Annotated in this window: 55 protein-coding genes (2 of these 55 running past the window's edge); 20 read left to right on the top strand and 35 right to left on the bottom strand. The window is 69.7% G+C overall.

What is annotated here, in order from left to right; genetic code table 11:
- The 8 genes from HLA95_RS05025 to HLA95_RS04990 all read right to left on the bottom strand — a co-directional run.
- On the bottom strand, positions 1-676 hold the 5' portion of the coding sequence (locus HLA95_RS05025; RefSeq protein ID WP_222182659.1) for a GMC family oxidoreductase. 995 nt of this gene lie to the left of the window's left edge; the window shows 676 of its 1,671 coding nt (coding positions 1-676); the start codon lies at positions 674-676; its stop codon lies off the left edge, out of view.
- Positions 673-1,764, bottom strand: a complete 1,092-nt coding sequence (locus HLA95_RS05020) for an ABC transporter ATP-binding protein (protein ID WP_191059524.1) — start codon at positions 1,762-1,764, stop codon at positions 673-675. Before HLA95_RS05020 ends, HLA95_RS05025 begins: the two co-directional genes overlap by 4 nt.
- A gap of 16 nt (positions 1,765-1,780) precedes the next feature.
- Positions 1,781-2,881: an ABC transporter ATP-binding protein gene (locus HLA95_RS05015; protein ID WP_191059525.1), complete on the bottom strand. Its 1,101-nt coding sequence runs from the start codon at positions 2,879-2,881 to the stop codon at positions 1,781-1,783.
- A complete protein-coding gene (locus HLA95_RS05010; RefSeq protein WP_191059526.1) occupies positions 2,878-3,087 on the bottom strand; it encodes a hypothetical protein in 210 nt (69 codons plus the stop codon). The genes HLA95_RS05015 and HLA95_RS05010 overlap by 4 nt, the downstream gene beginning before the upstream one ends.
- A 4-nt stretch (positions 3,088-3,091) precedes the next feature.
- Positions 3,092-3,952, bottom strand: coding sequence for a carbohydrate ABC transporter permease (locus tag HLA95_RS05005; RefSeq protein ID WP_191059527.1), 861 nt, complete (start codon positions 3,950-3,952; stop codon positions 3,092-3,094).
- A gap of 12 nt (positions 3,953-3,964) precedes the next feature.
- The gene (locus HLA95_RS05000) at positions 3,965-4,912 is read right to left on the bottom strand and encodes a carbohydrate ABC transporter permease (protein WP_222182657.1); all 948 of its coding nucleotides are present in this window, start codon (positions 4,910-4,912) and stop codon (positions 3,965-3,967) included.
- 69 nt (positions 4,913-4,981) lie between these two features.
- Positions 4,982-6,328 carry an ABC transporter substrate-binding protein gene (locus HLA95_RS04995; RefSeq protein WP_222182654.1) on the bottom strand — a complete coding sequence of 449 codons (1,347 nt, stop codon included), beginning with the start codon at positions 6,326-6,328 and terminating at the stop codon, positions 4,982-4,984.
- A gap of 78 nt (positions 6,329-6,406) precedes the next feature.
- Positions 6,407-7,513 (bottom strand): sulfotransferase family protein, encoded by a 1,107-nt coding sequence (locus HLA95_RS04990; RefSeq protein WP_222182652.1) that lies wholly within the window; start codon positions 7,511-7,513, stop codon positions 6,407-6,409.
- Positions 7,514-7,728: 215 nt separating this feature from the next.
- Between HLA95_RS04990 and HLA95_RS04985 the strand changes: the two genes are divergently transcribed.
- Positions 7,729-8,925: a polysaccharide pyruvyl transferase family protein gene (locus HLA95_RS04985; RefSeq protein ID WP_222182650.1), complete on the top strand. Its 1,197-nt coding sequence runs from the start codon at positions 7,729-7,731 to the stop codon at positions 8,923-8,925.
- Here HLA95_RS04985 and HLA95_RS04980 read toward each other — a convergent pair.
- Positions 8,903-10,369, bottom strand: coding sequence for an oligosaccharide flippase family protein (locus HLA95_RS04980; RefSeq protein ID WP_191060759.1), 1,467 nt, complete (start codon positions 10,367-10,369; stop codon positions 8,903-8,905). The two genes, HLA95_RS04985 and HLA95_RS04980, sit on opposite strands and share 23 nt — an antisense overlap.
- 159 nt (positions 10,370-10,528) lie before the next feature.
- On the opposite strand from HLA95_RS04980, the gene HLA95_RS04975 reads away from it, so the two are divergent.
- The 3 genes from HLA95_RS04975 to HLA95_RS04965 all read left to right on the top strand — a co-directional run bounded on the left by HLA95_RS04975 (position 10,529) and on the right by HLA95_RS04965 (position 13,660).
- On the top strand, positions 10,529-11,701 hold the full coding sequence (locus HLA95_RS04975; protein WP_191060760.1) for a glycosyltransferase family 4 protein: 1,173 nt from the start codon (positions 10,529-10,531) through the stop codon (positions 11,699-11,701).
- Positions 11,702-11,867: 166 nt separating this feature from the next.
- Entirely contained in the window at positions 11,868-12,755 is an 888-nt protein-coding gene (locus tag HLA95_RS04970) for a DMT family transporter (protein WP_191060761.1), read from the top strand.
- A complete protein-coding gene (locus HLA95_RS04965; protein ID WP_191060762.1) occupies positions 12,752-13,660 on the top strand; it encodes a DMT family transporter in 909 nt (302 codons plus the stop codon). The genes HLA95_RS04970 and HLA95_RS04965 overlap by 4 nt, the downstream gene beginning before the upstream one ends.
- Before the next feature lie 4 nt (positions 13,661-13,664).
- Here HLA95_RS04965 and HLA95_RS04960 read toward each other — a convergent pair whose 3' ends face one another.
- A complete protein-coding gene (locus HLA95_RS04960) occupies positions 13,665-14,723 on the bottom strand; it encodes an NADPH:quinone oxidoreductase family protein (RefSeq protein ID WP_222182648.1) in 1,059 nt (352 codons plus the stop codon).
- Positions 14,724-14,874: 151 nt separating this feature from the next.
- Between HLA95_RS04960 and HLA95_RS04955 the strand changes: the two genes are divergently transcribed.
- The 6 genes from HLA95_RS04955 (at position 14,875) to HLA95_RS28805 (ending at position 21,312) form a co-directional block, all read left to right on the top strand.
- Entirely contained in the window at positions 14,875-15,441 is a 567-nt protein-coding gene (locus HLA95_RS04955; RefSeq protein ID WP_191061625.1) for an RNA methyltransferase, read from the top strand.
- 112 nt (positions 15,442-15,553) lie between these two features.
- A complete protein-coding gene (locus tag HLA95_RS04950) occupies positions 15,554-16,096 on the top strand; it encodes an invasion associated locus B family protein (protein ID WP_191061622.1) in 543 nt (180 codons plus the stop codon).
- 8 nt (positions 16,097-16,104) lie between these two features.
- The gene (gene rlmN, locus HLA95_RS04945) at positions 16,105-17,268 is read left to right on the top strand and encodes a dual-specificity RNA methyltransferase RlmN (RefSeq protein ID WP_322100101.1); all 1,164 of its coding nucleotides are present in this window, start codon (positions 16,105-16,107) and stop codon (positions 17,266-17,268) included.
- Between the two features lie 3 nt (positions 17,269-17,271).
- Positions 17,272-19,041, top strand: coding sequence for a signal peptide peptidase SppA (gene sppA / locus HLA95_RS04940; RefSeq protein ID WP_222182646.1), 1,770 nt, complete (start codon positions 17,272-17,274; stop codon positions 19,039-19,041).
- 89 nt (positions 19,042-19,130) lie between these two features.
- Positions 19,131-20,117, top strand: coding sequence for a cation diffusion facilitator family transporter (locus HLA95_RS04935; protein WP_222182644.1), 987 nt, complete (start codon positions 19,131-19,133; stop codon positions 20,115-20,117).
- Positions 20,118-20,301: 184 nt separating this feature from the next.
- Positions 20,302-21,312 (top strand): mandelate racemase/muconate lactonizing enzyme family protein, encoded by a 1,011-nt coding sequence (locus tag HLA95_RS28805; RefSeq protein WP_222182642.1) that lies wholly within the window; start codon positions 20,302-20,304, stop codon positions 21,310-21,312.
- A gap of 22 nt (positions 21,313-21,334) precedes the next feature.
- On the opposite strand, the gene nhaA is transcribed toward HLA95_RS28805, so the two are convergent.
- The 5 genes from nhaA to HLA95_RS04905 form a co-directional block, all read right to left on the bottom strand.
- Complete coding sequence (gene nhaA / locus HLA95_RS04925) at positions 21,335-22,666, bottom strand: Na+/H+ antiporter NhaA (protein WP_191060474.1); 1,332 nt, start codon at positions 22,664-22,666, stop codon at positions 21,335-21,337.
- Positions 22,667-22,777: 111 nt separating this feature from the next.
- Positions 22,778-23,236 (bottom strand): 23S rRNA (pseudouridine(1915)-N(3))-methyltransferase RlmH, encoded by a 459-nt coding sequence (rlmH, locus tag HLA95_RS04920; protein WP_191060475.1) that lies wholly within the window; start codon positions 23,234-23,236, stop codon positions 22,778-22,780.
- Positions 23,237-23,243: 7 nt separating this feature from the next.
- The gene (rsfS, locus tag HLA95_RS04915) at positions 23,244-23,597 is read right to left on the bottom strand and encodes a ribosome silencing factor (protein WP_191060476.1); all 354 of its coding nucleotides are present in this window, start codon (positions 23,595-23,597) and stop codon (positions 23,244-23,246) included.
- Between the two features lie 20 nt (positions 23,598-23,617).
- Positions 23,618-24,301, bottom strand: a complete 684-nt coding sequence (nadD, locus tag HLA95_RS04910) for a nicotinate (nicotinamide) nucleotide adenylyltransferase (protein ID WP_191060477.1) — start codon at positions 24,299-24,301, stop codon at positions 23,618-23,620.
- Positions 24,302-24,362: 61 nt separating this feature from the next.
- Positions 24,363-24,785, bottom strand: a complete 423-nt coding sequence (locus tag HLA95_RS04905) for a DUF983 domain-containing protein (protein WP_191060478.1) — start codon at positions 24,783-24,785, stop codon at positions 24,363-24,365.
- Positions 24,786-24,949: 164 nt separating this feature from the next.
- Here HLA95_RS04905 and HLA95_RS04900 point away from each other — a divergent pair, with 164 nt between their 5' ends.
- On the top strand, positions 24,950-26,371 hold the full coding sequence (locus HLA95_RS04900) for an aminotransferase-like domain-containing protein (protein ID WP_222182640.1): 1,422 nt from the start codon (positions 24,950-24,952) through the stop codon (positions 26,369-26,371).
- A 15-nt stretch (positions 26,372-26,386) separates the two neighbouring features.
- On the opposite strand, the gene HLA95_RS04895 is transcribed toward HLA95_RS04900, so the two are convergent.
- From HLA95_RS04895 to HLA95_RS04830, 14 genes are all read right to left on the bottom strand, one after another.
- Positions 26,387-27,121: an anti-sigma factor gene (locus tag HLA95_RS04895; protein WP_191061727.1), complete on the bottom strand. Its 735-nt coding sequence runs from the start codon at positions 27,119-27,121 to the stop codon at positions 26,387-26,389.
- Positions 27,118-27,681, bottom strand: a complete 564-nt coding sequence (locus tag HLA95_RS04890) for a sigma-70 family RNA polymerase sigma factor (RefSeq protein WP_191061728.1) — start codon at positions 27,679-27,681, stop codon at positions 27,118-27,120. The genes HLA95_RS04895 and HLA95_RS04890 overlap by 4 nt, the downstream gene beginning before the upstream one ends.
- 108 nt (positions 27,682-27,789) lie before the next feature.
- Positions 27,790-29,058 (bottom strand): glutamate-5-semialdehyde dehydrogenase, encoded by a 1,269-nt coding sequence (locus tag HLA95_RS04885; protein WP_222182638.1) that lies wholly within the window; start codon positions 29,056-29,058, stop codon positions 27,790-27,792.
- Between the two features lie 14 nt (positions 29,059-29,072).
- The gene (gene proB / locus HLA95_RS04880) at positions 29,073-30,182 is read right to left on the bottom strand and encodes a glutamate 5-kinase (protein WP_222182636.1); all 1,110 of its coding nucleotides are present in this window, start codon (positions 30,180-30,182) and stop codon (positions 29,073-29,075) included.
- Positions 30,179-31,213, bottom strand: a complete 1,035-nt coding sequence (obgE, locus tag HLA95_RS04875) for a GTPase ObgE (protein WP_191059972.1) — start codon at positions 31,211-31,213, stop codon at positions 30,179-30,181. Before obgE ends, proB begins: the two co-directional genes overlap by 4 nt.
- Before the next feature lie 78 nt (positions 31,214-31,291).
- On the bottom strand, positions 31,292-31,561 hold the full coding sequence (gene rpmA, locus HLA95_RS04870; RefSeq protein WP_191059973.1) for a 50S ribosomal protein L27: 270 nt from the start codon (positions 31,559-31,561) through the stop codon (positions 31,292-31,294).
- A 100-nt stretch (positions 31,562-31,661) separates the two neighbouring features.
- A complete protein-coding gene (gene rplU / locus HLA95_RS04865) occupies positions 31,662-31,973 on the bottom strand; it encodes a 50S ribosomal protein L21 (RefSeq protein WP_191059974.1) in 312 nt (103 codons plus the stop codon).
- A 98-nt stretch (positions 31,974-32,071) separates the two neighbouring features.
- Complete coding sequence (locus HLA95_RS04860; RefSeq protein WP_191059975.1) at positions 32,072-33,157, bottom strand: c-type cytochrome; 1,086 nt, start codon at positions 33,155-33,157, stop codon at positions 32,072-32,074.
- Positions 33,154-33,774: a cytochrome c oxidase assembly protein gene (locus HLA95_RS04855; RefSeq protein ID WP_191059976.1), complete on the bottom strand. Its 621-nt coding sequence runs from the start codon at positions 33,772-33,774 to the stop codon at positions 33,154-33,156. Before HLA95_RS04855 ends, HLA95_RS04860 begins: the two co-directional genes overlap by 4 nt.
- On the bottom strand, positions 33,774-34,145 hold the full coding sequence (locus HLA95_RS04850) for a hypothetical protein (protein ID WP_223861535.1): 372 nt from the start codon (positions 34,143-34,145) through the stop codon (positions 33,774-33,776). Before HLA95_RS04850 ends, HLA95_RS04855 begins: the two co-directional genes overlap by 1 nt.
- The gene (ctaD, locus tag HLA95_RS04845; RefSeq protein WP_191059978.1) at positions 34,145-36,667 is read right to left on the bottom strand and encodes a cytochrome c oxidase subunit I; all 2,523 of its coding nucleotides are present in this window, start codon (positions 36,665-36,667) and stop codon (positions 34,145-34,147) included. The genes HLA95_RS04850 and ctaD overlap by 1 nt, the downstream gene beginning before the upstream one ends.
- Positions 36,664-37,638 carry a cytochrome c oxidase subunit II gene (gene coxB / locus HLA95_RS04840; protein ID WP_255591481.1) on the bottom strand — a complete coding sequence of 325 codons (975 nt, stop codon included), beginning with the start codon at positions 37,636-37,638 and terminating at the stop codon, positions 36,664-36,666. The genes ctaD and coxB overlap by 4 nt, the downstream gene beginning before the upstream one ends.
- A gap of 149 nt (positions 37,639-37,787) precedes the next feature.
- Positions 37,788-39,842, bottom strand: coding sequence for a molybdopterin-containing oxidoreductase family protein (locus tag HLA95_RS04835; protein WP_222182634.1), 2,055 nt, complete (start codon positions 39,840-39,842; stop codon positions 37,788-37,790).
- Between the two features lie 333 nt (positions 39,843-40,175).
- Positions 40,176-41,114 (bottom strand): NAD(P)-dependent oxidoreductase, encoded by a 939-nt coding sequence (locus tag HLA95_RS04830; protein ID WP_191060977.1) that lies wholly within the window; start codon positions 41,112-41,114, stop codon positions 40,176-40,178.
- A gap of 33 nt (positions 41,115-41,147) precedes the next feature.
- Between HLA95_RS04830 and HLA95_RS04825 the strand changes: the two genes are divergently transcribed.
- The 6 genes from HLA95_RS04825 to HLA95_RS04800 are packed head-to-tail and all read left to right on the top strand — an operon-like array spanning position 41,148 to position 47,942.
- Positions 41,148-42,170, top strand: coding sequence for a phosphotransferase family protein (locus HLA95_RS04825; protein WP_191060978.1), 1,023 nt, complete (start codon positions 41,148-41,150; stop codon positions 42,168-42,170).
- On the top strand, positions 42,167-43,462 hold the full coding sequence (gene eno, locus HLA95_RS04820) for a phosphopyruvate hydratase (protein WP_222182632.1): 1,296 nt from the start codon (positions 42,167-42,169) through the stop codon (positions 43,460-43,462). Before HLA95_RS04825 ends, eno begins: the two co-directional genes overlap by 4 nt.
- A gap of 31 nt (positions 43,463-43,493) precedes the next feature.
- Positions 43,494-44,600, top strand: coding sequence for a CobW family GTP-binding protein (locus HLA95_RS04815; protein WP_191060656.1), 1,107 nt, complete (start codon positions 43,494-43,496; stop codon positions 44,598-44,600).
- Positions 44,600-45,619 carry a WD40 repeat domain-containing protein gene (locus tag HLA95_RS04810; protein ID WP_191060655.1) on the top strand — a complete coding sequence of 340 codons (1,020 nt, stop codon included), beginning with the start codon at positions 44,600-44,602 and terminating at the stop codon, positions 45,617-45,619. Before HLA95_RS04815 ends, HLA95_RS04810 begins: the two co-directional genes overlap by 1 nt.
- 50 nt (positions 45,620-45,669) lie before the next feature.
- Positions 45,670-47,007, top strand: coding sequence for an MATE family efflux transporter (locus HLA95_RS04805; RefSeq protein ID WP_191060654.1), 1,338 nt, complete (start codon positions 45,670-45,672; stop codon positions 47,005-47,007).
- The gene (locus tag HLA95_RS04800) at positions 47,004-47,942 is read left to right on the top strand and encodes a class I SAM-dependent methyltransferase (protein WP_222182629.1); all 939 of its coding nucleotides are present in this window, start codon (positions 47,004-47,006) and stop codon (positions 47,940-47,942) included. The genes HLA95_RS04805 and HLA95_RS04800 overlap by 4 nt, the downstream gene beginning before the upstream one ends.
- Here HLA95_RS04800 and HLA95_RS04795 read toward each other — a convergent pair.
- Positions 47,930-48,685: a CbtA family protein gene (locus tag HLA95_RS04795; protein ID WP_222182627.1), complete on the bottom strand. Its 756-nt coding sequence runs from the start codon at positions 48,683-48,685 to the stop codon at positions 47,930-47,932. The two genes, HLA95_RS04800 and HLA95_RS04795, sit on opposite strands and share 13 nt — an antisense overlap.
- Before the next feature lie 22 nt (positions 48,686-48,707).
- Positions 48,708-48,884 carry a CbtB domain-containing protein gene (locus tag HLA95_RS04790; RefSeq protein WP_191062401.1) on the bottom strand — a complete coding sequence of 59 codons (177 nt, stop codon included), beginning with the start codon at positions 48,882-48,884 and terminating at the stop codon, positions 48,708-48,710.
- A gap of 153 nt (positions 48,885-49,037) precedes the next feature.
- Between HLA95_RS04790 and HLA95_RS04785 the strand changes: the two genes are divergently transcribed.
- The 3 genes from HLA95_RS04785 to HLA95_RS04775 all read left to right on the top strand — a co-directional run bounded on the left by HLA95_RS04785 (position 49,038) and on the right by HLA95_RS04775 (position 52,818).
- Entirely contained in the window at positions 49,038-50,282 is a 1,245-nt protein-coding gene (locus tag HLA95_RS04785) for an anion transporter (RefSeq protein WP_222182625.1), read from the top strand.
- 63 nt (positions 50,283-50,345) lie between these two features.
- On the top strand, positions 50,346-51,683 hold the full coding sequence (gene aptA, locus HLA95_RS04780; RefSeq protein ID WP_191060678.1) for an omega-aminotransferase AptA: 1,338 nt from the start codon (positions 50,346-50,348) through the stop codon (positions 51,681-51,683).
- Between the two features lie 199 nt (positions 51,684-51,882).
- Positions 51,883-52,818: a calcium-binding protein gene (locus HLA95_RS04775; protein ID WP_191060677.1), complete on the top strand. Its 936-nt coding sequence runs from the start codon at positions 51,883-51,885 to the stop codon at positions 52,816-52,818.
- A 108-nt stretch (positions 52,819-52,926) separates the two neighbouring features.
- On the opposite strand, the gene gnd is transcribed toward HLA95_RS04775, so the two are convergent.
- The 4 genes in view from gnd to rnhB are tightly spaced (at most 46 nt apart) and all read right to left on the bottom strand, a layout consistent with a single transcriptional unit that may run on beyond the window.
- Positions 52,927-54,360: an NADP-dependent phosphogluconate dehydrogenase gene (gnd, locus tag HLA95_RS04770; RefSeq protein WP_191060676.1), complete on the bottom strand. Its 1,434-nt coding sequence runs from the start codon at positions 54,358-54,360 to the stop codon at positions 52,927-52,929.
- 24 nt (positions 54,361-54,384) lie between these two features.
- Positions 54,385-54,957: a DUF2062 domain-containing protein gene (locus HLA95_RS04765; RefSeq protein ID WP_222182623.1), complete on the bottom strand. Its 573-nt coding sequence runs from the start codon at positions 54,955-54,957 to the stop codon at positions 54,385-54,387.
- A 4-nt stretch (positions 54,958-54,961) separates the two neighbouring features.
- Positions 54,962-55,546, bottom strand: coding sequence for an orotate phosphoribosyltransferase (gene pyrE / locus HLA95_RS04760; protein ID WP_222182621.1), 585 nt, complete (start codon positions 55,544-55,546; stop codon positions 54,962-54,964).
- 46 nt (positions 55,547-55,592) lie between these two features.
- On the bottom strand, positions 55,593-56,000 hold the 3' portion of the coding sequence (gene rnhB, locus HLA95_RS04755; RefSeq protein WP_222182679.1) for a ribonuclease HII. The gene runs 204 nt beyond the window's last position; the window shows 408 of its 612 coding nt (coding positions 205-612); its start codon lies off the right edge, out of view — the gene reads right to left on this strand; the stop codon is at positions 55,593-55,595.

Genomic DNA, 56,000 nt, shown 5'->3' with positions numbered 1-56,000 from the left:
CGCCGGTCTCGAGCGTCAGCTTCGGGTTGGTGCGGACCCCATCGAGGAAGGCATTGGCGGCCGAGCAGCGGCGGCCCTGATAGGTGGTGGTCTGGTAGAAGCCGATGCCGGTCTGCCGCTGGCCGTTGAAGTCGTGGCTGAAGGGGATGCCGGCGCCCTGGGCGGCGCGGACGAAGGCACGGCTGGCCTCGCAGGTATGGACCGGGTCGGAGACCTTGAGCGAGCCGGACACGCCGTGCAGCGCGTTGTGCAGGCGCTGGTTGCCTTCCATCCGGCGCATGTGCGCCACGATGTTGCGGTACGCCCAGCCGGCACCGCCCGACGCCTCCTCCCAGGGATCGTAGTCCGCTGGGTTGCCGCGGATATAGATCATGGCGTTGACCGAGCTGCCGCCGCCCACGATCCGGCCCTGCGGGATGATCGGGGCGCGGCCGCCCAGGCGCTCCTGCTTCTCGGTCTCGTAGAACCACATGAACTTGTCGACGCCCAGCAGCTTGATGAAGCCGGCGGGCATGCTGACCAGGGGGTTGCGGTCGCTGGGCCCGGCTTCCAGTACCAGCACCCTGGCGCCATGGTCCTTCACGAGGCGCCCTGCCGTCACGCAGCCCGAGCTGCCGCCGCCCACCACGATATAGTCGTATTCGCCGGCCACCTGATCGCGCCTTTCCAAGCTCACGAGTCGTCGTCGTCCGCAGCCGCCTGGCTGCCGTCCGGTGGGTAGAGGAGGATACGGTCCGGATCGAGCCTGAGATACAGCTTCTCGCCGTCCCGCGGCAGGACCGCCGGGTCGGTCAGCAGGGTGACCCGGGTCCGGCCGACATCGACCACCAGGATGTTGTGGTCCTGCAGGCGCTCGGTGACGAAATGGGTGGCGCGCAGGTGGTGGTCCCTTTCGCTGCCCAGGCTCAGCCAGGCGGGGCGCACGGCCAGGCGCATCCGCCCGGGCGTCGCCTTGACCTTGGGTGGCAGGAGGAAGGACTGGCCGGCGGTCGTGAAGTGGAATTCGCCGTCCGTCACGACGACCTCGCCGTCGATGAAGTTGATCGGCGGCTCGCCCACGAAGCCGGCGACGAAGGCGTTGACCGGCCGCTCGTAGATCTCCTCGGGCGTGCCGATCTGCTGGATGTCGCCATGGCTCATGACGATGATCCGGTCCGCCAGCGCCATGGCCTCTTCCTGGTCATGGGTCACGTAGATCATCGTCGTTTTGAAGTCGCGATGGATCGACTTGATGAACTGGCGCATCCGGTAGCGCTGGCGGGTGTCCAGGTGCGAGATCGGCTCGTCCAGGAGGAACACGGTCGGGCGGCGGATGAGCGCGCGGGCCAGGCCCACCCGCTGCGCCTGGCCGGACGACAGCTCCTTGGTGCGGCGCTGGAGCAGCGGGGCCAGCTCCATGGTCTCGGCGATCTGCCGGACCTGGCGGTCGATCGCCGCATTCGCCTCGCCCCGGCAGCGCAGCGGGAAGGCGATGTTCTCGTACACGCTGATGGTAGGGTAGAGCGCGTAGGATTCGAACGACATGGCGACGTTGCGCTCGCGCGCGCGCACCTCGTTCACCGGCCTGCCGTCGAAGCGGATGGTGCCCTCGGTGATCGTCTCCAGGCCCGCGATCATCCGCATGGTCGAGCTCTTGCCGCAGCCCGACGGGCCCAGGATCGCGACGAACTCGCCGTCCGCGATCTCGAAGTCGATGCCGCTCACCGCCGGCGGGGCACCCGGGTTGTAGCGCTTCACCAGCCTTTCGGCCTGGATCGATGCCATGGAGTTCAGGCCTCGCTCAATGGACGGTGGGCATGGCGGGGTGGCTGACCGCCCGGCCATCCTGGAAGACGTGCAGGCGGGCAGGGTCGATCGCCAGCCAGAGCGGCTGGCCGGGCACCAGATGGCGCTCGGGCGGGACCACCACCGCGATCAGTTCCTGGCCCAGGCCCAGGCGCACGACCCGGACATGGCCCAAAAGCTCGACCTGATCGACCGTGACGGGCACGGCATGGCGATCGTCGGCCTGATCCGCGATCGACAGTTCGGCAGCGCGCACCCCTAAGCGGCAGGCGGAACCACGCAGCGGAGCGGCCCAGCCGGGGCCGACCGGCAGGCGGTGGCCGGAGCGCAGGCGCAAAGCCGGCTGGCCGCCTTCCTGCTCCACCGTCGCGTCGAGGAAGCTCATCGGTGGCTCACCGACGAAGGAGGCCACGAACTCGTTGACCGGGCGGTGGTAGATTTCCTCGGGGGTGCCGAGCTGCTGGAGCACGCCCTGGTCGAGCACCGCGATCCGGTCGCCCAATGCCAGCGCCTCGCGCGAGGAGGTGGTGGTCAGCACGATGGTGGAGGCGAGGTCGCGGGCCATGGCCTTCAGCTCGGCGCGCATCCGGTGGCGCAGCTTGGCATCCAGGTGGCCGATCGGCTCGTCCAGGAGATAGGTGCTGGCCGGGCGGATGATGGCACGGCCGAGCGCCACGCGCTGGCGCTGCCCGCCGGACAGAAAGCCCGGGCGGCGCTCCAGGAGATGGGGGATGCCCAACGTCTCGGCGATCCTGGTGACCTTGGCCTGGATCTCGCTGTCGGCCACACCCTTGGCGCGCAGCGGGAAGGCCAGGTTCTCGAACACGGAGAGGTGCGAGTAGAGGGCGTAGTTCTCGAAGCACATCGCCATGTCGCGGCGCTCGGGCGGCACGCCCAGGAGCGATTGGCCGTCCCGCAGGATGTCGCCGGAGGTCGGGCGGACGATGCCGGCGATCATCTTGAGCGTGGTGCTCTTGCCGGCGCCAGCCGGCCCGTAGAGGACCAGGAACTCGCGGTCCTGCACGGTCAGGTCCAGGCCCTTGATCGCCAGGGTCGTGAGGCCGAAGCGCCGGGTGACGTTCCTCAGCTCGATCATCGCACGCTCTCCAGGAGCTTTCTGGCCCGGCGCTTGCGGTGGGCGACGAAGGCGCCGCCCAGGCCCAGGGCCACCAGCGTCATCAGCACGGTCGAGAGGAGGCCCCGGCCGATCACCGGCTCGACCAGGCCCAGCCAGGCGAATACGGTGCCGAGGAAGATCAGGACGGCCATGAAGCCGGCGTCCCAGGCTTGGCTGAAGGTCATGGTCTCAGCCCCTCACCGCGCCGAAGGTGAGCCCGCGGACCATCCAGCGCTGCATGGCCAGGACGAACAGGAGCATGGGCAGGACGGCGAGCGTGGCAGCGGCGGCGACGGGGCCCCAGAGGATGCCCTGGAGGGTGAAGAAGCTCTCCACGCCGACGGTGACCGTGCTCCAGGTCTTGCGGGTCAGGATGTAGGCGAACAGGAACTCGTTCCAGCAGAAGATCAGGGTGAAGATCGCGGTGACCGCGATGCCGGGGGCGGCCAGCGGCAGCACGACCTTGCGCAGCACCTTGAGGCGGGACAGGCCGTCCAGCCGGGCGGAGTCCTCGAGCTCCCGGGGGATGTCCTGGAAGAAGGAGACCAGCAGCCAGATGGCGAAGGGCAGGTTGAACATGGTGTAGCTGATGATGAGCGCACCCGGCTTGTCCAGGCCGATCTGGAGGAACTGGCCAATGCCGGTGCGGCCGATGTCGCGGAAGATCAAAAAGTAGGGCAGCACCACCGCGATGGCCGGGAACATCTTGGTGGACAGGATGAAGAACAGGATGTGGCCGTCGCCGGTATTGTAGCGGGCGAACGAATAGGCGGCGAGCGAGCCCAGCACGACCACGAACACGGTGGAGATCACCGACACGATCAGCGTGTTGGTGACGTAGCGCAAAAAGTCCTTGTCCACGATCGCGTGGACATAGTTGTCGAGGGTCGGTGAGAAGAACAGGCGCGGCGGGGAGACCATGATGTCGCCCGGCGGCTTGAACGAGGTCAGGATCATCCAGAAGATCGGGAAGGCCGCGAACAGGACGACCAGCAGGATCAGCGCGTAGCGCAGGGTCGAGAAGGCGGGATGGACGGGGCGCTGGAGCATCGGCCGGTCCTCTCAGTTCTGCGCCTGGGCGCGTTCGGTGAACTGTTTGAGCAGCGGGCGGAGCGCGAAGACGCTGGCGACCAGCAGCGCGTAGAGGAAGAAGATCGCCATGGTCGACGCGTAGTCCATGCGGAACAGCTTCAGCCCGGTGCGGAACAGGTAGAAGGTCATGGTCTCGGTGACCGTGCCGGGGCCGCCGCGGGTCAGCACCGCCACGGCGTCGTAGAGGCGCAGGCTGTCGATGGTGCGCAGGATCAGCACCAGGAACAGGACGGGTGCGAGCATCGGGAAGGTCAGGACGCGCAGGACCCGCCAGGTGGAGGCACCGTCCAGCTCGGCGGCCTCGAACGGCTCCCTGGGCAGGCTGGACAGGCCGGCAAGGGCGATCAGCGCCACGAACGGGGTCCACTGCCAGACGTCGAACAGGACGACCGACCAAAGGGCGATGTCGATGTCGCCCAGCCAGTTGGGCTCGGGCAGGCCGAGCGAGCCCAGGAGCCAGTTGATGACGCCGAACTGGGGGTCGTAGAGGTTGCGCCAGAACAGGCCGGTGACGGCGGGGGCGGTGGCCAGCGGCAGGATCAGGATCGAGCGGACGATCGTCTTGCCGTGGGTGGCGCCGTGCAGGAGGAAGGCGATGGCGATGCCCAGGATCATCTCCAGGCCGACCGCCGCCACCGTGAACTTCAGCGTGACCGCGATCGATTCCCAGAAGGACTGGTCGAACAGCACGGTGCGGTAGTTGTCGAGGCCAACGAACTCGCGCAGGCCGCCGCGGGTCAGGTCGGCCATGCGGAACGACACCATCACCGCGTAGCCCAGCGGGACCAGGGCGAACACCAGGATGATCGCCATGGCGGGGGCGATCAGCGCCCAGGCGAAGGCGCGGTCGGACATGCCGCCGCCGCGGGCGGCATGGGCGGGTCGGCCGGCTCCTGCCGTGGCATAGGTCGCCGCCATGGGCGTCGTCCTCCGGTGGAAAAAAGAGGTAGGGAAGGCGCCCGCCGGATATGCCCGGCGGGCAGGGGCTCACTCGCCCTTGGCGATCGGGCAGGGGCCGCCGCAGATCTTGGCGACCTCGTCGGTCAGCCGGGTCGCCGCCTCGGCGGCGGTGGTCTGGCCGGCCGCGGCCGACTGGAGCGGGATCTGCATGGTGTTGTAGATCTTGGCCCCATAGGGGGTGTTGAACAGGTTGGACTGGAACCCGTCCATCGACTGGAAGATCTGGCGCAGCGTGCCGAAATGGCCGGTCTTCGCCCGGTTCTCCGGTGCGGTCAGCTCGGGATCGTTCAGCACGCTGGTCAGCGTGGTGGTGCCGCCGGCCGCGGCGAACTTCTTCTGCGCCTCGGGCCCGCCGATATAGGCCACGAAGTCCATCGCTTCCTCGGGATGGGCCGAGCTCTCGGCCACGGCCAGGAGGAAGCCGCCGATATAGGCCTTCTTCCCCGGCGCCTCGGCGACACCCATCCTCGCACCCGGCACGGACTGCTCGGTGGTCGCCGCGTTCGGCCACTGGTCCAGGAAGAACCCGTGGGTCATGGCGATCTGGCCGTCCTTCATCTGGTTCATCACCCCGTCATAGGTGACGGTGAGGGCGGCGGGCGGGGCGAACTTCAGCAGCTCGATATAGTCGGTGAGCGCCTTCTCGACGGCCGCGGTCTGGACATTGCCCTCGTCGTCCAGCCAGTCCGCGCCCGCACCCCAGATCGGCCCGGACAGCTCGTCCTGGATCTCGGGGAAGGGGCCGGCCATCAGGCCCACGCCGTAGAAGTCCTTGGCGAGGGGCTCGCCCTTCAGCGTCTCGCCCGCCTTGCGGGTGAAGAACTCGGCGATGTCGCGGTGCTGCTGCCAGTCGGTCGGCACGGCCAGGTCGTAGCCGTACTTGGCCTTGAAGGCTTCCTTCTCGCCCGCGTCCTCGAACAGGTCGGCGCGATAGATGAAGCCCGCGGTGTAGGTGTAGTAGGGCAGGCCCCAGATGTCGCCGTTGTAGCGGGTGGTCATGGTCGCCAGCACCGGCGCCACGTCGTTCAACAGCTCCTGCTTGTCCGCGAGATAGTCGGTCATCGGCAGGATGAAGCCGTTCTCGGCGAAGTCGGCCTTCTCCGAGGTCTCGAGCGTGACGATGTCATAGGCGCCGGTGGCGCCGACCATCTCGATGACCTGCTTGTTGTAGAGCTGCGAGTTGTCGATGTTGACGATGTTGACCTTGGCGCAGTGCGTGGCCTCGAAGCCGGCCACCAGATCGGCCATGGCGTCGGTGTAGAAGCCGGCGATCGTGGACCAGGTCAGCGGGACCCGGTCGGCGTCCTCGCAGGCGAGGGCGGGCGTGACGAGACATGCGGCAGCGACGCCGCCCAGAAGGGCACTGCGGATCATTGGCAACTTCCCCGATCATCGACCTGTAGCCGGTCTCGGCCTGAGGTCTAACATGTCAGATGTCGGGGTCAACCGGCCTCATGCGTGTGGCGGGCGGGCCTCCCGGTGCGGCAATGTGGCCTCCGGCCGGCTCGCCAAGCCCGGGCGCAGGGTGGCCAGCAGCCGGCGCAGGACCAGCCGGTAGATCCCGGCATCGTCGTAATATTGCGGGCCGGTCGCCTGCCGCTCGGCGCGCTGGCGGCGCTTGTACTCCAGCCACAGCCGCAGCTCCCGGGCGGCCTGGGCCGGCACCTGGCGCCGGTCGGCGGCCGACATCGGCAGCGGCTGGTAGCCGTAATGGCGCATCTCGGGTGCGAGCAGCCACTGGATCAGCGCCAGGCGCGGGCCTGGCAGCTCCTTCTGCCAGCGCGCCACCGCACCCTCGTTGATCGCGCGCGTCACCCCGATCTTCCAGGGCAAGGCGCTCACCTTGATGCCGGAATGCTCCTGGTGCGCCAGCATGCGCGGGTCATAAGCCACGTCCACGAACGCGCAGATCCGCCGGATCATCGTCTCCGGCTCGCGCACCAGCTCCTCGTAGCGCACCTCCATGAGGTTGCCAGGATAGCGCGGCCCGGCCTTCTGGAAGTCCAGGAAGGTACGCACTGCGAGCTTCCACTTCAGTGCCAGCGAGATCACGTCACGGGACGCCCAGGGCACGTTCAGGTGCGAGGCCACCACCGCGCGCGGATCGCGGACGAGATGCAGGATCTTCGCGCGCGGGAACATTTCCTGGATCTCGCGCAAATAGCGGATATTGGCCGAGGTCTTCTCGCCGAACCGGGTGGCGCCGCGATGCTTCGCATAAGTCTCCATCGCTAGCCGGAAATATTTGGCGGCACTGGGGGCGGGATCCTCGGCCAGCCGCGCGCGCACCTCGGCGAGCTCGGGCTCCAGATCGGCGATGTGCACATGGTGCCGGGCCGTCTGGAGCAGGGCGAAGAACCGGTCGAGCGCACCCGGCTCGCGCAGGTCGGGGACCACCTTATGGAAGTTGGCCACCTCGACCCAGTAGTGGAAGCCGTCGGCAATGGCGATGTCGGGGTGGGCGCTCAGGATCGAGCGGGTCAGCGTGGTGCCGGACCTGGTCGACCCGAGGATAAAGATCGGGGCGCAGTCGTCGAAGACTGGGATGACGTCTTGCATCTTTGCCCACCTCGCAGGTTGCGTTTCCGGACATTATTTCCGGAAGCTGTGCAGTGGCCTCGGAATCCACGACACATTACTGCACCAGCCGGACGCGCGCGTCGAGGGAGGGATGCGGCGAGCGGGACAATGGCGCGCGGTGCACGCACAACCGCTAGGCGTCCCGCGCCGCCTTCTGCATAACGCCGCGACGCCATCGCATCGGGAGTGAAGGCTTGCGGATTCTGATTCTGGCAGGGGATGCCGACGGCAATATTGGCGACCAGGCGATCCGGACCGCCACCTGCATGCTGCTGCGCCAGCGGCTGCCCGACGCGCGCATCACGGTGGTGACGGACCGGCCGGACGAGGTCGCCCGCGAGCTCGGGGTGGCGGCGGTGCCCAAGGCGGCACCCGCAGCCCAGCTCCACGCGATGCGGGAGGCCGATCTGGTCCTGATCGGCGGGGGCGGCCTGTTCCAGGACGACGACAGCCTCCTGAAGATGCCCTACTGGGCGGCTCGCGCCCTGGCGGCGCGTGCGGCGGGTGCAGAGGTCGCGGGCTTCGCGCTGGGCGTGGGCCCGCTCGACCATCCGACCAGCAAGCTCGCGGCCCGGGCGACCTTCAAGGCGATGCGCTTCGTCAGCGTGCGCGACCCGGTGGCGCAGAAGGTGGCCCAGGCCCTCTCGGACAAGCAGGTGCAACTGGTCCCGGACCCGGCGATCTGCCTGGAGCCGGCCAGCCGCGACCAGGCCAAGGCGGCCCTGGCCGCGGCCGGGCTGGCCCTGGACCACCGGCCGATCCTGGGTGTGGCGGTGCGCCGCTGGTTCCCGCCCAAGGCCCGGCTGATCCCGCGCAAGTTCGCCAAGCATCTGGGGATCGCCGACCCGCAGGCCGGGCCGGAGGGGCAGATCCTGATCGAGCGGATCGCCGAGCGGCTCGACCGGCAGGTGGAGCGGCTGAACGTCCGGGTCCTGTTCCTGCCGACCTATTGCGCGCCGTCCGAGGCCGACGACGTGCTGGCGGGCAAGATCGCGGCGCAGATGCGCCATGGCGACGCCGCCACCGTGCTGCCGATCGGCGACGCCCGGCTGCTCAAGGCCTGCACCGGCCTGTGCCAGGCCTTCCTGGGCGGGCGGATGCACCCCTTGATCCTGGCGGCCGGCATGGGCGTGCCGCTGGTGGGGCTGGGCTACAACCCGAAGTTCAACGGCTTTGCCGAGCTGCTGGGCATCGGCGAGCGGGTGGTCGACGTCCGCCAGCTGGTGCATGGCGACGCGGCGGCCCGCCTGGATGCGCTCCTGGATGCGGCCCTGGACGGGGCAGCCCCGCAAGAGGGGGCGGTGGCGCGCTGCATCGCTGCCGTCGAGGCCGGGGTGGACGGCCTGCTCCAGGCGGTGGGGCGGCCGGCTAGCGCCGTGCCAGCCGGGTGAGCAGGCGCAGGCTGCTCCGGGCGAAGATCATGAGGGCAGCGGCATAGGCGGCCACGCCGGCCAGGACCTCGGCAGCGACCCGGAGCGGTAGGCTCGTGCCTTCCGGGATGAAGCTGCGGACCACGTAGGCCGCCAGGGCTGACACCCCCGCGGCCAGGAGGATCGGCAGGAGGTCGCGCAGGAGCGGCAGGACCGGCAGCCGACAGACCCGGACGGTGCGTCCCATCCGGACCAGGATGATCAGCAGGCCGCGGATCATCAGCGCTGCCGCCACGCTCACCAGCGTCACCGGCTGGAGCAGGACGACCAGGCCCGCCAACAGGACGCAGGACAGGAGCGCCAGCCAGGCCTGCGGCGCGCTCACCCCGCGTGCATAGTCGACGCTGGTGGTGATCTGGATGACCGGGACGATCATGACCAGCACCGCCATGAACTGAAGGGCATGTGCCGCCTCCGCCCAGCTCTGGCCGAACAGGAGGGGCAGCAGGTCGGGTGCGGTGACCAGGATGCCGAGCGCGGCCGGTGCGGTGACCAGCAGGGCCAGGCGCAGCGTGGTCCCCACGGCCTGGCCCATGGCCTGCGGGTCCTGGCTCAGATGGGCGACCGCGGGCAGGAGGATGCGCTGGATCGGCCGCTGCACCACCAGCGAGAGCAGCTCCACCACCTTGGCGGCCAGCACGTAATAGCCGAGCTCGATCGGGCCCAGGAACTTGCCGAGGATCACCCGCGGCATCAGCGCGTCCACCATGTAGAGGACCCGCTCACTGGTGGCACCCCGGACGAAACCGGTGACGCTGGCCAGCCGGCGCCGGTCGAAGCGCCAGCCCGGGCGGTAGCCGGTGGTCGGCCAGAGCAGCACCGCACCCACCAGCGACTGGAGGACCTGGAAGACGATCAGCGCCCAGACGCCCGCACCCTGCCAGGCCAGCAGCACGCCCGCGACCCCGGCGACGGCGAGGGAGACCAGGGTGCGCATGGCCAGCGGGCCCATCTGCAGCCGGCGGCGCAGCAGGGCCATCGGCACCACGACCAGGGCCGTGCCGGGCAGGGCCAGCGACATGGCGGGCAGGGCCAGGAACAGTTCGGGGATCTCGAAGAACCAGGCGGCGGGGCCGGCCAGGAGGATCGCCGCCACGACCAGCAGCAGGGCCAGGCCCATCACCGCCCAGAACACCGAATCGAGCAGCTCGGGCTCGGGATCCTGCAGGCGCGTCACGGCGTCGCCCCAGCCGCCGTTGGTGATCAGAACCTCACCCACCACATTGACGATCAAAGCCAAGCCTAGGATACCATAGCCTTCAGGCCCGACGATTCGAGACAGGAGCACGAAAAACAGGAGCTGCAGGCCCTGTTGGCCCCAGGTCTCCAGCATGGTCCATGCCACGCCGCGCGCAGCCCGGCGGGCAAGGCCGGGATCGGCCGTGAGCTGAGAGGGGTCGGTCACCGGCAAGCTTCACTTTCTGCGGTGTTGCAGGGAACGTAGCGCAGTCGGGGCATTTAATGGGGCCGAGCGGCCGTGAGATCTTGCATAAGATAGTGAGGAAAGCGAATAATCACGTCGAGGGAAGTGTCCGCAGGCCAGGGTCGCAAAGTTGAGGCGGGGATGCAGCATCACAGAATATTAATTGTCTGTCATGAGTACCCGCCAATCGGCGGTGGCGGTGCCACCGCGGTACGCATTCTGGCCGAAGAACAGGCCCGGATGGGTCGCGAAGTTACTGTGCTTACTTCCGGAATGCGCGATCTACCTGCGCGCGAGCGGCAGGCCGGTGTCGAGATCGTCCGCACCCCCTGCCGTCGCTCGGCCCGCCATTACTCCACGGCGGCAGAACTCGCCACCTGGATTCCGGGCGCTCTTCTAGAAGGCCGCCGGTTGTTGCGGGCGCGCCGCTTCGACGCCATTCACGCGCATTTCATCGTTCCCGGCGCCATGGTCGCCGTACCTTTGGCACGCCGGTTCGGCATTCCCCTCACGCTGACCGCGCATGGTTCGGACGTGCCAGGCTATAATCCTGACCGTTTCGACATGATCCACCGCCTGATCCGCCCGCTCTGGCGCTACTTGGTCAACAGCGCCGACAAGGTCACCCTGCCGTCCGCCCATTTGAGCGGCCTCCTGCGCCAGGCAGGCGGCCCCTCCGCCGTCCTGGTCCCCAACCCGTTCGCTCCCCATCCGGGCATCCCCGCCCGCGCCAAGAAGCCCAACCGCATCCTGGTGGCCACCCGCCTGGTCCCGCGCAAGGGCGTGCAGGACCTGATCGCGGCCGTGGCCGGCATGACCGAGCCGGTCGAGCTGATCGTGGCTGGCGACGGCCCCCATGCCCCGCAGCTCCGCCAGCAGGCCGAGGAGCTGAACTGCCCGGTCGACTTCCGCGGCTTCCTGCCCCGCGAGACCCTGGCCGAGCTGTATGCCAGCTCGGCGATCTTCGTGCTGCCGTCCTCGCACGAGAACTTCCCGATGGTGCTGCTGGAGGCGATGGGGGCTGGCTGCGCCGTGGTCACCACCACGGCACCCGGCTGCCGCGAGGTGGTGGGCGAAGCCGGCATCTGCGTGCCGGCGGGCGATGTCGAGGCGCTGCGCGCGCAACTGGCCAAGTTGGTGCGCGACCCGGCGCTGGCCCGCGAGTATGGCGAGCGCGGCGAGCGGCGGGTGGAGCAGTTCGCGCCCGATCTGGTCGCCCAGGCATTTGACCGCGTGTACGGTTCCAGTGCCGAGAACGGCAGCAACCGCACGCCCTGGTTCGGCTCCAGCCCCCGGCACACCGGCGTCCACTGACCGCGTCTTCCCGCTGCCGCCGGTGCGGGCAGCGGCGGGCGGCCGGGTCTGCGGCCTGCGTGCACCGTTCCCGCGGTATCAACGCGCGGCACTTGTTCTTCCGTTGAACTGACACCAGCCGATCCGCTACCGGGGCGTGAGCTACACCCCCTGGAAACGGCGGAACATGGACGGGCACGCGGCGGGCATTCCGGCCCGCCGGCAAGGCATCATGCTGGCGCTGGCGAGCTTTGCCATGTTCACCGCGATGGACACGGTGGTGAAGCTCTTGAGCGGTCGCTTCCACGTGCTGGAGGTGATGCTGTTCACCTCCGGCGGGGCGCTGGTCGTCACCTTCCTGGTCGCCCAGGCGCGCGGCGGCCTCCATCGGCTGAAGACCCGGATGCTGCGGCGCCACCTGGCCCGCTGGGCGCTGTCCTTCACCTCCACCGTCCTGATCTTCTCCAGCTTCACCCAGCTCTCGCTGGCGGATGTCTATGCGATCCTGTTCACCTCGCCGCTGATCGCGACCGGCCTGTCCGTGCCGCTCCTCAAGGAGCAGGTCGGCTGGCGGCGCTGGAGTGCGGTGGGCGTGGGCTTTGCCGGCGTGCTGCTGATGCTGGGCCCCTCGGGCGGCACCGAGCCCGTCCGCCTGCTGGCCCTGTGCGGCGCCTTCCTCCATGCCTGCGCCACCATCTTCCTGCGCTGGATGCGCTCGGGCGAGCCGGTCGAGACCTTCGCCCTGTACGGCAACGTGATGACGGTGGTCCTGGCGCTCGGCGCCATGCCGTTCGTGGGCGTGCTGCCCACCCCGCTGGAAGCGACGATCGGCCTTGCCGCCGGGGCGATCGCCGGCTGCGCCTTCATGCTGCTAGTCCAGGCCTATCACCTGGCCGAGGCGGGGGTAATTGCGCCCTTTCAGTACAGCCAGATGCTCTACGGTCTCCTGGTGGGCTTTCTCCTGTTCGGTGACATCCCGGAAGTCACCACCGTCCTGGGTGCGGCGGTGGTGGCCGCCTCGGGCGTCTACGTCTTCCACCGCGAAGCCATCCGCAGCAGGACCAGCCCGGCATGAGCGCGCCCTCGACCCTGTCCGCGATCCTGATCGCGCTCTCCTCCTTCTTCGTCTTCACCCTCCAGGACACGGTGGTGAAGCTCCTGGGCAGCCAATGGCATGTCGTGCAGGTGGCGGCCTTCAACGCCGCCGGCTGCCTGGTCGTGCCGGTGGCCTGGGCGGCATGGTCGGGCGGGCTGCGCGTCCTGCGCCCGGCCAACCCGCGCCTGCACCTGGCCCGCGCTGTCCTCGCACCACTCGCCTGCGTGCTGGTGTTCTATGCCTACTCGGTCATGCCGCTGACGGATGCCTATGCCATCGCCTTCAGCCAGCCCTTGATCATCACCGCCCTGTCCGTGCCGATCCTGGGCGAGAAGGTCGGCTGGCGGCGCTGGAGTGCGGTTGTGGTGGGCTTCATCGGCGTGCTGATCATGCTGCGCCCGGGCAGCGGCCTGCTGGGCCCGGCCGCCTTGTGCATGCTGGCCGCCTCGGGCCTGTGGGGCTTCATCCATGCCGTGGTGCGCCTGGCCCGCGACGACCACCCGGCCACCTTCGCGGTCTGGGTCTGTGCCGGCATCTTCCTGGGCATGCTGCCGGTCCTGCCGTTCGTCTGGACCACCCCGACCCTGCCGCAGCTCGCCGTCTCCTTACTGGGCGGCCTGCTGGGCGGGTGCGGGTTCACCTTGATGTCGCTGGCCTATGCAAGGGCGGAGGCCGGGGTGGTGGCGCCGTTTCAGTATATACAGATGCTCTATGCGGCGGTGATCGGCCTGGTGGTGTTCGGCGACCCGCTGCCGGATGGCTGGACCTGGCTCGGTACAGCGATCGTGATCGCGTCCGGCATCTACATCATCCATCGCGAGACGGTGCGCCGGCGCGAGGCGGTGACCCTGCAGCGGCTGGCGGTGGTCGGCCAGCCGGGCTGACGCTTCAGCGCCGGGGGCGTGCCTGGCCCTGGCTGCGCAGCTTCGGCGGTGCCGTGCGGTAGCCGGGCTTGGGCGGCGAGGGCGCCACCTGGACCACGACCTTGCCGGTGCTGCGCCGTTCCTTCAGCAGCGCCAGGGCGTCCTGGCCCTGCGCCAGGGGCAGGACCTGGGCGACGTGCGGCCGGATCCGGCCCTCGTCCAGCCAGGCGAACAACTGCTCGAAGCTTTCGCGCAGGCGGCCCGGGTCGTGCTTGCGATAGCTGCTCCAGAAGAAGCCCAGCGCCGCGATGTTCTTCACCAGCAGGAGGTTGGCCGGGATCTGCGGGATCTCGCCGGACGCGAAGCCCACCACCACGATCCGGCCCTCCCAGGCCGTGACCCGCAGCGACAGGTCGAACAGGGCGCCGCCGACGGGATCGAACACCACGTCCACGCCGCGCCCGTCGGTGAGCTCCTTGATCCGGGTACGCAGCTCCGGGTCCTCGCTGTCCAGCGCATGGTCCGCACCATGCTCGGCCGCCAGTGCGGCGCGCGCCTCACCGCGCGCGGTGGCGATCACCCTGGCCCCCATGGCCTTGCCGACCTCGACGGCGGCCAGGCCCACCCCGCCGGCGGCACCATGCACCAGCAGCACCTCGCCCGGCAGGAGCTGGGCCCGCCAGGACAGGGCACCCAGCGCCGTGCCGTAGGTGATGGCGAGCCCGGCCGCGGTGACGTCGTCCACCTCGTCCGGAATCGGGATCACGTCCTCGGCCCGGGCCAGGGTCTTCTCGGCAAAGCCGCCATGGTCGAGAAAGGCCAGCACCCGCTGGCCGGGCTCGACGCCGCCCATCACCGCGCCGGCACCTACCTTGTCGATTGTGCCAGCCACTTCCAGCCCCGGCACGAACGGCACGGGCGGGCGTTCCTGGTAGCGGCCCTCCAGCATCAGCAGGTCGGCGAAATTGACCCCGGCCGCGGCCACCTCGATCCGGACATGGCAGGCCCCGGGCTCCGGATCGGGCAGTTCCTTCAGGGCGAGGCCTTCCAGGCCCCGCGTCTGCTCACAGACCAACGCGCGCATTGAAGGTTTCCATACGATCCGGGGAAGCAACCACTGGTGGACGATCCTAGGCGCAGCTTGCGGCTGCGAAAAGGTCGCCAACCGCTCGTTCCGGCATGGCTGGTTCCCGCCGAGCCTTTTCCAGCAGGCCTGGACTGCCTAAATGGGCGGCATGTCCGAGCAACCACTTCGCGGCTGGTTCGCGATCGGGGCGGAGGCCATCTCCAAGGAGGTGAACTTCGGCAACCTGATGCGCACCGCCCACGCCTTCGGCGCCGCCTATCTGTTCCTGGTCGACCCGGCCACCACCCTGCGCCAGGCCGGGCGGACCGACACGTCGCGCGCCCATCTGAGCCTGCCGGTGTTCCGGCACCGCAGCCCGGAGGAGCTGGCCCTGCCGCACGGGGCCAAGCTGGTGGGCGTGGAACTGACCGACGACGCGGTGCCGCTGCCCTCGTTCCGCCACCCTTCCGCCGCCGCCTATGTGTTCGGCCCGGAGCGCGCCTCGCTGAGCCCCGCCATGCTGGCGCGCTGCGACCATGTGGTGCGGATCCCTACGCGGTTTTGCGTCAACCTCGCGATCGCCGCGGCGATCGTCATGTATGACCGCCAGCTCACGCTCGGCCGGTTCGGCGAGCGCCCGGTGATGCCGGGCGGCCCGGTGCAGGCGCCCGCCCCGCACGTCCATGGGGGGGTGGTGCTGCGCCGCGCCCGAACGGCCGGAGCGTCCGGTGGCTGACACCGGTGCCGCGTCGGCAACGCCCTCTTCTGGTCCGGGCCCGGCAGCGCTATGCTGGACGGACACTCGTCATTTCTGTCGCCCACCATCCAAGTTGTCGGAGCCGAGTTGCATGAAGGCGCTCGCCGCTGTCGTTTTGTCGCTCGCGACCTTCGTTCCCGCCCTGGCCCTGGCCCTGGCTGCGCCCAAGCTCGTGTCGAACCACCAGGACTGGAACCTGTACATGGTCGAGGGCGGTGAGAAGCTCTGCTACATCGCGTCCGAGCCGAAGAAGCAGGAGGGCAACTACAAGTCCCGCGGCAATCCCTTCATCATCGTCGCCCGCATCCCCGCCAATCCGCCGATCGACGAGGTGAGCGTGCGGGTCGGCTACACCTACAAGAAGGGCAGCGAGGTCGCGGTGCAGATCGACGGCACGGCGCTCAGCTTCTTCACCAGCGACGAGCAGGCCTGGGCCAAGAGCTCCGAGGACGACAAGAAGGCGATCAACGCGATGCGGCGCGGCCGCGAGGCGGTGGTACGCGCCACCTCCACCCGCGGCACCAACTCGATCGACACCTATTCCCTCTCCGGCTTCACCGACGCCTACAACGCCCTGTCCGCCACCTGCGGCGGCACGGCGAGCTTGGCGACGCCGCCGGTATACCGAGGCTGAGACAGAACGTGCCCGAACTGAGAAAGCCCCTGGCCGCCGACGGGCTGCCCAGCCTGATCGGGACGGATCGTGCCGGCCTGGAGGCCGCCCTCGCCGAGATCGGCGAGCCGGAAGCCAAGCGGCCGATGCGCGCCCGCCAGTTGTTCCACTGGATCTACTGCCGGGGTGCCGCCTCGTTCGAGCAGATGACCACCCTGTCCAAGGAGACGCGCGCCCGGCTGGCCGAACGCTTCTCGGTGGCCAGGCCCGAGATCGTGGTCGAGCAGCAGTCGACCGACGGCACGCGCAAGTGGCTGCTGCGCTTCTTCGACGGCCAGGAAGTCGAGTGCGTGTTCATCCCGCAGGACGACCGGGGCGCCTTGTGCGTCTCGACCCAGGTCGGCTGCACGCTCACCTGCAAGTTCTGCCACACCGGCACCATGCCGCTGGTGCGCAACCTGACGCCGGGCGAGATCCTGTCCCAGCTCCTGGTGGCGCGCGACGCACTGGGCGAGTGGCCGAGCCCGCGCGACGACCGGCTGTTCACCAACATCGTCGTGATGGGGATGGGTGAGCCGCTGTTCAATTATGACGGCATTGCGGCCGCGATGAAGCTCGCCAGCGACGGCGACGGGATCGGCCTGTCCAAGCACAAGATCACGCTCTCGACCTCGGGCGTGGTGCCGCGGATCGTGCAGTGGGGCGAGGAGCTGGGCACCGGCCTCGCCATCTCGCTCCATGCGGTGCGCGACGAGCTGCGCGACGAGCTGGTGCCGGTCAATCGCAAGTGGAAGATCGCGCAGCTCCTCGATGCCTGCCGCGCCTACCCGCACCGCAACAAGCCGATCACCTTCGAATACGTGATGCTGGCCGGCGTGAACGACAGCGATGCCGATGCGCGTGAGCTGGTCCGGCTGCTGGAAGGCATCCCCGCCAAGGTCAACCTGATCCCGTTCAATGCCTGGCCGGGTGCGGAGTTCACCTGCTCGTCCAACAACCGCATCCACGCGTTTGCGCGGATCGTGGAGGCGGCCGGCTACCAGAGCCCCGTGCGGGTGCCGCGCGGCCGCGACATCCTGGCGGCCTGCGGCCAGCTCAAGACCGCGAGCGAGCGGATCCGGGCGCGGCGCGAGGCCGCTGCTGCCCCGCCGGCGGCGGCTCCGACGCCCGCCCCCGCTGCCGCCCTGCACTGAGCCATGGACAACGGGCGCGATCGACCCCGGCGGCGGTCGTGGCTGCGGCGGTTCCTGACCGGCTTCCTGGCCACGGTCGGCTTTTTCAGCCTCCTTCTGGTGCTGGGCGTGGCGGGCGGCATCTGGTGGCTCTCCCGCCAGGAGGAGCCGCTGCCCGACCAGATGTTCCTGAGCCTCGACCTGCGCCGGCCGATCCTGGAAGGCCAGCCCAGCTGGATGGCGGGCTGGCTGAGTGACCAGGAGGAGTACCGGCTGCTCGACCTGGTGGAGGCGCTGGACCGGGCCGCGGGCGACCCGCGGGTCAAGGCGGTCTATGCCCGGATCGACGAGACCCCTCGCGGCTTTGCCACCACCCAGGAACTGCGCAGCGCCATCCTGGAGCTGCGCGCCGCCGGCAAGCGCACGGTCGCCTATGCCGACAGTCTCGGCGAGCTGAGCCCGGCCAACGAAGGCTACTATCTCGCCAGCGCGTTCGATCAGATCGTGCTCCAGCCGGTGGGCTCGCTGGGCCTGGCCGGCCTGTCCATGCAGGAGCCGTTCGCCCAGGGCCTGCTGGAGAAGCTGGGCATCCGCTTCGAGGTCACGAGGCGCAGCGAGTACAAGACCGCGTTCGACGTCGCCGCTGCGTCCGAGCCGTCGCCCGAGCACCGGGAGATGAGCCAGGCCCTGCTGGACTCGCTGGACCGGCAGTTCCGCACCGGCATCGAATCCGGGCGCCCGTCGCTGGCCGGCCGGATCGGCGAGCTGATCGATGCCGGCCCCTATACCGGCGAGGCGGCGCTGGCCGCGGGCCTGATCGACCGGATCGCGCATGAGGACGAGGTGCTGAACGGGCTCTATGGGGGCTCCGCCTCCGGCAGCGTGGTCGGCCCGGCGCGCTGGCGGCGGGTGGCGGTCGAGGATTATTGGGTGCGCAGCCATCCCGAGGGCGAGTTCCCGCAGGTCGCGGTGATCCATGCGGTGGGGCCGATCCTGCGCGGGGGCGGCGGGCTGCAGGGCCAGACCGCATCCGCCGACGACGTAGCTGGTGCCCTTGCCGCGGCACGCCAGGACGACGACGTCCAGGCGGTCCTGTTCCGGATCGCGTCCCCCGGCGGCTCCGCGGTGGCCTCGGCCACGATCGGGCGCGAGATCGACCGGCTGAAAGAGGCGGGCAAGCCGGTGGTGGTCAGCATGGGCGACGTGGCCGGCTCGGGCGGCTACTGGATCGCCGCGGATGCCGACCTGATCCTGGCCGGCCCCGCGACGCTCACCGGCTCGATCGGCGTGCTCGCCGGCAAGCCGGTCCTCCAGGACCTGTGGGAGTGGCTGGAGGTCAACTGGCTCACCACCAGCCGCGGCGAGAACGCCGAGCTCTGGACGTTGAACCGCCCCTACACGCCGGCGGAGCAGGCCAAGGTCGACGGGATGGTCGACACGATCTACCGGGCGTTCAAGGAGCGGGTCGCGGCCGGGCGCGGCCTGTCCGCCGAGGCGGTCGAGGAGGTTGCACGCGGCCGGGTCTGGACGGGCGAGCAGGCCCTGCCGATCGGCCTGGTCGACCGGCTGGGCGGCCTCGCCGACGCGATCGCGGCGGTCAAGGAACGCCTGGGCCTCCAGCCGGACCAGGAGGTGAGCCTGGTGACCCTGCCCGATCCGGGCAGCGACCTGTTCCGCCTGCTGGGCAGGCTGCGCCGCGGCCTGACCGCGGTCGACACGCTACTGGGCGGCAGTCTCGGCGTGCTGGCCAACGGGCCGGCCGTCATGACGCTGCCGCCGCCCGCGGTGGAGTGACGCGGCGCTCGGTTCCGGAAACTGCGGGCGCTCTTGCCTGTGCAGGGTTGATCGGCGCTGCCGAACGGGGCAAACGGCCTCGTGTGAGCATGAACGAGCCCAGCGATCCCGCCATCGTGGCACCGCCCCCGCCGGCCGACCCGGTGCCGGAGCAGGCGAGAGCCGCGCCATCCGGGCCGGCCCTGGACGGCGGCCCCGAGCGGCGCCGCCGCCTGATCGCGCGCGCCTCGACGCTGAGCGTCCTGGTCGCGGTGGCGCTGGCGGTGCTCAAGCTCCTGGCGGTGATCGCCACCGGCTCCACCGCCCTGATGAGCTCCGCGGTCGACAGTTTCGCCGACCTGGCCGCCTCCGGCATGATCTGGCTGAGCTTTCGCGCCGCGCGCGCGCCTGCCGAGCCGCGCCGCCATATGGGGCCGGGCCGCACCGAGGCGGTGTCGGCCCTGACCCAGGCGGCGTTCGTGGCGGGTGCCGGCCTGTTCGCGCTCAGTATCTCGATCCGGCAGTTCGTCTATCCCGTCCCGATCCAGCACGGCTGGTGGGGTCTCGCGGTGATGCTGGTGTCGATCGTGGTCACGCTGGTGCTGGTCGGCTACCAGCGTCGCGTGGTGCGGCTCACCGCCTCGGCCGCGATCGCGGCGGACCGCGCCCATTACGAGGGCGACCTGCTCACCCAGATCGCCGTGGTGCTCTCGCTGCTGGGTGCCGGCCTGTACGGGCTGGAGCGGCTGGACCCGTTGGTCGGCGCCGGCGTGGCGATCTACCTCCTGGTGATGGCGGTGCGGATCGGGCGGGATGCGGTGGCCACGCTCCTGGAGCGGGCGCTGCCGCGGGACCTGCGTCGGCAGGTCGAGACGCTGGCGGCCGCCCAGCCGGGCGTGCTGGCAGTGGGCCAGTTCCATGGCTACGAGACCGGCGACCGCTGCTGCATCGAGCTGGAGGTCGAGGTCGCGGCCGAGATGCCGGTGGCCAGTGCCCGGCGGATCGCCGATGCTATCGAGGCGGAGCTCGAGGAGCGGCTGGCCGGCGCGGAAGTCACCGTGCATCCGGTGCCGGCGGGCGAGCCGCACATCGACTGACGGGCGGGTGCGCCCGGTACGGAGGGCAGATGCGCATCACCCGCCTGAAGGTCACCCCGGTCAACATCCCCCTGGAAGCGCCTTTGCTGTGGAGCGGCGGGCTCTATCCCGGCACCTCCAAGCTGATCATCGAGATCTTCACCGACCAGGGCCTGGTGGGCCTGGGCGAGGCGCCCCGGTCGACGTGCTGGCGACCGTCCGGCGGATGGGCGAGTTGCTGGAAGGCATGGACCCGCTCGACATCGCCGAGTGCGAGCGGCGCTGCCTGCCGCCCTGGCAGATCGTCCAGAACACGGATGATGCCTCGGTCGCCAAGGCGTTCGGCGCCATCGAGATCGGGCTCTGGGACCTGCGCGGCAAGGCCTGGGGCCAGCCCCTCCACCTTCTGCTCGGCGGCAAGGTCCGCGACGCCGTGCCGTTCACCGAGTATTTCGCGTTCCGGGAGGGCCGCGAGACCGGGCCGGAGGCGGTGGCGGAGCATTGCCTGGCGATGCGCGAGGCGCATGGCAGCACGCTGTTCGAGGGCAAGCTGATCCAGGGCGACCCGTTGCTGGAGATCCGGACCGTAAAGCTGCTGCGCCGGGCACTGGGGCCGGAGCCCACCATCCGGCTCGATTCCAACATGCAGTGGTCGCTGCCGACCGCGATCCGGATCTTGCGCGAGATCGAGCCCTATGACGTCCGCAACTACGAGGATCCGGTCGCGACCTTCGAGGAGATGGCTGCCCTGCGCCGTCATTCCTCGATCCGCTTCTCCAGCCACGTGCCAGACCTGCGCCGGGCGGTGGCCCTTGGCACGCCGGATGCCATCGTGGTCAACTTCGCCGTGCTGGGCGGGATCGGCCGGGCAGTGCGCTTCATCGGCGCCTGCGAGGCGATGGGCGTCGATTTCTGGTGCTATTCGGGCGACGCCGGCGTGTGCACAGCCGCCTATCTGCACGTCTCCGCGGCGATGCCCTGGATCCGCGAGCCGTCCCAGTCGCTGTTCCGCTGGCAGTTGGGCGACGTGATCGAGGGCGGGCCGTTCCGGCAGAAGAACGATGTGGTCCAGGTGCCGGACGGGCCGGGCCTGGGGGTCTGCCTGGACCACGAGGCCCTGGCCTGCTGGCACCGCCATTTCGTGGACCACGGGCCGCTGGACCATTTCCACGATCCAGCGGCACCTGGCCGAATGCGGCGCCTGCCGCTCGGCTGAACGGCAGGCGGGATGGAAGGCCTCAGGAGGCGGCGTGCTCCGTCGGCGCCGGATGGTGCGCCCGGATCGGCGTCGCCGGCAGCACTGCACGGAGCAGGACGAGGCCACCGAATGCCGCCACGACGGAGGCGCACAGGACACCAAGCTTGATCTCGTCCAGCATGGCCGGGTCGGGGAAGGCCAGGCCGGCGATGAACAGTGACATGGTGAAGCCGATACCGCCCAGCAGGCCCATGCCCAGCAGCGTCCGGATGTCCATCTCCGGCGGCAGGCGGTAGAGCCTGAGCGCCGCGCCCAGCAGCACGGCACCCACGATCCCGATCGGCTTGCCGAGCAGGAGCGCCACGAACACCGCGAAGGCTCCGAGGCCGATCTCCAGGGCGCCACTGGTCACGTTCACGCCCGCATTGAACAGGGCGAAGATCGGCATGATCAGGAAGGCGACGTAGGGCTGGAGCTTATGCTCAAAATTGTGCAGCGGGCTGCGCCGCTCTTCGATCAGCGCCTCCAGCGAGTGCAGTTCGACCTCCATGCGCTCCGGGCTCCCGGAAAGCCTGGGCGTCAGCGCCTCGCCCAGCGTCACCGGATCCGGGACCTGGCGCAGGGGCACGGTGAACGCCATCAGTACACCGGCAATGGTGGCGTGGACGCCGGACTTCAGCATCGCGTACCAGGCGATCCCGCCCAGCACGACATAGATGATCGGGCGCCCACCGCCTTGCTGGCCATAGACGGCGGCAAGCGCGCAGGTGCCCAGCGAGATCAGCAGTGGCACTACCGCAAGGTCCGGCGTGTAGAACAGTGCGATCACGATGACAGCGCCGAGGTCGTCGACGATCGCGAACGCGAGCAGGAACACCTTCAGGCTGTACGGTACCCGATCACCAATCAGGGCCAATACGCCCACCGCGAAGGCGATATCGGTCGCCATGGGTACACCCCAGCCGGGTGCATAGGCAGTGGAGCCGGCAATCAGGAAGTAGATCAGCGCCGGACCGATCATGCCGCCCATCGCACCCATCACCGGCAGCGCCGCACGGGCCCAGCCGCGCAGTTCGCCGGCCACCAGCTCGCGCTTGATCTCCAGGCCCACCACGAAGAAGAACAGGGCCATCAGGAAATCGTTGACCCAGTGTGCCAGCGACTTGTCTACGCCCACACCGCCAATGGTAGCCGTCGTCTGCGCATGCTTCATCGCCTCATAAGCCGGGGCAAATGGCGAATTGGCCCAAATGAAGGCGAAGCCGGCTGCGGCGATGAGCACCACGCCGCTGGCACTCGCTGTCTCGAAGAAGCGCCTGAATGGCAGCACGATCCGCCGCTCGATAGCTCCTACTGACTTGGCTGCTGCCATACTTCACCTCTGTTCCCGGCACGAATCGCGAGCAGAGATGGACAAGACGATCCATGTGGGCAAGCGAAACCGGTTGCCCCCAGATCGATTTCGAGGTTTGGCCCGAGGCGGTCAGGCTCGATGATATGGGTGGCCGGACAGGATGGTGGTGGCCCGGTAGATCTGCTCGGCCAGCATCACCCGCACCAGCATGTGCGGCCAGGTCATGCTGCCGAAGGCCAGCTTCAGGTCGGCGCGTGCCAGGACTGCCTGGCCGTGGCCGGCCGCCCCGCCGATCAGGAAGGCCAGGTCGCGCACGCCCTGATCACGCCAGCTCCCCAGCCGCCCGGCGAATGCGACGCTGTCGAACTGGCGGCCATGCTCGTCCAGCGCCACCACCGTGGCACCCTGGGGGACCTTGGCCAGCAGCAGACGTGCCTCGTCGTCCTGCCGGGCAGGGTCCTCGGCAGGGCGACGGCTCTCGACCTCGACCAGGGGGGCGAGGATGGGGCAGCGCTGGCGATAGGCTTCGACCAGGCTTTCGATCGCCGAGTCGCGGTTGCGCCCGACCGCCAGGATGACGGCACGCACCGGCCGGTCAGCCGGGCGCTACCGCCAGGCGCTTGGGGGCCTCCACCGACCAGAGCTTCTCGATATCGTAGAAGCTGCGCGTCTCGGGCTTGAACAGATGCACGATCACGTCGCCGGCATCGATCAGCACCCAGTCCGAGGCGCCCACGCCCTCGCCGGACACGTTCTTGTAGCCCTGGTCCTTCAGGCTCTGCAGCAGCTTCTCCGCCATGGAGGAGATGTGCCGCTGCGAGGTCCCCGACGCGACCACCATCCAGTCGGCGATCGAGGTCTTGCCCGCCAGATCGACGACGACCGGGTCAACCGCCTTGTCGTCGTCGAGCGACTTCGTGATGAAGTCGAGGAGGTCGGTCGATGCCATGCCTCCATTGCCTGCGGTGGCTATGTGAAATTCTCCTGGCTCGCCGCCTTCCGCTCGCCACGGATCGCCGTGGACGAGGCCGGATGCAGCCGATGATGCAACAAGACCCATGCCGGAGCCGGCAGGTCGACCAAGCGATGCGCCTGCCGCTCGTCGATCCGAGCGGCGGCGAAGCGCCGGGCCACCAGTCCTGTTCCAGCACGCTCAAGATATGGTGCGCGTGCCAGCACCGCAACCGGGCAGGCGTGCAGCAGGCGCAGCCAATGCTTCCAGCGTGGCAGTTGCAGCAGATTGTCCGCACCGATGAGCCAGACATGACGCCGGTCGCCCCGCCGGTTCAGCCGGGCCACCGTGTCGGCCGAGTATTGCAGCCCGTGCCGCTCCTCGTAGTCGCTGACCTCGATGCGCGGGTCCGCCTGCGCCACCTTGCGGGCCGAGGCGAAGCGCTCCGCGAACGGCGCCATGCCGCGGCGCTCCTTCAACGGGTTCTGCGGCGAGACGAGCCAGACGACCCGGTCCAGCCCCAGGCGGCGCAACGCCTCCTGGCTGGCATGGAGATGCCCTTCATGGGCCGGGTTGAACGAGCCGCCGAACAGGCCCACCCGGGCCTGGGCGGGCAGGGCCGGGCTCGGGACAGGGGGTACTGCCTGCTTCAGGTCGATCCGGGCGACCGGGCGGCGAGGAAAGGTCTGATCCAGGGGCATGGTGCGCCGAAGAGGGCCGGGGCCGGCAACGGAGCCGATCCAAGGCGCGGGCGCAAGGCCTTCAGCCTTCCTTGTCCCGGTCGGTCACCAGCCGCGCCTCCTCGGCCTTGTAGAAATACTGCGAGCATACCAGCCAGCCCTTGAAGGGGCGGAGCAGCGCCATGCAGGCCAGCACCGCGAACGGGAAGGTCACCACCAGGTGGACCCAGTAGGGTGCGTCGAAGGCGAGATCCAGCCAGACCGCCAGCACCAGGGCCGGGATGCCCACGATCGACATGGCGAAGAAGGCCGGGCCGTCGGCGGGGTCGGCGAAGGAGTAGTCCAGCCCGCAGACCTCGCAGCGCTCACGCAGGCTCAGGATGCCCCGGAACAGGTGGCCCTGCTGGCAGCGCGGGCAGCGGCCGCGAATGCCGGTGCGCATCGGGCTGCTGGTCTCGTGCCAAGGGCCGCCGCTGCCAGGGGTGCCGGGGGCGGTCGCCTGCATGGGATGGATCCTTTCCTTCCGCGCCGGGCAATGTATGCATGCCACGGGTGCAAGCCATACAAGATGCCTACAATAGGCTAGACATAGCCGTACACGCCGCTGCCGCCAATCGCGCCTAGTCCGGGATGCGGCCGGGCGCGACCATCTGTCGTGGACGTTCCTCGATGTACGAGAACAGTGCTGGCGGCGGCGACGTTCCCTGGCGGCCGGAACTGCCGCCGGGCGAGGGCGGCAAGGCGGCCGGGATCGTGGCGGCCCTGGTCGCGGCCCTGCGCTCGGGCCGGCTGCGGCCGGGCGACCGTCTGCCGCCGCAGCGCCGGCTGGCCCAGGAGCTGGGCGTCGACCTCACCACGGTGATGCGCGGCTTCCGTTTGGCCCGGGCGCGCGGGCTGGTGGCGGGGCGGGCGGGGCAGGGCAGCTTCGTCGCCGAGGGGGCGTTGGCCGCCCTGGACCCGGCTGTTCCGACGCCGGCGGCTCCGGTCGACCTCAGCATGAACTCGCCGCCGCAGCCGGCCGCCGCCCGGCTGGCGGCGCGGATCGGGCAGGGCATCGCCGCCATGCTGGCGGACGAGCCGGGCCTGGCGCGGCTGCATTATGGCGAGAGCGGCGGCAGCCCTGGCGACCGGGCGCTGGCAGCACGGCTCCTGGAACAACGGCTGGGGCCGCTCTCTCCGGAACGGGTGGTGCTGACCAGCGGCAGCCAGAGCGCGCTCCATGCTTTGTGCGCCCTGCTGCTCCGGCCGGGCGACGGGTTCCTGTGCGGCGAGTTCACCTATCCCGGCCTGATCGCGGTGGCCGCCCGCCACGGCGTTCGCCTGGTGCCTCTGGCCATGGACGGGGCGGGGATCCTGCCCGAGGCCGTCGCACAGCGGTGCCGGGCACTCCGGCCCAAGGCGCTCTACCTGATCCCATCGGCCGACAACCCGACCGCGGCGACGCTGCCCTTGGAGCGGCGCGCAAAGCTGGCCGAGATCGCGGCGGAGCATGGCATCGCGATCATCGAGGACGATGCCTATGGCCTGCTCCAGGAGGCGGACCTGCCGCCGCTGGCGTGCCTCCTGCCGGAACGGAGCTGGCACGTGACCACCTTGTCCAAATGCGCCACGCCGGCGCTGCGCACGGCGCTGGTCGCGGCACCCTCGGCGGCCGAGGCGGACCGGCTGGTGCAGATGCTGCGCGCCACCTGCCTCATGCCGCCGCCGCTGATGACCGGCCTGGCGATGCGCTGGGCAGGGGACGGCAGCCTCCTTGCGATCCGCGACGCGATCCGGGCGGAGAACCGGGCGCGCCAGCATCTGGCGGCCGGCATCCTGGCCGGTTTCGGCCCGGCCGCCGATCCGTCCTGCCCGCATCTCTGGCTGAAGCTGCCGGAGGGCTGGCGTGCTGCCGGCTTCACCGGCGAGGCGGGGAGGCTCGGCCTGTCGGTCACGCCCGGCGACGCATTCGCGGTGGGGCCGCCGGCGATGGAGGCGGTGCGGGTTTCGCTGGGGGTGCCGGACGATCGGGCAGCATTGGCGGAGGCGCTCGCCTGCCTGCGCCGGCTCCTGGAACGGCAGCCGGCAGCGGCCGGCCGCCCGGTGATCTGAGGCGCCGGCCGTGCTTCAGGGCAGATAGGGGACGATCCGGCCCTGCTGGACCACCGGGCCGGTCGGCCGGCCGGTGGGCGAGCCGCCTTCCGGCTCCAGGCTGACCGCCAGCATGGCACCGCCGCCGATGCCGGCCATGCGCTCTTCCGGCAGCGCCATGGCCATGCGGGCATCCGGATCGAGCACGCCCAGGGAGACCGGGACCGGGCTGCCCGCGGGGATCAGCCAGAGTTCGGGGACGAGTTCGCCATCGTTCATCCGGCCGACCGGGTCGATCAACACCGCCCCGGCGGCAGGGTCGGCACTCACCAGCCACATCGGGTTGCCGCTGGTATCGTCCAGGATCGCGACATAGGCGGCGCCCGGCCCTCGGGTCAGCGGGTTCACCAGCAGGAGGCCGACGGATGCCGCCGCCAGCAGGCCGAAGCCGAAGGCCAGGCCACGCCACAGCGACAGGCTGTTCCAGATCCGGCGGTGCAGCGGCACGAACACCTTGCCGCGCGCCGGGCGGCCCTGGCGCTGGATGGAGCGCTCGATGCGCTCCAGCAGGGCGGGCGGCGGCTCGACCGGCTCGATCAGGCCGATCAGCGGCGCCAGGCGGCGCTGCCACCACGCCATCCTGGCCTGGGCCAGCCGGTCGTTGCGCAGCCGCATCTCGAAGCGCATCCGCTCGACCGGCGGCAGCGTGCCCAGGACGAACTCGGCAGCGTCCAGGTCCAGCTCGTCGGGGGGATCGTCGTCGGGCGTCATGCGTCGAGGCAGGTGCGCAGGCGGGCCAGGCTGCGCCGGATCCAGCTCTTGATCGTGCCCAGCGGCTGGCCCAGCCGCTCGGCCAGCTCCTCATGGGTCCAGCCATCGGCGAACGCCATGACCAGGCAGCGCCGGTGCAGCGGCTCCAGCTCGCCCAGGCAGTGGACCAGCGACAGCCGGTCGGCGGCGCTGACCCCTGGCACCGCATCCATCCGCTCCAGCAGGTCGCCGTCCTCGTCGGCGTCGGGGCTGGCGACGACCCGCTCACGGCCGGCCTTGCGCAGATGGTTGATGGCGCTGTTGCGCAGGATGGTGATCATCCAGCCGATCGCCGTGCCCCTGGCGGGGTCATAATGGTCGGCATGCCACCAGACCCGGAGGAAGGCATCGTGCAGCGCATCCTCGGCCACCTCGCGGCGGCGCACGATCCGCAGGGCCGCGCCCAGCAGCCTGGGTGCGGTCGCGGCATAGAGCTTGCGAAACGCTTCGGCATCCCGCCGGCCGACCTGTACCAGCAGGTCATTCAGCAGTTCCGGGCTATCGTCGGCGTCCTTCGACACCGTGAGGTCCGCCGTGCGCATCTGCTCAACAGATAAGTCGGCGCCACCCGGCAGCCAAGCGGCGAGCTGAACTCATCTCAGGGATGTGTCGCCCGCCGGGGCAGCGGTTCAGCCCGGTCGGCACTGGCCGCTGCCGCGGACCTGGTACTTGTAGGTGACGAGCTGCTCCAGCCCGACCGGGCCGCGGGCATGGAGGCGGCCGGTCGCGATGCCGATCTCTGCACCGAAGCCGAACTCGCCGCCATCGGCATACTGGGTCGAGGCGTTGTGGGTGACGATGGCGCTGTCGACCTCGGCCAGGAACCGCTCGGCCGCATCCGCGTCGCGCGCGACGATGCAGTCGGTGTGGTGGCTGCCGAAGCCGTTCACATGGCCGATCGCCTCGTCCAGCCCGGCCACGACCTTCACCGCCAGCACCGCATCCAGGAACTCGGTGCTCCAGTCCGCCTCATCGGCCGGCTGGCCGTTCGGCCAGATCGCCAGGGTCTCGGCACAGCCATGGATCTCGCAGCCCTTGGCGGCCAGCGCATCCAGGATCGGCGGGAGCAGCCGGGCGGCCGCCGCGCGGTCGACCAGCAGGGTCTCGGTGGCGCCGCACACGCCGGTGCGCCGGAGCTTGGCGTTCAGCACGAGATCCAGCGCCATGTTCGGGCCGGCGCTGGCATGGAGGTAGGTGTGGTTGTTGCCGTCCAGATGGGCGAACACCGGCACCCGGCTCTCCGCCTGGACGCGGGCCACCAGCGACTTGCCGCCGCGCGGGACGATCACGTCGACATGCTGGCTGGCCGCCAGCAAAGCACCCACCGCGGCGCGGTCGGTGGTCGGGATCATCTGGGCGGCATCGGCGGGCAGGCCTGCCTTGGCGACCGCATCCGCGATGATCGCGTGGATGGCGCGCGAGGAATGGAAGCTGTCCGAGCCGCCGCGCAGGATCACGGCATTGCCGGCCTTCAGGCATAAACCCGCGGCATCGGCGGTGACGTTCGGCCGGCTCTCATAGATCACGCCGACCACGCCCAGCGGCACGGCCACGCGCGCGATGTCCAGACCGTTCGGGCGGCGCCAGCGGGCGAGCTCCCGGCCGACCGGATCCTCCAGGGCGGCCACCACCTCCAGGCCCACGGCCATCCCTTCGATCCGCTCCGGGGTGAGCAGGAGCCGGTCGAGCAGGGCGCGGCTGAGGCCCGCCGTGCGGCCGGCCTCCATGTCCTTCGCATTGGCTTCCAGCAGGGCCGCCTGGCCGGCACGCAGGCCGGCGGCGGCGTCGAGCAGGGCCTGGTCCTTGGCGGCGCACGGGGCCAGGGCCAGGCCGGCGGCGGCATCCTTGGCCCGGCGGCCGATCCGCCCGATCAGGTCGACCATCTCGCTCTCGGCCATTGCCAGAAGCTCCCTTACAGCAGCACCAGGTCGTCGCGGTGGATGAGGACGTCGCGGCCACGATAGCCCAAGGTGCGCTCGATGTCCTCGCTGCGCAGGCCGGCGATGCGCTGGGCATCGCCCGCATCATAGGCGATCAGGCCCTTGGCCAGGTCGCGGCCGTCCAGGGAGCGCACCAGCACGGCATCGCCGCGCTCGAACCTGCCTTCCACCCCGCGCACGCCGGCCGGCAGCAGCGAGCGACCCTGGAGGAGAGCCCGGAGCGCCCCCTCGTCCACGGTGATGACGCCGGTGACCCCCAGCGATGCCGCGATCCAGTGCTTGCGGGCACCGTGCGGGCTGGCTTTCGCGACGAAGCGGGTGCAGCGCCCGCCTTCCTCGATCGCGCGCAGCGGGTGCAGGCCCTCGCCCTTGGCGAGCACCACCGAGCAGCCGGCATGGTTGGCGATCTTCGCCGCCACCAGCTTGCTGACCATGCCGCCCGTGCCGACCGCGGAGCCCACGCCGCCCGCCATCGCCTCGATCTCGGGCGTGATGTCCTGGACGGTGGGGACATGGCGCGCGTCGGGATCGCGGCGCGGGTCGGCAGTATAGAGCCCGTCCACATCGGACAGGAGCACCAGCGTCTCGGCCGAAGCCATCACCGCGACCCGGGCGGACAGCCGGTCGTTGTCGCCGAAGCGGATCTCGGTGGTGCCGACCGTGTCGTTCTCGTTGACCACCGGCACGGCACCCTGGGCCAGGAGGGCGGCCACGGTGGAGCGGGCGTTCAGGTAGCGCCGGCGCGATTCGGTATCGTCCAGGGTCAGGAGGATCTGCGCCGCGGTCAGGTCCTGCTTGCCCAGGCTCTCCGCCCAGGCAGCCGCCCAGCGGATCTGCCCCACCGCGGCTGCCGCCTGCTTCTGCTCGAGCGGCAACGGCCCGGCCGGCAGGCCCAGGACGGGGCGGCCGAGCGCGATGGCGCCGGAACTCACCACGATCACCTCGGTGCCGGCCGAGCGCAGCCGGGCGAGGTCGGCGGTGAGCGAATCCAGCCATGCCTGGCGGGGCCGGCCGTCCGCGCCCACCAGGAGCGAGCTGCCGACCTTGACCACCAGGCGGCGGGCGGAAAGCGGGGAGGTCACGAGACCTCCAGCACGTTCTTTCTGGCTTCGGCCTCGGCGGCGCGCTTGGCCTTGACCAGCTCGAAGGCGCGCAGCAGCACGGGCCGCACGTTCTCGCCGGTGGCGGCGGAGATCAGCATGGGCTCCTGGCCACAGGCTTCGGCCAGGCTCTTCGCCTTGCGGCGCAGCTGCTCCCTGGTCAGCGCGTCGACCTTGTTCAGGCAGACGATCTCGGGCTTGTCGACCAGACCATGGCCGTAGAGCTCCAGCTCCTTGCGGATGGTCTTGTATGCCTGGACGATCCGGCTCTCGGTGCCGTCCACCAGATGGATGAGCACGCCGCAGCGCTCCACGTGGCCCAGGAAGCGATCCCCTAAGCCCGCACCCTCCGAGGCGCCCTCGATCAGGCCCGGGATGTCGGCCAGGACGAAGGCCTCGTGGTCGATTACGATCGTGCCGAGCTTCGGCTCCATCGTGGTGAAGGGATAGTCGGCGATCTTGGGCCGGGCGCGCGAGGAGGCTGCCAGGAAGCTGGACTTGCCGGCATTGGGCAGCCCTACCAGGCCGGCATCGGCGAGCAGCTTCAGCTCCAGCCAGACCCAGCGCTCCTCGCCGGGCCAGCCGGGCTCGAACCGCCGGGGTGCGCGGTTGGTCGAGGTCTTGAAATGGGTGTTGCCGCGCCCGCCATCGCCGCCCTTGCACAAGGTCACCGTCTGGCCGTCCTCGACCAGGTCGGCGATCACGGTCTCCTTGTCCTCGGCGAGAATGCGCGTGCCGACCGGGACCTTGAGGATCCGGTCCTTGCCGGCCTTGCCGTGGCGGTCCGCACCCATGCCGTGGCCGCCGCGCTCGGCGCGGAAGTGCTGGCTGTAGCGGTAGTCGATCAGCGTGTTCAGGTCGGCGGTGGCGACCACGATCACCGAGCCGCCCCGGCCGCCGTCGCCGCCGTTCGGCCCGCCTTCGGGAATGAACTTCTCGCGGCGGAACGATGCGCTGCCCGCCCCGCCATGGCCGGACTGGACGTAGATCTTGGCGCTGTCGAGAAAGCGCATCGTCGTGCTTCCAAAAGCGAAAACGGCCGGGGGGACTCCCCGGCCGTCACGTCATCTCATCGATGGGAAGAGCCGGAGTTACTCGGCAGCTTCCTGGGTCGGGACCACCGAGATGTACTTGCGGCCCTTCGGTCCATCGTGGAACTTCACCTGCCCGTCCTGGGTGGCGAAGATCGTGTAGTCGCGGCCGAGGCCCACGCCCGTGCCGATGTGCCACTTGGTGCCGCGCTGACGGACGATGATGTTGCCGGCGACGACGTTCTCGCTGCCGAACTTCTTCACGCCGAGGCGCTGACCGGCCGAATCGCGACCGTTCCGCGAAGAGCCACCGGCCTTTTTATGCGCCATGGGATGTCTCCACTGCTGAAATCGTCGCCGAACAAGCCGGAAACGACACTCGTTGTCCAAATGGGCAGGTGCCCGCGGATTCTCAAGAAGGCCGGGCCGTTCAGGCCGCGACGATCTCCTGGATGCGCAGGACGGTCTTCATCTGGCGATGGCCGGTCCGGCGGCGGTAATGCTTCCGGCGGCGCTTCTTGAAGACGATGATCTTATCGTCCTTGTCCTGCTCGAGGACGGTAGCCGTCACCTTGGCGCCCGCGACCAGCGGGGAACCGACGACGGGAGAGTCACCACCGACCATCAGGACTTCAGTGAGCTCAACGGTTGCACCGGCTTCTGCGGGCAGCAGTTCGACGCGGATCACCTCGTTGGGGGTCACGCGGTACTGCTTGCCGCCGGTCTTGACGACTGCGTACATGGGACGAAGATCCTGAGGTCGGAATGTACCGAACAACACGGCACGCCGGGTAGGGGTACCCGGACGGTCCGCGGACAATACTTGCGGTCGCCGAAATGTCAACGTGTCGCTGCGGCCTGCGGCGTGGCCGGCAGCGAGGCATAATAGGCGGCGACCGCCTCGATGTCTTCCGGCGTGAGGCCCGGCACGACCTTGGCCATCAGCCGGGCATAGGGGCCGCCGCCGCGCGCGCCCGCCTTGAACAGATGGAGCTGCTCCTCGAGATACCAGGCCGCCTGGCCGTCCAGCTCCGGAAAGGCCGGGTTGCGTCCGGGCCGGTCGGCATGGCAGCGCCCGCAGGCCGGAACCCTTTCCTCCGGAATGCCCTCCGTCGCGATCTTCTCGCCATGCGCCAGGAGGCCCGCCGTCAGTTCTTCGCCCGGGGGAGCGGCCGGCGGGCGCTGGCTGGCATAATGGGCCGAGACCCGCGCGATGGCGTCCGGGGTCAGGCCGGCTGCGGCAAAGCGCATGATGCCGCTCTGCCTGGTGCCGTTGGCGAACGCCTGGAGCGTGTCGCGCAGATAGGCCTCGGGCAGGCCGCCGATCATCGGGAAGGCGCCGCCGTCGGTGCCGCCATCGAACCCGTGGCAGCGCGCACAATTGGCCAGCACCGGATCGGCATCGGCTTCCGACGGCGGGCCGGTCCCGAAGGCCAGGTCCCGATAGGTGGCGGCATCCATCCCGGGCAGGACGCGCAGGAAGGACACCATCGCCCAGACCTCGTCGGCACGTTCCGGTGCGATCCAGGCGGGCATGCCGGTGAACTTCACGCCCTGCTGGACGATCACGAACAGCTCGGCCGCGCTCCAGATCTCGGCCGATTGGGTGAGCGGCGGCGGGGGCGGGGTCATCCGGTCGGACAGAGGCGGGCGGCCGCGCAGGGGCGAGCCGTGGCAGAACGCGCAGCTCGCCTCGAAATGGCCGGCCGCCCGGCGGATCTGGCGGGGCTCGTCCAGCTCGGGCGGCTCCTCCACCGACAGGGCTGCCGTCTCGACCGACTGCTCCATCGCCCAGTGCAGGACGAGGTCGGTGATCTTCCAGTGGCCGGAGCCGGCGCCGATGCCGATCAGGCCGGACCAGGCCAGGAGCAGCCCGGCCAGCGCCAGCAGGACCAGGCCCAGCAGCCCCTGTCGCCAGGTGATCATGAGGCACTCCCGCGCCAGCCTGCCTCGGTGCGGAACAGCCGGGCCACCAGGAACAGGCCGCCGGAGAGATAGGAGGCGCCGCCCACCAGCAGCATGACGATGCCGCCGAGCTGCTGGTCCGCCAGGTCATGCTCGCCGCCATGGCCGAACAGGGGGCGATGGGCGAAGGCGAGCAGGGCGCCCAGCAGGGTCATGTGGATGGAGGTGAACAGGAGGCCCAGCGTACCCAGCAGGCTGCGCCCGGTCCGCTCCTTCGCGGCAAAGCCCAGGCAGGCGATCCAGACCAGCAGGCCGGACAGGAAGAAGCAGGCCTGCTCCAGGACGAACCAGGGCGTGGAGTAGCGCGCCGCCTCGTGGAGGGCCGGCGCGTGCCAGGCCCAGACAGCAACCAGCTCGACCAGGGAGGCGGGTAGGGGCCCGAACAGGATCGCCCGGCCAGGGGAAGGGTCGAAGCGGGTGCCGGCGATGGCGGCCGCGAGCAGTGGTGCCGCCACGGCCACCACCGCCATGTGGATCGTCATGTGCGCGGCGAACGAATGGGCGGCCATGGCGGGCAGGGGGCCCAGCCAGGCAAGGGCGAGGACCAGGAGGCCCGGCAGGAGGAACCGCCAGCGCATCAGCGGCAGTCCGCGATGAACAGGGCCGGCAGGGCCACGAACACCACGCCCACCAGGCTCAGGCAGCTCAAGAGGAAGGTGGAGATACCCAGGAACTGCTCGCGGTCGTCATCGGACGGGTCGTCATAGGGCGGCAGTTCGGAACTGGGCCGCCAGTGGCGGTAGGCCTTCCAGCCGGCCGCCACGATCAGGAGGGCGGCCACCACGGTCGCCGCACCGATCGCGATCTGGATCGGGCGGAGATCGGCAGACAGGCCGGACTTGGCGCAGATCACCGCAGCGGTGACGTAGCAGAACAGGAAATGCAGCGCCCAGATCGTCGGCGGGGCGATCAGGAACCAGAGATTGGCCTTGTCCCCGAAGCGCAGCATCATCCGCCTCCCACGGCCAGGGGGAACAGGCCGGTCACGAGCGCGGTCGTCAGCGCGGTGATGGTGGCGAAGTGCCAGTAGAGCGTGACGTTCTGCAGGTCGATGTCGTGGCGGGCCGAGAGCTTGCCGGCGAGGCCCCGGGCGACGCAGTAGCCCTGCATCAGTACGCCCACGCCCAGATGCACCGCCGTCCAGATCGCCAGCACCCAGACGGTGGCATCATAGGAATCGCGGGTGGGCTCGAGCCCGGTGACATAGGGCGCCCAGAGGATGGCCGCACCGGAGCCGAGTGCCGCGAAGGCCGAGCCCATCACCATGAACAGGGCCTTGAGCTCATGGCCGGCCCGGTTGCGGGTGCGTGCCAGCAGCATCAGCCCCCAGGCGAGCAGGGCCAGGATCGCGGCCAGCGTCGGGTAGAACTGGCCAGGTCCGGTGGCGTCGGGCGGCGGGAAGTCCGGGCGGATCGTCCAGTAGAAGAAATAGGAGAACACCAGGCTGCCGAACGCCGTGCCGTCGCCCACCATGGTGATGAACATGGCCCACCAGCCGACCGAGCTCGGGCCTGAGGCATAGAGCGGCAGGACCGTGCCGAGGCCGGCGTTCTTCTCCCGCTTCTCCGGGATCATCGAGGTGCCGGTCCACAGCCAGACCATGATCACGCCGATGCCGATCACGCCCGACAGGATGGTGGTGACCCACCAGTGGAAGGTGGCGGCGATGAACGAGCCGCCAACGAACACGGCGGCCAGCATCGGCAGGAAGGAATTGCCCGGCAGGCGCAGGACCTGGAGCGGCTCGGCGTCGAGCACGGTGGTGACCATGGTCTCGCGCTTGCCCTCCTCGGCATCGGGGAGGAAGAAGCGGCCCTCATGGATCTTCCGTGCGAGGTCCGGCTGGTCCCACAGGGGATAGCGGCTCTCGATGATCGGCACGCTGCGGATCCCCCAGGGGCTTTCCGGGTCGCCCTCGGCCCATTCCAGCGTGCCGGCGTTCCAGGGGTTCTTCGGGGCTTTCGGCTTCCAATTCAGCGGGCGCACCAGGTCCCAGGTCAGCACCAGCACGCCCGCCGCCATCACGAAGGCGCCGAGCGTGGAGACCAGGTTGAGCAGGTCGAAGCCCAGCCCCTCGGGATAGGTGAAGACCCGCCGCGGCATGCCGCGCAGGCCGGTGAAGTGCATGGGCAGGAAGGCGATGTTGAAGCCGGTAAACATCAGCCAGAACGCCCATTTGCCCAGGCGGTCGGACAGCATCCGGCCCATCACGAAGGGATAGAAGTAATAGACCCCGGCGATCAGCGGGAAGAACATCCCGCCGATCAGGGTGTAGTGGAGGTGGGCGACCACGAAGTAGCTGTCGTGCGCCTGCCAGTCGAAGGGAGCGAGTGCCACCATCACCCCGGTGAGCCCGCCGAACACGAAGATCGCCAGCGCGCCGGTCGCGTAGAGCATGGGGATGGCGAACACGACCCGGCCGGCCAGCATGGTCGCGACGAACACGAAGATCTGCACGCCGGTGGGAATCGCCACCGCCTCGGAGGCGGCGGAGAAGAAGCCCTGCGAGACGATCGGCAGGCCGGTCGTGAACATGTGGTGGGCCCAGAGGCCGAAACTCAGGAAACCGGTGCCGACCGCGGCCAGCACGATCCAGCCATAGCCCACGATCGGCCGCTGGGCGAAGGTCGGCACGATCATGGCGAGGAGTGCTATCGACGGCAGGAAGATGATGTAGACCTCGGGATGGCCGAAGATCCAGAACAGGTGCTGCCACAGGATCGGGTCGCCGCCGCGGGAGGGGTCGAAGAACGGCCAGTTGAACAGCCGCTCCATCTCGAACAGGATGTCGCCGGCGATCAGCGGCGGGAAGGCGAACAGGATCATGCCGGCCACGATCAGCACGTACCAGCAATAGAGCGGGATCAGGTTGATCCGCATGCCGGGCGGTCGGCATTTGAGGACGCCCACGATCAGCTCGACCGCCGCGGCAATCGAGGCGACCTCGATGAAGGACAGGCCCAGGAGCCAGATGTCGGCGCCGATGCCCGAGAATTCGGGGTCGGTGGTGAGCGGCGGGTACATGAACCAGCCGCCGTCCGGGGCGGCGTTGAAGAAGATCGAGCCCGCGACGAACACCCCGCCGATCAAAAAGCACCAGTAGCCGAAGGCCGAAAGCCGCGGGAAGGGCAGGTCGCGGGCGGCCAGCATCTGCGGCAGGATCAGGATCGCCACCGCCTCGAAGATCGGCACGGCGAACAGGAACATCATCATCGTGCCGTGCAGGGTGAAGAGCTGGTTGTAGAGGCCGGGCGACACCAGGTCGTTGTCCGGCACCGCCAGCTGGCCGCGCATGATCAGCGCCAGCACGCCTGCGAACAGGAAGAAGAAGAACGAGGTGGCGGTGTACCAGACGCCGACCTCGGTATTGTTGACCGCCGACCAGTAGCGCCAGCCCCCGGGCGTTTCCCAGACCCGGCGCAGGCGGTCCTCCTGGGCGGCGAGCAGGGCCTGGTCGGGCGCCTCGCTCATCGCAGGCTCGCCAGCCAGTCGGCCAGCAGCCGGAGCTCGGTTTCCGGCAGCATGGCGTAGGACGGCATCCGGATCTCCGGCTTGAGCGTGTCGGCATGGGCGACGAAGCGGGCGATGGCGGCCGGGCTGTTCGCCAGGATGCCCGCACCCACGGTGTGCCGGCTGCCCAGATGGGTGAGGTCCGGGCCGACCAGCGCATTCGCCTCCGTGCCGCGCACGGTGTGGCAGGCGGCGCAGCCATGGCGCAGGAAGGCATCCGGCCCAGGCCCGGCGGTGACGGCGGCGGGGCCGGCCTCGGCTTGGAGCCAGCGGGCGAAGTCGTCGGGCGTCATCACCTCGGCGGTGAGCGCCATCAGGGCGTGGGAGGCGCCGCAGAACTCGGCACACGCGCCGCGATAGACGCCGGGCTTGGTCGGGCGGAGGACCTGGCGCGTGGTGCGGCCGGGGATCAGGTCGGTCTTGCCGCCGAGCGGCGGGATCCAGAAGGAATGGATCACGTCGGGGCTGGACAGGATGAACTCGACCGTGGCGCCGGCCGGCAGGCGGATCTCGTTGGCGCTGGTGACCGGCGGGGCGCCGTCCCGGTGATAGATGACCCGCCACCAGAACCGCTCGCCCACCACCTCGATGCGCAGGTCGCTCTCGGTGGCCCGCAGGCCCGGCATCAGGCGCAGGCCGTGGATCAGCAGGCCGGCCAGCACCACGGTCGGGAAGACGGCGCCGGCCCAGAGGATCACCTTCAGCGCGGTCGCCACCTGCCACAGGCTGCGGCCCCGCCAGCTCGCCAGCACCGAGCCGCCCAGCACCAGGCACCAGATCACGGCGGCCCCGGCCAGCATCTGCCAGAACAGGCCGGCGATTTCGGCGGCGTCCTCGCCGGCGGGATCGAGCGCCGATTGCGGGCCGGTGCAGGCGGAAAGGGCCAGGATGCCGAGGGTGGCGGCCGCTGGGAACGGCCGGGCCCGGCTCATGCCGACCACGCTGTCGCGACGTCGACCGTCTGCATCCGTTCCTCGCGCGCACGCTCCCCGTCAGGCGAACGGGCGAAACTTGCGCTTGTTCCGAGGAAGGACGTCAGGCGCCGACTTTTCCACCGGACCGGTGCAGCGCGGCATCAGCTTCAGGCGGCGCGGACCCAGACGGCGGTGTCGTGGAAGGCGCCGCCACCGTTGGGGAAGCCCGGCTCCGCTGAGATCAGGGTGTTGACGCACTCACCGTCGGCGAACCCGTCCTTGGGCCAGATCCCCTCGATCACCACCGTGCCCGGATGCTGGGCGGGGCGGGCCTTGGCGTGGACGGTGACGGTGCCGCGGCGGTTGCCGACCCGGACCGGGTCGCCGTCGGCCAGAGCGAGGGCCGCCATGGTGTCGGGGTGGAGCAGGGCGGTCGGGCGGACCTCGCGGGCGCGGCCGCTCGCCATCTCGGTGAAGCTCGAGTTCAGGAACTGCCGGGCGGGTGCCGCCACCAGGCGGAACGGGTGCTCCGCGTCCGTTTCCTCGATTGCCTGCTGGTGGTCGGGGAGCGGCGGCATGGTCTGGTGGCGCTCGCCCAGCTCGTGCCAGGGCGGGGCGAAGCGGAAGCGGCCGTCCGGGGTGGGGAAGCCGTTGCGGAAATGGCCGTCATAGCGCTCGGCCAGGACGTCGTAGCCGCCCCGGTCGAGGATCTCCTGGGCATTCGGATAGCCGGAGCGCAGGAGCATGTCGTCGATCAGTTCCCACTCGGTCATGCCGAAGCCGCGATGCTCCGCGCCTACTCGCCGGGCGATCTCCGCCAGCACACGATGGTTGCTGCGGCACTCCCGGAAGGGCTCGAACAGCTTGCGGGTGACCTGGATGTTGGCATGCGCGCTGGCCGTGTAGAGGTCGTCGTGCTCGACGAACATGGTGGCCGGCAGGACGATGTCGGCGAGCTTCGCCGTATCGGTCATGAACTGCTCATGGACCACGGTGAACAGGTCGTCGCGCAGGAAGCCCTGGCGGACCAGGGCGCTTTCCGGGGCCACGATCGCCGGGTTGGTGTTCTGGATGAACAGGGCGGTGACGGGCGGGCCGTCGCCGAGGTCGCGGCGGTCGCCGTTCAGGACCGGGCCGATGCGGCACTGGTCCAGGACCCGGATCGCCGGGTCCATGACGTCCAGGCCCTCGATCAGCGTCTTGTCGAGGCCGTAGATGTCGCCCATTGAGTAGAGGGCGCCGCCGCCCAGATGCTGCCAGGCGCCGGTGATCACCGGCAGGCAGGACACGGCATGCATGGCGGCCGAGCCGTTCTTCTGCCGGGTGAAGCCGTAGCCGACCCGCAGATAGGACGCGCGCGCCTGGCCGTAGAGGCGGGCCACCTCTCGGATCCGGTCGGCCGGGATGCCGCAGATGGCTTCGGCCCATTCCGGCGTGCGGCTGGCGAAATGGTCGGCCAGGCGCTCGTAGGGCAGGTCGGCGAAGCGGGCGATGAAGGCCTGATCGGCATAGCCCTCGGCGAACAGGACATGGGCGATGCCGCAGGCCAGCGCCCCGTCCGTGCCGGGCCTTGGCGCCAGGTGGATGTCGGCGATCTCGGCGGTGCCGGTCTTGTACACGTCGACCACGATCACCTTGGCGCCGCGCTTTCGGGCCTTGGAGATGTGGGTCATCATGTTGACGTGGGTGTTGACGGGGTTGGTGCCCCAGATCAGCCAGAGATCGGCATGTTCGCCGGCTTCCACCGGCGAGACGCCCCAGCGCTTGCCATAGCCGGCCCGCCAGCCCGTGTCGGAGAGGGTGACGCAGAACGTGCTCTTCTGCCGGCTGTACTTCTTGACGTGGCGCAGCCGCTCGATCCCGTCGCGCTGCACATAGCCCATGGTGCCGGCATAGAAATACGGCCAGACCGCTTCCGGTCCGTGGCGGCGCTCGGCGGCCAGCAGCCCCTCGGCGACACGGTCCAGCGCCTCGTCCCAGCCGATCCGGGTGAACTGGCCGCTGCCCTTGGGGCCGGTGCGCAGGAGCGGGAAGCCCAGCCGGTCGGGGTGGTGGAAGCGCTCGGCATAGCGGCTGACCTTCACGCAGAGCGTGCCGGCCGTGTAACCGATCCGGTTGGAGCCGCGCACCTTGCCCATGGTGCCGTCGTCGCGGCGCTCGATGTCCAGCGCGCAGACGGAGGGGCAGTCGTGGGGGCAGGTGGAAGGCAGGATCTGGCTCATGCGGCCAGGATGGGCCGGCGGCTGGAACGGTTCAAGATCCGGCTGGTGGGGTCGTGCTTGTAGGAAAAGTTCAAGTGGTTGATGCGCCTGGGGTTCTCGGGTTCGTTTGTGCAAAAAGCTGTTGTGGTGTGTGGTCCGGGGGCGTGGCCGGGAGCGACTGTTCAGGTTCTCATGCGGTTGATCCCCCGGTCAAGCCGGGGGATGACATGAAGGAGGTGGCTGCGGCCGTTCCTCCTTCCCCTCCTTGATACCCCTCCTTGCCGCCCCCGCATCCTCTCCGTCATCCTCCGCGAAGGCGGGGGATCCACTGGCCGGAGGAGAAGAACGGCCCGGTCACACCACCCGGTGCAGCAGCGGCTCGCCGCTCTCGACCCGGCGCACGTTCTCCACGATCACCGCGAGCGAGCGGTCCCAGGTCTCGCGGGTGAGCCAGGCGCTGTGCGGGGCCAGGACGATGTCGTCGCGGGCGAGGAGCGGGTTGGCGGGCTCGAAGGGTTCGGTGGCGAGCACGTCCAGGCCGGCGCCGGCGAGGCGACCGTCGTCCAGGGCGGCGATCAGTGCCGGCTCGTCGACCAGGCCGCCGCGGGCGGTGTTGACCAGGATCGTGCCGGGGCGGACGTGGCTCAGCGTGTCGGCGTTCACGATCTTCGCCGTGTCGGGCAGGAGCGGGAGGTGGAGGGAGATGATGTCGGCTTTTGCGAACAGGTCTTCCAGGACCTCGATGCGCTGGCCGGGCTGGCCCTCGGCGTCCGAGCGGTGCCAGCGCAGCACCTTGCCGCCCAAGGCCTCGATGATCGGGGCCAGGCGGCGGGGTACGGCGCCGAAGCCCACGAAGCCCACGCTGCGGCCGGCCAGTTCGCCATAGGCGCCAGCCGCCTGGATCGCGTCCGACCAGCCCTGGCCCTGGCGGGACGCGCGGTCCTGGACGGTGACCCGGCGCAGCACGGAAAGCATCAGGAGCAGAGCCTGCTCGGCCACCGCGACCGTGTTGGTGCCGGGCATGTTGCAGACGGCAATGCCCCTGGCCTTGGCGGTCTCCAGGTCGATCGTGTTCACGCCCACGCCGATCTTCTGGATCAGCTTGAGCTTCGGCCCGGCCTCGATATGCGCTTTGGTCACCGGGTCCAGCGCATGGAGCAGCACGTCGGCCTCCGCCATGGCGGCCATGACGCCCGGCTTGTCGGCCGGGGTGACCGCCTCGACCGGAAAGGGTAGCTGCTCCAGCCGGCTATCGAGCCAGCGGTCGGACTGGTAAACGAGCAGCGCGTGCATCGAGCTCACCTCGGGTCGGACAACAGATCAGGCATGGCCCCTTCCAACAAACCTCCCGCCGCCGACGGCACGATCCTGGCTGTCCTGCGGCGGGCCGGCCTGCTGGAGTTCGGCCCGGACCCGAGCATGGCGCCGCTGACCGGCGGTGTCAGTTCCGATATCTGGCGGGTCGAGCTGCCGGGCGGGCCGGTGGCGGTGAAGCGGGCGCTGCCGAAGCTGAAGGTGGCGCAGGACTGGCAGGCTCCGGTCGAGCGCAACGCCTATGAGGCCGCCTGGATGCAGGAGGCGCGGCGCTTTGCCCCGCGCGCCGTGCCGAGGCTGCTGCACCAGGACGCGATCCTGGGGGCGCTGGTGATGGCTTACCTGGAGCCGCGCGACCATCCCTTGTGGAAGCGGCTGCTGATGGACGGCCAGATCCTGGCCTATCATGCCGGTGCGGTGGGGGCGACGCTGGCGGCGATCCATGCCGGCACCGCGCGAAGGCCCGAGGTGGCGCAGCGCTTCGCCACCGACAAGATCTTCCACGAGATCCGCCTGGCGCCCTATCTCCTGGCCACCGCCGAGGTCCATCCCGATCTCGGGCGGCAGCTCCGCGCCCTGGTGCGGACCACGGCGGCCAACCGCATCGCGCTGGTCCATGGCGATGTCAGCCCGAAGAACATCCTGATCGGGCCGCGCGGGCCGGTGTTCCTGGACGCGGAATGCGCCTGGTATGGCGACCCCGCCTTCGACCTGGCCTTCTGCCTGAACCATCTCCTGCTCAAATGCCTGTGGCGCCGCCGCGATGCCGCCGCCTATCTGGTCGCCTTCGACGCGCTGGCCGAGGCCTATCTGGCGGCTGCGGTCTGGGAGCGGCGCGACCGGCTGGAGGAGCGGGCGGCAGCATTGCTGCCCGGCCTGCTGTTGGCCCGGGTCGACGGCAAGTCGCCGGTCGAGTATCTGCGCGGCCAGGACGACCGGGAAAAGGTGCGCAAGGTCGGCCGCCATTTCCTCCAGCACGTGCCGGACCGGCTGTCCGCCATCCGCGCCGTCTGGGCCGAGGAGACCGCCGTTTGAGCCAGAAGATCAGGGAGATCCGCGCCCGGCGGGTCTGGGACAGCCGCGGGCGGCCGACCGTGGAAGCGGACGTGATCACCGAAGGCGGTGCCTTCGGCCGGGCGATTGCACCGGCGGGGGCTTCGACGGGCTCCGGCGAGGCGCTGGACCGTCGCGATGGCGGGGAAGCGTTCGGCGGCATGGACGTGCGCCTGGCGGTGGACGCGGTGAACGGGCCGATCCGCACGGCATTGCTGGGCGTCGATGTGCGGGACCAGTCGGCGGTCGACGGGGTCCTGATCGAACTGGACGGCACGCCGGAGAAGCGGAAGCTCGGCGGCAACGCCACGATCGCGGTGTCGATGGCGGCGGCCCATGCGGCTGCGGCCGGCGAGGGCGTGCCGCTCTGGCGGTGGCTGGGCGGGGAGGCGGCGCGCCGGCTGCCGCTGCCCGAGATCCAGATCTTCGGCGGCGGCGCCCATGCGGCCGGGCGGCTGGACATCCAGGACTTCATGGTGGTCTGCCCGGGGGCGGCGAGCTTCGCGCAGGCGCTGGAATGGACCGCGGAGGTCTATCGCGCCGCGGGCGGCCTGATGAAGGATGCCGGCAAGCTGGCCGGCGTGGCCGACGAGGGCGGCTTCTGGCCGCTGTTCGACGGCAACGAGGATGCGCTGGGCATGCTCACCAAGGCGATCGAGCGGGCGGGCTACCGGCCTTTTGAGCAGGTCGCGATCTCCTTGGACGTGGCGGCCAGCCAGTTCGGCAGGAACGGGCGCTACCGGCTGGCGCGGGATGGGCGGGAGCTGGATGCCGCCGGAATGATCGAGGTGCTGACGGGCTGGATCGGCCGCTATCCGATCGTGTCGGTGGAGGACCCGCTGGCCGAGGACGACCCCGAGGGCTTCCGGGCCTTCACCGCGAAGCTGGGCGACCGGGTCCAGGTGGTGGGCGACGACTTCCTGGTGACTGACGCCGAGCGGGTGCGCGACGCCGCGGCCGGGCAGCTGTGCGACACCGTGCTGGTGAAGCCCAACCAGCGCGGCACGCTCACCGAGACCAAGGCCGCCTGGGAGGCCGCGAGGGCTGCCAGGATGGGGGCGATCGTGTCGGCACGCTCAGGCGAGAGCGAGGACGTCACGATCGTGCATCTTGCGGTCGGGTGGGGCGTTCCTCAATTGAAGGTCGGCAGCTTCACCCGCTCCGAGCGGATGGCCAAGTGGAACGAGGGCATCCGGATCGAGGAGGCATTGGGCGAGGCGGCGGATTTTGCCGGCGCCCTGCCTTACATGGGCAAGGCCGCCTATTCGGCGTGACGGCAGCGAACCAGCGGAAAAGAGCCATTCCATGAGCGATCAGACCCCCGTCACCGTGCTCACCGGCTATCTCGGTGCCGGCAAGACGACGCTCCTCAACCGGATCCTCACCGAGGACCACGGCAAGAAATACGCCGTGATCGTCAACGAGTTCGGGGAGATCGGCATCGACAACGACCTGCTCGTCGAAAGCGACGAGGAGGTGTTCGAGATGAACAATGGCTGCATCTGCTGCACGGTGCGCGGCGACCTGATCCGGGTGATCGAAGGGCTGATGAAGCGGCGCGACCGCTTCGACGGCATCGTGATCGAGACGACCGGTCTCGCCGACCCCGCACCCGTGGCCCAGACCTTCTTCGTCGACGAGGACGTCGCCAAGAAGTCGCGGCTGGACGCGGTGGTGACCGTGGTGGACGCCAAGCATGTCCGCCAGCGGATCGAGGACAGCCAGGAGGCGGTGGACCAGATCGCGTTCGCGGACGTGATCCTGCTGAACAAGACCGACCTGGTGACCCCTGAGGAGCTGGCCGAGGTGCGCCGGGCGATCCGCGGGATCAACCGCTTCGCCAAGATCCACGAGACCCGCAACTCCGACGTGGCGCTGGGCGAGATCCTGGACCGGGGTGCGTTCGACCTGTCGCGCATCCTGAAGCTCGACCCGGACTTTTTGGAGCACGGGCACGACCATCACCACCATCATCACGGCCACGATCACGTCTGCGGCCCGGACTGCGGCCACAACCATCATCACCACGGCCATGATCATCACGATCATGATCACGGGCATGATCACGACCACGGGCACCACTACCATCACGACGACGAGCACATCGCCCATTCCGGGATCAGCTCGGTCTCGCTGAAGGCGGACAAGCCGATCAACCCGGACCTATTCGAGCGCTGGTTCGGCCAGATCCTGGCCGAGCAGGGCCCGAACATCCTGCGCTACAAGGGCATCCTGGACGTAAAGGGCAAGGACGAGCGCTTCGTGATCCAGGGCGTCCACATGATCCGCGACGGCGGCTTCCAGCGGGAATGGAAGGCCGGCGAGCCGCGCTGGAGCCGGCTGGTGCTGATCGGTCGGCACCTGGACAAGGCGGCGCTCGAGACGGCGTTTGCCGCCTGCGTGACGCAGTGATGGCGGCTGCTCCGCGCCTGCCGGCCTCGATCGTCGGGGCCGGCGCTCCGGTCGTAGCGATCCAGCCCGTGGGCGAGCTGGTGGCGGCAGGCCTGGGCGATGGCCGGGTCTGGTGGGGGGATCGGTCCGACATCGCCACTAAGCCAGTCGAGCCCACGGCCGCCCATGGCGGCGTGCTGCTCTCGGCGGCACTGGCTCATGACGGCAAGGGGCTGGTCTCGGGCGGCGATGACGGCCGCCTCGTGCGCTCGGTGCCGGGCGAGGCGCCGGTCGAGATCGCCAAGGTGCCGAGGCGCTGGATCGCCGCGGTGGTGACCGATCCGGCCGGTGGCAACACCGTATTCGCGGCCGGCAAGGAGGCCCGGGTGCTGGGCCGGGACGGGCGGGAGAAGGCGGTGTTCGCCGACCATCCGTCCACCATTGCCAGCCTGGCGCTGGACCCCAAGGGCAAGCGGCTGGCGGCGACCCACTATAACGGCGTCAGCATCTGGTGGACGGAGCTCGCCAAGCAGGAGCCCAAGCGGCTGACCTGGAAGGGCAGCCATCTCAAGGCGGCGTTCGACCCGACCGGGCGCTATCTCGTCACCACCATGCAGGAAAACGAGCTGCATGGCTGGCGGCTGGCCGACGGGCAGGACATGCGCATGTCGGGCTACCCGGCCAAGCCCCGCACGCTGGCCTTCTCGCCGGACGGCAAGAAGCTCGGCACGGGCGGCTCCGACACGCTGGTGGTCTGGGACTTCACCGGCAAGGGGCCGATGGGCAAGGCGCCGGAGGAGCTGGGCGAATACACCGACGTGCCGATCACCGCGGTGGCGTTCCACCCCTCGGTGGCGATCGTGGCGGTGGGCCATGCCGACGGCTCGGCCAAGCTGCTCTCGTTCGGCTCGGACCGCAGCATCCCGCTGGACAGCCCGGGTGCCGACATGGTGACCGCCCTGGTCTTCTCCAAGGACGGCAAGCGGCTCTATGCTGGCACGGAGGATGGCGGGCTCGCCTCCTACCTGATCGCCGAATGATCTAAGCAAACTGTCCGGGCGGGCGACCCGGCTGTCCGGGTGGCTTTCCCATGCGTGCCGACATCCGCGAGACCCTGCGTCTCGCCCTTCCCGTCATGGTGGCACGCGCCGGCATCCTGGTGATGGCCGCCGTCGACACGATCATGACCGGGCGGTTCGGGGCCAGCGAGCTGGCCTTCTACGCGGTCGGCAACGCCCCCTTCATCCTGTTCATGCTGCTGGGCATCGGGCTTGCCACCGGCACGGTGGTGCTGGTGTCCCAGGCGATGGGGGCGGGGCAGGCCAGCGAAACCGGGCGAATCTGGCGGATCGCCTGCATCGACACGGGCCTGCTGGGCGTTGTCACCGGCCTGTTGCTCCTGCCGGGCGAGACGATCCTCGGCTGGCTGGGGCAGAGCCCGGAAGTGGTGGCGGGCGGTGCGGAAGTCATGCGCGCCTTCGCCCTGGCGATGCCGGCCGTGCTGCTGTTCTCGGCCACCAGCTATTTTCTGGAGGCGATCGGCCGGCCCCATGCCGGGATGGTGGTGATGTGGGCCGGCGTGCTGCTCGATGCGCTCCTGAACTGGCTCCTGATGTTCGGCCCGTTCGGCCTGCCGATGCTGGGGGCGCAGGGGGCGGCGCTGTCCACCTCGATCACCCGCTGGGTAGGTGCCTTGGCCCTGATCGCCTATGCGCTCAGCTTCAAGGGCCATGGCGCCTATGGCGTGCGCGGCCGGCTGGCGCCGGTCTGGCCGGTGCGCCGCCAGCTTCTGCGCCTGGGCCTGCCGTTCGCGGCCTCGCAGGGGCTGGAAAGCAGCGCCTTCCAGTTCATCCTGGTGATGGCCGGCTGGCTCGGCACGGTGCAGCTCGCAGCGCACCAGGCGGTGATGAACCTGAACGCGCTGTTCTACATGCTGACCCTGGGCGTGGCGACCGCCACCTCGGTGCGGGTCGGCCATGCGGTGGGTTCGGGTGCCAGTGAGCGGGTCGCCCGCGCCGGCTGGGTCGGGGTCGCCATCGGCCTCGTCATCATGCTGGGCTTCCTGCCGTTCATCCTGGGGCTGCGCCTGCCGATCGGCTGGCTCTATGCTGCCGACCCGCTGGTGGTGGCGGCGATTGCCACGGCCCTGCTGGTGGTCGGTCCCACCATGCTGGTGGACAGCGGCCAGGGCATCGTCACGGCGGCCCTGCGCGGTACCGGCGACACCTGGGTCCCCACCGCGATCCATGTGAGCTGCTTCTGGCCGGCCATGGTCGGCTCGGCCTGGCTCCTGGCCTTCCCGGCCGGATTCGGCCTGATCGGGCTGTGGCTGGGATTGCTGATCGGCCTGGCCCTCGCATTTCTCTGTCTGAGCCTGCGCTTTGCCGGGCGCACCCGTCGCATCGACCTATTGGCACGAGCAACATGACCGAGCTTCCCCGCCTCTTCGACCGGCGGGCCGTGCACCGCAACCGCATCCGCGCGCTGGCCGACCGGGAATATCAGCCCTTCCTCCTGGACGAGGTGGCCGACCGGCTGGTCGAGCGCCTGGGCGAGATCCGCCGGCCGTTTCCCCGGGTCCTGGAATTGGGGAGCTGGCGCGGCCGGCTCGCCGACCTCCTGCGGCTGGCCGGGCCGGGGAAGGAACTCATCGTGGCGGTCGATCCGGTGGCCGATGCTCTGGATGTCGGGCCCGGGCTGAAGGTCCAGGCCGAGCCGGAAGCGCTGCCGTTTGCCGACGAGAGCTTCGACCTCGTGGTGAGTGCTTTGGCGCTGCACCATGTCGACGACCTGCCGGGCGTGCTTCTCCAGCTGCGCCGGATCCTGGCACCCGACGGGCTGATGCTGCTGGCGCTCCTGGGCGGCGAGAGCCTGTTCGAGCTGCGCACCGCGCTGATGCAGGCCGAGCTGGACATCAAGGGCGGGGCGGCCATGCGGGTGGCGCCGTTCGTCGACATCCGTGATGCCGCCGCGCTCCTGCAGCGGGCGGGGCTGGCCCTGCCGGTGGCGGATGTGGACCGCATCACCGTGTCCTATCCCGACGCGCTGGCGCTGCTGCACGAGCTCCAGTCGATGGGCGAGGGCGGGGCGCTGCTGGAACGGCCGAAGGGCCTGTTCCGCCGCGACCTGCTCCTGCGCGCCGCCCAGATCTATGGGGAACAGTTCGCCCGGGCCGATGGCAGGGTGATCGCCAGCTTCGACATCCTGCATCTGTCGGGCTGGAAGCCGCACGGGAGCCAGCAGCAGCCGGCCAGGCGCGGCAGCGGCCAGGTCCGGCTCGCCGCCGCGATGGGGGTGCCGGTCGAGGTCCTGGAGGGGAGGGCTCCGCCCCAGGGCCGCGACCCGGACGATCAGGCCGGCTGAGGCAGGCGGGCCGGTGCCGGCGCGTCCAGGCGGTGGCCGATCCAGCCCACCGCATAGCCCAGCACCGCCCAGAAGATCGCCTGGCTGACCATGGAGGCGCTGACGAACTCCGCGGCGATCTCGGGCGGGACCGCACCGCCATGGATGCCGGCGGCCGGCGAGCCGATGACGTGCGGCATGGCGAGCAGCACGATGCCCAAGGCCGCCAGGAGGCTGCGCCCGGAGAGCAGGATCAGCGCCAGGCCGGCGGCGGTGAGGCCGGCGGTCATCAGCCACCAGGCCTGGCGTGCCGCCAGCTCCGCGGTGACGGCACCCGGCACTTCCGGCGCCAGGCCCAGCGAGGGGGCCAGGGTGAAGGTGGCAAAGCCGGCCATGCCCCAGAGCAGGCCGCGCTGCGGGGTGAAGCCGTGGCCGGCCAGCGTCATGGCGCCGGCCAGCAGCAGGCCGAACCCGGCACCGGTGACCAGGTTCGCGAGGAGCGTGGAGATCCGCCGCTCGAACGAGACCGGCTCCGGCTCGCCCGGCAGGGCCATGGGCTCGCCGACCGTGGAGTGGGCGAGAACCAGCAGGCTGCCGTCGAGGCGGGCGTCATGCTCATGTTCGTGATCGTGGCCGGTCTCGTAGACCTCAGCCGCGACGATCAGCGGGATCGTGGTGAAGGCCTGGACGAAGGTGACGAGCAGGCCGGCGAGGAGGCCGGCGCCGATGCCGGTCAGCACCACGCGGCGGAACATGCTGAGCATGGCAGGGGATCCGTCGGGCCGGTCAGTGGCAGGGGAAGGCGAAGCTGTGGCGGCCGTCATGCGCCGCGTCGTGGATGGCCTGGGAGTTGGCGAAACCGGCTCCCCAGACCAGGAAGAGGCCCAGCAGCAGGGCCAGCATCCCCGCCGTGGCGCGCTCGACGCCCGATACACTCTGAGCGACCTGTGTCCGCTGCTGCATGATCCGCTCCATGACCGGCTTTCGGACCACGTGGCCCGCCGCACGCTGTCGCCTTAGCGACATATTCCACACTGGACAATCCATGCCCGCCTGCCGCTTGTGCGGAGCCGGCCCCAGCGAAGTTAGCGCCAAGGCCGGCTGGAGGCCATTTCCTTGACGCTGCTGGTCGTCGCCACCTTTCTCGCCGTCTATGCGGGCATGGCGCTGGGTCGCTGGCCGGGCCTGCGGATCGACCGCACCGGTATCGCGCTGCTGGGCGCCATCGTGCTGTTCGCGACCGAGGTGGTGTCGCCCGAACGGGTGCTGGCGGCGATCGACTTCCCGACGCTGGTGATCCTGTTCGGCCTGATGGTGCTCTCGGCGCAGTTCGCGGCCGCGGGCTTCTATGACCGGGTCGCCTGGACGGTCGCCGCGACCAAAGCGAGCCCGGCCGCCATCCTGGCCGTCGTGGTGGTGGTGCCGGGTATCCTGTCCGCGGTGCTGGCCAACGACGTGGTGGTCTGGGCGATCACGCCGCTCCTCTGCCAGGGGCTCCTGGCCCGCGGGCTGGACCCCAGGCCCTATCTGATCGCACTCACCGGGGCGGCCAATGCCGGCTCGGCCGCGACGCTGATCGGCAACCCGCAGAACATCCTGATCGGCTCGGTGGGCGGGCTGGAATTCTGGGACTTCGCCGCCGCCTGCACTCCGCCGGCCCTGGCCGGGCTCGTGGCGGTGTGGCTGGTGGTGCGCTGGCAGTGGCGCGCGGCGCTGGTCGAGCGGCCGGCCGAGGCAGGGATGGTGGCGCGCGAGCCGGTGGCGCGGCCGCCGGTGGCGCGCGGGGCGATGGTCAAGGCGCTGTTCTGGACGGCGGTGCTGCTCGCGGGCTTCACCACCCCGATCCCGCACATCTCCACCGTGCTGGTGGTGGCGGGAGCGCTCCTGGTCAGCCGGCGGATGGCGACCCGGCAGCTGCTGGGCCTGGTGGACTGGCACCTGCTGGTCCTGTTCGGCGGGCTGTTCGTGGTGACCGCGGCCCTGGCCGATACCGGGCTGCCGGCGATCGCCATCGCCCGGCTGGAGGAGATGGGCCTGCTGCCCGACCGGCTGGCGGTACTCGCTCCTTTGGCGCTGCTCGGCAGCAACACGATCGGCAACGTGCCGATCGTCATGCTGATCCTGGGCATCCTGCCGGACCTGCCGGACGGCGCGCTCTACGCCCTGGCCTCGCTCTCGACGCTGGCCGGCAACTTCCTGATCATCGGCAGCCTCGCCAACATCATCACGGTCGAGCGCGCCGCCGAGGCCGGGGTGCGCTTGGGCTTCCTGGACCATGCCAGAGCCGGGATCCCGATGACCCTGCTGTCCCTGGCGGCCGCAGCCTCCTGGCTCTGGCTTGCAGGCTACGTCATGATGTGATCGTTCCGGTCCTGGTCCCGCCGAACCCGGCAGGGGCCGGCCCCATCAGTGCAGAGGCTAAGGATGCTCACCAAGGATCTCGCCACCGCTCCGAACGATCTCGAGAGCTTCTGGATGCCGTTCACGGCCAACCGCGACTTCAAGAAGAACCCGCGGATGCTCGTGAAGGCCGAGGGCCTGCACTACACCACCCAGGACGGCCGCAAGCTGCTCGACGCCACGGCGGGCCTGTGGTGCGTCAATGCCGGCCATGCCCATCCCAAGATCGTGGCGGCGATCCAGAACCAGGCGGCCGATCTCGACTTCGCGCCGCCCTTCCAGTGGGCGCATCCCAAGTCGTTCGAGCTGGCCTCGCGCCTGGCGCACCTGTTCCCAGGGGACCTGGACCACGCCTTCTTCACCAATTCCGGCTCGGAATCGGTCGACACGGCGCTCAAGATCGCGCTGGCCTACCACCGCGCCAAAGGGCAGGGCACCCGCACCCGGCTGATCGGCCGCGAGCGCGGCTATCACGGCGTGGGCTTCGGCGGCATCTCCGTCGGCGGCATGGTCAAGAACCGGATGTATTTCGGCGCCATGCTGGCGGGCGTCGACCACCTGCCGCACACCTACAGCCTGGAGCACCAGGCCTACAGCAAGGGCCAGCCCGAGTGGGGCGCGCACCTGGCCGACGACCTGGAGCGGCTGGTGGCGCTGCACGACGCGTCGAACATCGCGGCGGTGATCGTGGAGCCGGTGGCGGGCTCGACCGGCGTGCTGGCCCCGCCGGTGGGCTACCTGCAGAAGCTGCGCGAGATCACGAAGAAGCACGGCATCCTGCTGATCTTCGACGAGGTGATCACCGGCTATGGCCGGCTCGGCAAGTCGTCGGGTGCCGAATATTTCGGCGTGCAGCCGGACATGATCACCACGGCCAAGGGCCTGACCTCGGCCACCATCCCCATGGGTGCGGTGATGGTGTCCAAGGAGATCTACGACACCTTCATGAACAACGGCGGGCCGGAGCGGGCGATCGAGCTGTTCCACGGCTACACCTACTCGGCGCACCCGGTCGCCTGTGCTGCGGCACTCGCCACGCTGGATGTCTACAAGGAGGAGGGCGTGTTCGAGAACGCCGCCGCCCTGGAGAGCTACTGGGGCGATGCGGTCCATTCGCTGAAGGGCAAGCGCAACGTCATCGACATCCGCACCATCGGCATCATGGCCGCGGTCGAGCTGGCGCCGCGCCCGGGTGCGCCGGCCGAGCGGGCCTATGACGCGATGGTGGAAGGCTACGAGAAGGGCATCATGCTGCGCGTCACCGCCGACACGATCGCCATGTCGCCGCCGCTGGTGCTGACCAAGGCCCATATCGACGAGATCGTCGACAAGCTGGTTGCGGTGCTCGACGCGGTGGAATGACCGGCTGCCGGCCGGCGCCGATGAGGTGCTGGCCGGCTTGAGCGACATGCGAGCGGGCGTCTTCCACATGCCTAATGTGGGCTTGTGGAGGCGCACGGCCGCGAGATTTCGGCTATCTGTTGGAATGATTAACTTTACGTAACGTGTAGAAACTGCCAAGCGTCCGCCACCAACCCTCAGGCTCTGCCGGGAGTGAAGCATGGCGACGATCTCTGGTACGCAGGGCCCGGACACGTTGGTGGGCACTGCGCTCGCCGACATCATCGACGGTCGCGAAGGAGACGATCGGCTGTACGGCGCTGCCGGCAATGACCGCCTCTATGGCAGTGTTGGGAATGACTTCATCAAGGCCGGTGCCGGGGACGATTTTGTCCTTGGTGGTGATGGGAACGACCGTATCTACGGCAATGAGGGTGACGATCTGATCCACGGTGGTCTCGGCAATGACTATGTCGAAGGTGGGTTGGGCAATGACACCATCTTCGGCAATGCCGGCGACGATACAGTCTTCGATCCAGGTGGCCGCAACTATCTTTATGGCGGCGACGGCAATGATACGCTCTCCGGCAGCGGTGAACTGCGCGGCGGACAGGGCGACGACAACATCAACGGCGGTGTCGGATCAGGCATCCTGTTTGGTGATGCCGGTGACGACTATCTGAAGGGCGGCGACGGCAACGACGAGTTGCGGGGCGGTATCGGCAACGACACGCTGCAGGGTGGCGTCGGCGACGACATCATGTTCGGCGGTGCTGGACGGGATTTCCTCATCGGCACCGACGAGGGCAGCCTTGGCGATGACATCCTGGTGGGTGGTCCAGAGATGGACGTGTATAGCTGGTACATCGGTGATGCCAGCCACAGCGTCGGCAATGACCTGATCGTCGACAGCGTCGGCGGCTTCAGGCTGCTTCTGCCCGATGACATCGATCCGCTCGACAGCAATGGCGACGGCATCGTCAATGGCGATGACGCTCTCGCCAGCATCATTGATGCGACCTACGGCGGTACCACGGCTGAATCGCTTCAGTTTGCCGTGCAGAACAGCACTGGCGGCGGCACCGTCACCCTGTTCAACATCACTTCCTTCTCGACCAGCCTGATCTTCACGACGGTGGAGGATGCGCTGACATGAGGAAGCGAGCGGGCATCTGACCCGCTCGCCGCACTTTCCCGGCCCCTTCAGGCGCCCCGATGCATGTCAGGAGAGACGGGCGCGCCGGCCTGGGTTGCCGGCGCTCGCTCAGACCTCCACCTCGCTCCCGTCCTGCGACCAGCGGGTGTGGAAGCTGCCGTCCTTGTCGAAGCGGCGGTAGGTGTGCGCGCCGAAATAGTCGCGCAGGCCCTGGAGCAGGTTGGCGGGGCCGCGGGAGCGGCGCAGGCCGTCGTAATAGGCCAGGGACGAGGCGAAGGCCGGGACGGCGACGCCGTTCTGGATCGCCAGGACCACCACGTCGCGCCAAGCCTTCTCCGCCTTCAGCACGCCGTCGCGGAAATAGGGCTGGAGCAGGAGGCTGGGGGCGCCGCCGTGCTCGGCATAGCCTTCCTTGATCCGGTCGAGGAAGGCGGCGCGGATGATGCAGCCGCCGCGCCAGATCGTGGCGATCGTGCCGAGGTCGAGGTTCCAGTCATAGGTCCTGGATGCGACCTCGAGCTGCTCGAAGCCCTGGGCGTAGGCGACGATCTTCGACGCATAGAGCGCGTCGCGGATCATCCCGATCTCGGTCGGGCCGGCCTTCTTCCCGGCGGGCTTGATCTCGCCGAGCGCCTTGGCGGCAGCGGCGCGCTGGACGGGGCGGCCGGAAAGGGCGCGGGCGTAGACGGCCTCGGTGATCGCGGTGATCGGCACGCCCAGGTCGAGGGCGGACTGGGCGGTCCAGCGGCCGGTCCCCTTCTGCTCGGCCTCGTCGCGGATCAGGTCGACCAGGGCCTGGCCAGTGGCGGCGTCCTGCTTGGCGAGGACGATCGCGGTGATCTCGATCAGGTAGGAATCGAGGTCGCCGGTGTTCCAGGAGGCGAACACCTCGCCGATCTCGGCAGCACCCATGCCATAGACCGTGCGCATCAGGTCGTAGGCCTCGGCGATGAGCTGCATGTCGGCATATTCGATGCCGTTATGCACCATCTTCACGTAATGGCCGGCACCGTCCGGGCCCATATAGGCGCAGCAGGGCGTGCCATCGACCGAGACCGCCATCTTGGTGACCATGGGCGCGATGCGGTCCCAGGCGGAGCGAGCACCACCCGGCATCATGGAGGGGCCTTCCAGGGCACCTTCCTCGCCGCCCGAGATGCCCATGCCGACGAACAGGATGCCCCGCTCGGCGAGATCGCGCTCGCGGCGGCGGGTGTCGCTGAACAGGGCGTTGCCGCCGTCCACGATGATGTCGCCCTTCTCCATGAGCGGGATGAGCTCGTTGATCACCGCGTCGGTCGGCTGGCCGGCCTTGACCATGATGATCACCACCCGGGGCTTGGCCAGCGAGCCGACGAATTCCTGCATCGAGCTGCTGCCGACGAAGTTCCCCTCGTGGCCGTGCTCGGCGAGCAACCGCTCGGTCTTCTCGTTGCTGCGGTTGTGCACGGCGACCTTCAGGCCCTTGCGCGCCGCGTTGCGGGCGAGGTTGGCACCCATGACCGCAAGGCCGGTGACGCCGAGATCCGCTAGCTCCGACATGTGACTCCTCCCAATCCAACCCAATCAGACGACCATCCGGCCCGGCTCCAGCGCCAGGGCAGCGGTGCGGCGCGCATCCAGGCGGGCGCGCCGGTCCTGCTGCATCCGCGCCACCTTGCGGCGCAGCGGCCAGTAAACCCCGAAATAGCCCAGCACGGCGAGGGGCGTGCTGCCGGCCGTGAGCGGCAGCAGCAGCGCCTCGCCCTCGTGCAGCAGATAGTTCCAGGTCAGCGAGTCGAGCGGCGGCAGGCCCACCGCGCTGTCGCCCAGGATCAGCCGGCCGAGCTGGTAGTCGGCGATCAGCACGAGCGGCAGGGTCCAGGGATTGTTCAGCAGCGTGAAGGCCAGGGCCAGAGGCGCACTGACCCTGAGAACCCGCGCCAGCACCACCGCGATCATGAAATGGAGGCCGAACCAGGGGGTGAGTGCCAGTGCCACGCCCAGGGCCACGCCGCCTGCCAGATAGTGCGGCGAGCCGCCCATCCGGCCGATCCGCTGGATCCGGTAGCGCATGGCGCGGCGCAGGCCGGTGCGCGGCAGCACGGCCATGCGGGTGCGCTCCCAGAAGCCCGGGCGCCGGCTGCGCGCGAACAGCAAGCGCTCAGGCCTTGGGCTGGCCCGGTCGCGAGCCCGGCTTGACCGGCGGGATCGCCTGGAGCTCCGGCGGGAGCTGGTCGGCCTGGTAGGTTGGCAGGTCCAGCGCCATCAAGGCGAGGTGCGGCACGCCGAGGTCGGCGCGGCCGCCCGAGCGGTCGACCAGGCAGGCCGCGGCCACGACCTGGCCGCCCTCGGCGCGGATCACCTCCATGCATTCCTTGGTCGACATGCCGGTGGTGACCACGTCCTCGGCGACCACGACCCTGGCACCTGGCGGGATCGCAAAGCCGCGGCGCAGGGTGAAGCTTCCATCGACGCGCTCGGTGAAGATCGAGGGCACGCCCAGTGCTCTCGCCAGCTCATGGCCCACCAGGATGCCGCCCATGGCGGGCGCCACCACCAGGTCGACCTCGATGCCGGCCAGCTTCGCGGCCAGCGCCTTGGCCAGGCGCTCGGCGCGCGCCGGGTCCATCAGCACGCGGGCGCACTGCAGGTAGACGGGGCTGCGCAGGCCGGAGGTCAGGATGAAATGGCCGCGCAGCAGCGCGCCTGCCGCCTCGAATTCCGCCATGACCGCTGCTTGATCCATCGGACCCGTTTCCCGTTGCTCTGCCCGCCGCGCTTGGACCACGAAATCACGCCATCGCGCCAGAGGGCTCGTCCATTGTGGCCATCGCTTCCTCGTCCCCGGCCACCATCTCGGCCGGCCCGAGCACGCCCTTGAAGCTCGGCCGGTGGTGCGGGGTGGGGCCAAGCTCCAGCAGGGCCTTGCGGTGGAATTCGGTGGGGTAGCCGGCATGGCGCTCGAAGCCGTAGCCCGGCCAGCGCAGGGCCAGGCGCGCCATCGCGCGGTCGCGCACCACCTTGGCGACGATCGAGGCGGCGGCGATGCAGTCGACCAGCGCGTCGCCCTTCACGATCGCCTCGGCCGGCAGGTCGAGCGCGTCCGGCACCCGGTTGCCGTCGACCAGGAGCCGGGCCGGGCGGACCGGCAGCCGCGCCACCGCCCGGCGCATCGCCAGCATCGAGGCGTGGAAGATGTT

Source organism: Geminicoccus harenae, assembly GCF_019800005.1.
Taxonomy (GTDB): Bacteria; Pseudomonadota; Alphaproteobacteria; order Geminicoccales; family Geminicoccaceae; genus Geminicoccus; species Geminicoccus harenae.
The sequence above is the reverse complement of the archived record's forward strand: the minus strand, read 5'-3'. Positions and strand labels throughout refer to the sequence as shown.

Coding starts and splice junctions, on each gene's coding strand:
- HLA95_RS04990 (WP_222182652.1), bottom strand. CDS start 7,513: ATGCAAGACGTCATCCCAGTCTTCGACGACTGCGCCCCGATCTTTATC.
- HLA95_RS04835 (WP_222182634.1), bottom strand. CDS start 39,842: ATGAGCCAGATCCTGCCTTCCACCTGCCCCCACGACTGCCCCTCCGTC.
- HLA95_RS04815 (WP_191060656.1), top strand. CDS start 43,494: ATGAGCGATCAGACCCCCGTCACCGTGCTCACCGGCTATCTCGGTGCC.
- HLA95_RS05005 (WP_191059527.1), bottom strand. CDS start 3,952: ATGCTCCAGCGCCCCGTCCATCCCGCCTTCTCGACCCTGCGCTACGCG.
- nhaA (WP_191060474.1), bottom strand. CDS start 22,666: ATGGCAGCAGCCAAGTCAGTAGGAGCTATCGAGCGGCGGATCGTGCTG.
- HLA95_RS04885 (WP_222182638.1), bottom strand. CDS start 29,058: ATGGCCGAGAGCGAGATGGTCGACCTGATCGGGCGGATCGGCCGCCGG.
- HLA95_RS04850 (WP_223861535.1), bottom strand. CDS start 34,145: ATGCTGCGCTTCGGGGACAAGGCCAATCTCTGGTTCCTGATCGCCCCG.
- HLA95_RS04855 (WP_191059976.1), bottom strand. CDS start 33,774: ATGCGCTGGCGGTTCCTCCTGCCGGGCCTCCTGGTCCTCGCCCTTGCC.
- HLA95_RS04825 (WP_191060978.1), top strand. CDS start 41,148: ATGGCCCCTTCCAACAAACCTCCCGCCGCCGACGGCACGATCCTGGCT.
- coxB (WP_255591481.1), bottom strand. CDS start 37,638: ATGAGCCGGGCCCGGCCGTTCCCAGCGGCCGCCACCCTCGGCATCCTG.
- HLA95_RS04800 (WP_222182629.1), top strand. CDS start 47,004: ATGACCGAGCTTCCCCGCCTCTTCGACCGGCGGGCCGTGCACCGCAAC.
- rpmA (WP_191059973.1), bottom strand. CDS start 31,561: ATGGCGCATAAAAAGGCCGGTGGCTCTTCGCGGAACGGTCGCGATTCG.
- HLA95_RS04830 (WP_191060977.1), bottom strand. CDS start 41,114: ATGCACGCGCTGCTCGTTTACCAGTCCGACCGCTGGCTCGATAGCCGG.
- sppA (WP_222182646.1), top strand. CDS start 17,272: ATGGACAACGGGCGCGATCGACCCCGGCGGCGGTCGTGGCTGCGGCGG.
- HLA95_RS04975 (WP_191060760.1), top strand. CDS start 10,529: ATGCAGCATCACAGAATATTAATTGTCTGTCATGAGTACCCGCCAATC.
- HLA95_RS04795 (WP_222182627.1), bottom strand. CDS start 48,685: ATGCTCAGCATGTTCCGCCGCGTGGTGCTGACCGGCATCGGCGCCGGC.
- HLA95_RS04970 (WP_191060761.1), top strand. CDS start 11,868: ATGGACGGGCACGCGGCGGGCATTCCGGCCCGCCGGCAAGGCATCATG.
- ctaD (WP_191059978.1), bottom strand. CDS start 36,667: ATGAGCGAGGCGCCCGACCAGGCCCTGCTCGCCGCCCAGGAGGACCGC.
- obgE (WP_191059972.1), bottom strand. CDS start 31,213: ATGCGCTTTCTCGACAGCGCCAAGATCTACGTCCAGTCCGGCCATGGC.
- gnd (WP_191060676.1), bottom strand. CDS start 54,360: ATGTCGGAGCTAGCGGATCTCGGCGTCACCGGCCTTGCGGTCATGGGT.
- HLA95_RS04950 (WP_191061622.1), top strand. CDS start 15,554: ATGAAGGCGCTCGCCGCTGTCGTTTTGTCGCTCGCGACCTTCGTTCCC.
- HLA95_RS04860 (WP_191059975.1), bottom strand. CDS start 33,157: ATGATCACCTGGCGACAGGGGCTGCTGGGCCTGGTCCTGCTGGCGCTG.
- HLA95_RS04900 (WP_222182640.1), top strand. CDS start 24,950: ATGTACGAGAACAGTGCTGGCGGCGGCGACGTTCCCTGGCGGCCGGAA.
- HLA95_RS05010 (WP_191059526.1), bottom strand. CDS start 3,087: ATGACCTTCAGCCAAGCCTGGGACGCCGGCTTCATGGCCGTCCTGATC.
- HLA95_RS05000 (WP_222182657.1), bottom strand. CDS start 4,912: ATGGCGGCGACCTATGCCACGGCAGGAGCCGGCCGACCCGCCCATGCC.
- HLA95_RS05020 (WP_191059524.1), bottom strand. CDS start 1,764: ATGGCATCGATCCAGGCCGAAAGGCTGGTGAAGCGCTACAACCCGGGT.
- rplU (WP_191059974.1), bottom strand. CDS start 31,973: ATGTACGCAGTCGTCAAGACCGGCGGCAAGCAGTACCGCGTGACCCCC.
- aptA (WP_191060678.1), top strand. CDS start 50,346: ATGCTCACCAAGGATCTCGCCACCGCTCCGAACGATCTCGAGAGCTTC.
- HLA95_RS04995 (WP_222182654.1), bottom strand. CDS start 6,328: ATGATCCGCAGTGCCCTTCTGGGCGGCGTCGCTGCCGCATGTCTCGTC.
- HLA95_RS04960 (WP_222182648.1), bottom strand. CDS start 14,723: ATGCGCGCGTTGGTCTGTGAGCAGACGCGGGGCCTGGAAGGCCTCGCC.
- HLA95_RS04895 (WP_191061727.1), bottom strand. CDS start 27,121: ATGACGCCCGACGACGATCCCCCCGACGAGCTGGACCTGGACGCTGCC.
- HLA95_RS04790 (WP_191062401.1), bottom strand. CDS start 48,884: ATGCAGCAGCGGACACAGGTCGCTCAGAGTGTATCGGGCGTCGAGCGC.
- HLA95_RS04905 (WP_191060478.1), bottom strand. CDS start 24,785: ATGCAGGCGACCGCCCCCGGCACCCCTGGCAGCGGCGGCCCTTGGCAC.
- HLA95_RS04955 (WP_191061625.1), top strand. CDS start 14,875: ATGTCCGAGCAACCACTTCGCGGCTGGTTCGCGATCGGGGCGGAGGCC.
- HLA95_RS04805 (WP_191060654.1), top strand. CDS start 45,670: ATGCGTGCCGACATCCGCGAGACCCTGCGTCTCGCCCTTCCCGTCATG.
- nadD (WP_191060477.1), bottom strand. CDS start 24,301: ATGCCCCTGGATCAGACCTTTCCTCGCCGCCCGGTCGCCCGGATCGAC.
- HLA95_RS05015 (WP_191059525.1), bottom strand. CDS start 2,881: ATGATCGAGCTGAGGAACGTCACCCGGCGCTTCGGCCTCACGACCCTG.
- pyrE (WP_222182621.1), bottom strand. CDS start 55,546: ATGGATCAAGCAGCGGTCATGGCGGAATTCGAGGCGGCAGGCGCGCTG.
- HLA95_RS04965 (WP_191060762.1), top strand. CDS start 12,752: ATGAGCGCGCCCTCGACCCTGTCCGCGATCCTGATCGCGCTCTCCTCC.
- HLA95_RS04935 (WP_222182644.1), top strand. CDS start 19,131: ATGAACGAGCCCAGCGATCCCGCCATCGTGGCACCGCCCCCGCCGGCC.
- HLA95_RS04810 (WP_191060655.1), top strand. CDS start 44,600: ATGGCGGCTGCTCCGCGCCTGCCGGCCTCGATCGTCGGGGCCGGCGCT.
- rsfS (WP_191060476.1), bottom strand. CDS start 23,597: ATGGCATCGACCGACCTCCTCGACTTCATCACGAAGTCGCTCGACGAC.
- HLA95_RS04775 (WP_191060677.1), top strand. CDS start 51,883: ATGGCGACGATCTCTGGTACGCAGGGCCCGGACACGTTGGTGGGCACT.